Origin of the sequence: Paenibacillus aurantiacus (assembly GCF_042431225.1) — a bacterium.
In the GTDB taxonomy this organism is placed as follows: domain Bacteria; phylum Bacillota; class Bacilli; order Paenibacillales; family Paenibacillaceae; genus Paenibacillus_Z; species Paenibacillus_Z aurantiacus.
On the sequence record NZ_JBHMDO010000055.1, the window covers coordinates 57,672 to 112,037 of the forward strand.

The window sequence follows — 54,366 nt, forward strand, 5'->3', positions numbered from 1 at the left end:
GCGCTATTTGGGAGCGGCTGCAAGCACCGGCTACGATTGCATCCGTCGTGGATCAACTGACGAACGAATACGAGATCGACCGCGATACCTGCGAAAGCCAAGTCATCCGTTTCATCGAGAGCCTGCTTAAGGAAGGTTTGGTCAAAGCGGTGTAAGCCGGATCGGATGGAAAGAGGTTGAGCGGCAATGTGGAAATTAGTGCGTCGTTTACTATCCATGCGTCCGCGCGAGCAGCTGCTCGTGCTGGAGGCATTCGTTTTTTTGGGATGGGCCCGCATCATGAAGAGCCGGCCGTTCCACAAGCTTGCGCCTAAGCTTGGCATTCACATGGAGGAGACATCCCGCAGCCACCGTACGGAGGACGAGGCGGTCATTCGCAGCATTTCCCGGGTCATAAAGCGCGTAAGTCCCCATACGCCATGGGAAAGTATGTGCATGGTAAAGGCCATGGCCGGCATGAAAATGTTGGAGCGAAGAAAGTTGGAAAGTACGTTGTATATGGGAACCTCCCGCGATAAAGAAGGCAAAATGATTGCCCATGCTTGGCTTCGCACAGGGCCATTCATCATTACAGGCGCCGAAGAAGCGCCGGCATTCACGGTCGTCAGCAAATTTGCCCGCCCGCTGGCCGAGACGCGCGCGCCGGGGAGCGTCGCGCAGGAGCGCTCATGACCGGCGACCGGGACAGACCAGGGGCAACCGTGGCTGAATTGTTGCGCCGCTTGCTCTACCGAACGAAAACCTATTTACCCATTTGCAGTGTTTATAGGAGAGGGAAAACATGTCCCACGTCATGATTTATATGAAGAAACTGCAAGCTTTCGCAGGCATCAAGCTCTATTTGAATCTAATCGGCATGGTCGTCATCAGCTTGCTCGAGAGCGTGAGCATCTACATCCTCATTCCGATGCTCGGCTTCATCGGCTTGCTCAGCGCCGGATCTGCGTACAGCAACATGCCGTTCGTGGGCGAGCTGGAGCGCGTGGTGAACGCGGTTCCGGAGCGCTATCAGCTGACCGTCATCCTTGCGCTATACGTCGTGCTTATTATGGGCCAAGCGCTGCTTCAGCGTTTCCAGACGGTGCAGAACATGCGCATTCAGCAAGGGTTCAGCGGCTATTTAAGATTGGAAATTTATCAGGCGATCATGCGGGCAGGCTGGTCGTTCTTCCTTCGCAAGAGGAAGGCTGATTTTAATCATATGATGACGCAGGAGCTGGCCCGGGTGAACCAGGGCGTCTACCTTATCCTGTCGATAGCGACGTCGCTTGCTTTCACGGGTATACAGATCGTCTTCGCGTTCGCGTTGTCCTATCAGTTGACGTTATTCGTTCTCGCGTTCGGTCTTGGGCTTGCGCTATTCTCCAAGAAATTTCTGCGCGGGGCGAAGAAATACGGCGCTCGCATATCGGAGCTGTCGCAATCGTACATGCGCGGATTGACGGAGCATTTCAACGGCATCAAGGACATCAAGAGCAACCGCCTGGAAGCCCAGCACCTCGACTGGTTCCGTTCGGTGAGCGACCGGATGGAGACGAACATGGTGCAGTTCACGAAGCTGCAGGCGACGACCCAACTGTTCTACAAAATCGCGGCCGCCGTGCTCATCGCCGCCTTCGTCTTTCTGTCGTATCGGGTGTTCCACGTACAGGCGGAGTATCTGCTGCTTATCGTCTTGATCTTCATGCGGCTGTGGCCGCGCTTCTCCTCGCTGCAAGCCAACTATGAACAGCTGATGTCGACGGTCCCGGCTTTCAAGGCGATTAATGAGCTGATGCGCGATTGCGAGGCGGCACGGGAGACGATCGCGGCCGCGGGCTCGGACCGCATCCGCATCGAAGAGGGGATCGAATGCCGTCACATCGCGTTCCGCTATGAAAGCGGAGACGGCGATTATGCGCTATCCGGCATCAACCTCCATATCCCGGCCAACAGCATGATGGCGATCGTCGGCAAGTCGGGCGCGGGCAAGAGCACGCTGATCGACATTTTGATCGGCATGCTGAAGCCGGAGCGAGGCGAGCTGCTGATCGATGGCAAGCCGCTTGGACCTGCGAACCTGGCCGCCTTCCGCAGCTCGGTCAGCTACGTGCCGCAGGATCCGTTCTTGTTCCACGCGAGCATTCGCGAGAACATGCTGCAGGTGAAGCCGGACGCGACGGAGGCGGAGCTGTGGGAAGCGCTCGAATTCTCGGCGTCCGCCGACTTCGTCCGCAAGCTGCCGCAAGGACTGGATACGCTGATCGGCGACCGGGGCATCCGGTTATCCGGCGGCGAGCGGCAGCGGATCGTGTTAGCTAGGGCGGTGCTGCGCAAGCCGGCCGTGCTCGTGTTGGACGAGGCGACTTCGGCGCTCGACAACGAGAACGAGGCGCATATCAAAGAATCGCTCGATCGGCTGAAAGGCTCGCTGACCGTCATCGTGATCGCGCACCGGCTGTCGACGATCCGCAATGCGGATCAGGTCATCGTGATGGAGGACGGCCGCATTATCCAGCAGGGCGGGTACAACCAGCTTTCCAAAGAAACCAAAGGAACCTTCAGCCAGCTGCTGGCCTACCAATCGGGTTCCGCGTTATAGACCGCGTTCATTGAGGGCGAGCGGGCAAGCCTCTTTCATAAGGAGAAGTCCTTCATGGAGCAGGAGGCTTGCCTTTTGCGACGCCATAGATGGGAACGTTTTCTTTTCTGTGAATGTCATGATACAACTTGTATCATTATTAGGCGGCGAATGCAGCCAATACTCGTCGGAGGAGCCGTTAGCCATGACCATTCCTAATCCCGCTGTCCGCAAAGACATGCGCATCCGTCTGACGGATGGCACGAAAGCGATGATTTCGATTTACCGCGTGTTCGGCAACGATGTCCATTCCGGAGAAATTCCGGTGTCCGTGCACAATATGAGCCCGACGGGCATGCAGTTCGCGACGCATCTGCGATTCCCCGTCAGCGACGATTTCGCGATCCGGATTAAAGTGAAGCTCGGCGACTGGGAATTCGCGTTGATCGGCCATATTCTATGGCGGCGCAAAGAGGAGAATCAATATTTGTACGGCTGTGCGTATTTGCCGGACCAGAAGGTGAGACTTGCGATCGTGCGCGCGCTGAACGAGAAGCTGCGGACCCAGAACCCGCAGCAGACGCGTATCCACGACTTGTACCAGCGGATGACGGACAAGGACCGGTTCGTTCGGCTTCGTCTGGATGCGCGAGGGTAATCGGCCGGCTATCGGCCGCAGGTTGCTCCGCCAGAACGGATACGAGGCTTGCGAATGTCCCGACTGGACTCTCCCGGCGTAGGGGTTAAGGCACAAATCTTGGCGGACTCTAGCTCGGTTGCCATTTTAACCATACGGAATATCCGTCTCTCGCATATATTTATCCTTATGAGGCAGCAAACAGACTACCAATAGGCGAGGAGTGAAAAGGCGTGCGTATGCTGGTAACCGGCGGGGCCGGTTTTATCGGAAGCCAGTTTGTCCGCTATATGCTGGAGAAGTACCCGGATTACGTGATCGTGAATTTCGATGCGCTGACGTATGCCGGCAATCTTGACAATTTGGAGCAGGTCGCATCAAATCCGAACCATATCTTCGTTCGCGGCGATATCACTGACGCCGAAGCGGTTGGACGCGCGATAGATGCCTACCAGATCGAGGCAATTGTGAATTTCGCGGCGGAATCGCATGTGGACCGGAGCATCGCGGACCCGGGCTTGTTCGTGCGCACGAACGTGCTGGGCACGCAGACGCTGCTCGAAGCGGCGCGGCGGCGGGGCACTCGCAAATACGTCCAGATCTCAACCGACGAGGTCTATGGGACGCTTGGCGAGACCGGTTACTTCACGGAGGCGACGCCGCTTGCGCCCAACAGCCCTTATTCGGCGAGCAAGGCCGGCGGGGACTTGCTGGTCCGCTCGTACTACGAGACATACGGCATGGACGCCAGCATAACGCGGTGTTCGAACAATTACGGTCCGTATCATTTCCCCGAGAAGCTCATTCCGCTCATGATCACGAATGCATTGGGCGATCTGCCGCTTCCCGTCTACGGGGATGGCCTGCAGGTGCGGGACTGGCTTCACGTCCGCGACCATGCGGCAGCGATCGATCTCGTGCTGCACCAAGGCAAGCCGGGCGAAGTGTACAATATCGGGGGGCATAACGAGCGTCGTAACCTGGACATCGTCAAGCTCATTCTGGGACTGCTCGGCAAGCCGGAATCGCTCATCCGCCACGTGCCGGACCGGCTGGGCCATGACCGGCGGTACGCGATAGATCCGGCCAAAATAACAGCTGAGCTCGGCTGGCAGCCCGCGTATACGTTCGACATCGGGATTGCGGAGACGGTGCAGTGGTATATCGACAATGAACGATGGTGGCGGCGGGTGCAATCCGGCGCGTATCGCGTTTAGGTCATGAGGCCGACAATAGGCTGATCGGGCCGGCGGTTAGCGGACGGCCCTTTTTTTGACCGTATTTGTAAACGCATACACAAGGCGAAACGGCTGTCGCCGTCTTTTGCGGCGAGGTTCGTTCCGTTCCCGAGAAATACAGGGTAATTTATAAACGTGAAACTATAAACCTGTATTTTGACAAAATACGCGATCTTTCGGTGATCTGTATTGACATTTCTCGATATCTGTCATAATCTAAAATTGTTGGATACGTAATGTAACATATTTCGAGACATTGATACATATAGTATTAGGGACAATGGGGTCAAAGGAGAGGATCGAATGTTGAAAGATCGTTTTTGTTGCGTTAGCTGCGGGGAGATGATTCAGCACGAACAAGCTCATCTCGTATTCCGTACCGGATTCTTCCGGACGATTCAACCGCTCGGCTGCTGCAAAGTCTGCATGGACCGTGAATCCGTCGCGGCGACCGCGGCCGTAGAAGCACCAGTTGAGGGCAGCCTCGTACATATGCCGCAAGCGAAAGCGGGCGGCGCCTACAACGAATCGATACCCGCGGCATCCTATGCCGTACCTATCCCAATGGTAGCGTCCCTGTAAGTTCATAGCCGCACGTCTATAGAGAGAGAACTTAAGGCCCGCCACGGAGATTGCCATCCGCGGCGGGCCTTAATTTTTGGTCAATAAACTTCCAAGACCTTCCTTATTGGCGTATAATAATAGGGTTGAGAAGCGATAACTGTCTATTAGCGGCTGTTCAAAAAGTCGCCATTTGATCACGAACTCGCACTAAAAGACAGACGCGGACAAGGGGGGATACCATGGAGAGGCTTGCACCGAACGGTTCCATTGTGCAGCTGAAGAACGTGACCAAACGAATCGGACGCCGCACGATCATCGAGAATTTGTCGCTGGATTTACCCGAAGCGCAAGTATTCGGATTTCTCGGACCGAACGGCTCCGGCAAAACGACGACGATCCGGATGATGGTCGGTTTGATGGCGATGACCGAAGGGGACGTCGTCATTCGCGGACATAGCGTCCGCCACGATTTCGAGAAGGCCATCCGCCACGTCGGCGCTATCGTCGAGAATCCGGAGATGTATAAATATTTGTCCGGTTATGATAATTTGCTGCTATTCTCCCGCATGATCCCGGGCATTACGCGCCAGCGGATCGATGAGGTCGTCGAGCTGGTCGGCTTGAAGGGGCGCATACACGACAAGGTGCGAACCTATTCGCTCGGCATGCGCCAGCGGCTCGGGGTTGCGCAGGCGATCATGCATAAGCCGACGCTGCTCATTCTGGACGAGCCGACGAACGGGCTGGATCCGGCGGGAATCCGGGAGCTTCGCGATTATTTGCGCAAGCTGGCCAAGGAGGAAGGCATCACCGTGTTCGTGTCGAGTCACTTGCTGTCCGAGATGGAACTGATGTGCGACCGCGTCGCCATCATTCAGGCGGGCAAGCTGATCGACGTTCGCGACATCGGACAGGCGGCCGATGCGGACGGAGCGGGAGCGGCCACGTACTTCTTCGACGTGGATAAGCCGGAGGACGCGCTCAGCCTGCTGGCTGGCGCGCATGGCGCTCATGCTTCCGAGGGCGGACTTGCCATCGCAGGCGGCCGCGATACCGCCGCCGATGTCAACGCGCAGCTGGTGCGCGGCGGCATTCGCGTCTATGGCATCCGCGTGCATAACAAATCGCTCGAGGATCAGTTCCTGGAGATGACGGGAGGCGAGCGGATTGTTTGATTTTCTGCAGCTGGTGGCGAACGAGAATTTGAAGATTTACCGCAGAGTCCGGACGTGGATCATGTTCGGCATCCTGATTTTGCTCGTGCTGGCCATCTCGCTCATCGCCAACTATATGCCCGGCGGCGGCGCGAGCAGCGGCTGGGCGATGATGATGTCGGAGACGCAGATCCTGTTCATGTTCGTGACGATCTTCACGGTCGTCGTATCGGCGGAGACGGTCGCGGGCGAATTTACATCCGGCACGATCAAGCTGCTGCTAATACGGCCGTGGAGCCGGTCCAAGATCTTGTTGTCGAAATACATCTCGGTCATGCTGTTCGCCTTCGCGCTCGCGGCGCTGCTGTTCGTGCTAACCTTCGGGGTGAACGCGCTTCTGTTCGGCTCGGGCGGCGCGCGAGCCGATGTTCTCTCCGGATTGGGCACGACCCGGGACATATCGCCGTTTGGCTATATGCTGGCCTATTATGCCTTCGAGTTCATCAGCCTGATCATGATCGTCACCGTATCGTTCATGATCTCGACCGTCTTCCGCAGCGGCGGCTTGGCCATCGGATTGTCGCTGTTCTTCCTGATGGGCGGCAGCGTGGTGTCGCTGCTGCTCATGCAGCTCGATTATGCCTGGATCGATTATTTGCTCCTGATCCATCTGGACTTGACGACCTATCTAACCGAGCCGGGTTTCCAAATTAGGGATGGCGTCACGTTAGGGTTCTCCTTGGCCGTGCTGGCCGTCTACTACGTACTCATCATTGCAGTCACCTGGCTCGTGTTCAACAAGCGGGACGTGGCGACGTAAGACACGCTGCACCGCGCCCGGGATGTTCGCGAATGAGGGTGCGTCCGCCTGCGCGGCATCTCAGAACGAGCTTGAAGAACCTTCCTCTCCGTTCTAGCGGGGGGAAGGTTCTTTCTTCATTTGCGCTTGAAGTCGGCGAGCGACATCGCCCGGTACCTGCTTACGCAGTTGGCGAGGCGTGGTGTCGCGATTGGGACAGTTTCACGGCGTCCACTCGATCTTGAGCAGACGAATTATTTCGCTCTTGGCGACGAAGCCGTTTAAACCGGCCGATATCCGTTTTATATGGTAGTAGGCGGATTATATTTCGTTTCAGGCTGCGAGAGGGCGCAAAAGATCCCCGTGAACGGTATAGCCCGGCAAGGCGGCGCGAATGATAACCTTACTTCCAATAACAGGAGGAGCTAGAGCGATGATTTGGATCCTGCTGGCGCTGCTTGTCTTTATTTTTCAGATTGGGACCATCCTGATCCTGGAGTTTCGCAAGCCTTCGAAGACGGTTGCGTGGCTGCTGATTTTATTCATTCTCCCGATTGTAGGCTTCATCATGTACTACTTTCTAGCGCAGGAATACCGGCATCGCAAGACCGTCCGCAAGCGCAACGTCGTAGCGGAGGAAATGCGGCTTCAAGCGCTGCGAAGATGCAAAATGGTGCACCGTCCGACAGAGCTGGGCATCGGCGAATTCAGTCACCAGGAGCGGCTGTTCCGGCTGCTCTCCGGGATGTCCACCTCGCCGATTACGGGCTGTAACCAAACAGAGGTGCTCACGAACGGAGAGGCCACCTACGCTTCCATCCTGGAGGCGATCGAGGGGGCCAAGCATCATATCCACGTCGAATATTACACGATCCGCAACGACGGAATTGGCAACAAGCTGAAGGACGCGCTTATTCGGAAGGCGAAGCAGGGGGTGGAGGTGCGGGTCATCTACGACGGCGTCGGCTCGCTCGAGCTGCATGGCGGTTATATTCGGGACCTCCGGGAAGCCGGCATCCATACGCAGTGCTTCCTGGCGCCGCGGCTGGCGCTCTTCGACAAGCGGATCAATTACCGGGATCACCGGAAAATCGTCGTCGTCGATGGCCGCATCGGCTTCGTTGGCGGCATCAATATCGGCGACGAGTATTTGGGCGGCAATCCGAAGCTCGGATTCTGGCGCGATACGCATTTGCGGATCGAGGGGGACGCGGTTTACTTTTTGCAGGACGTCTTTCTGAAGGATTGGTGGTTCACCGCCAAGGAACGGCTCAGTGATCCGGCCTACTTACCCGAGCATAACTGCGTTGGGGATGAGCAGGTGCAGATTATTTCCAGCGGTCCGGACTCGCTGGCAGACGCCATTCTCGAATGCGTCTTCGCGGCGGTTTCGGTGGCGAAGCGGCGGATTTGGATTACGACGCCGTATTTCATTCCCGACGCGAGCATTCTGATGGCGCTGCGGACGGCGGCGCTGAGCGGCGTCGACGTGAGGCTTATTATCCCGTTCGTGGCGGATTCCAAATTGGTGCTGCGGGCATCGCTGTCGTATGTCGAGGATTTGCTGGCGGTGGGGGTACGGATCTACAGGTACCGCAAAGGCTTCGTCCATGCCAAGGTGCTCATCGTGGACGAGATGATGGCTTCCGTCGGCACGGCCAATATGGATATGCGAAGCTTCTTCAGCAATTTCGAGCTCAACGCGCTGTTATTCAGCCAGAAGGCAATCAAGCGGCTGGAGGGAGATTTCCTGGACGATTTGCGCGCTTGCGAGGAGCTGAGCTTATCCGTATTCGAGCGGCGGCCAAGGATGGCCAAAGCAGGCGAGGTGCTGGCGCGCATGCTGTCTCCGCTGCTGTAGCGGTTCCGTAAACGCCGCAACGGCAATGAAGGACGAGACGCGCGTTGTATAATTTATAGATACAAAATGTATCTATGTTGTGGTAGGATAGAAGCTATAAACCTATTAATTGGAGTGCAGCCCATGACGACAAAGGAAGCTCTGCAGCAAATTCAGGCCGATCTGCTTACGATGAGCGTAAGCGTGGAAGCGCAGATCGAACGAATCGATCGCATTCTGCAGGAGAGCGGACCGGATGGGCAGCCGCAGGAGCAAGTCTAGGAGCAGCGGCAAGGCTTGCCGGGCGCGCTTAACCCTTACATAAGACCTAGAGACAGACAGAACCACCGTCTAATCGGATACATCCGAGCAGACGGTGGTTCTTTGTGTTGGCGGCGCTACCCGAGAACGGCCGGCTGCGCATGAACGAGCGTCGGCCTGTCAAGCCGCAAGATATCCGCCACCGGATGCGGCTCTCCGCGGATAAGCGACAGCAGCAGTCCCGACCCGAGCATGCAGTAGACGTCGCCATTGCCGCCGTAGCCGAGCAGGTAATAGACGCCTTTGCGCTCGGGGTCCTCGCCGATGAATGGCAGGTTGTCCCGTGACTCCGCGAACAGCGCGTTCCACTCGTAGGCCGCGCAGGGCGTATCCGGACCAAACATCGCTTGCACTTGCTCGTAGAGGCGGCCGGTCTGCTTGCTGATCGCGGCAGGGCTGTCGTAAGGGGCGACAGCCGATTCGTCGAGACCGCCGGCGACGATGCGGCCGTCAGCGCTCGTGCGCAGGTATAGATACGGCCGCGCGGTCTCCCAGATGAGCCAGCGTTCGTGCCAGATGGCGGAAGCGTGCATCGGCTCGGTGACAATGGCGAAGGAGCGGTTCATTTTGGGTTTCACTAGACCGCCGCGAAGCTGCTCGGGTTCGTAGCCGACCGCATAGACGACATGATCGGCCTCGATCATATGACCCGCTTCCGTGCGGAGCAGGTGCTTGCCGCAGGGGAGCGTCTCGTGTTTGGCGACGGATGTATGCTCAAATACACGCAGCCCTTTATCCGCGGCCGCATCCATCACGGCATGCACGAAGCGGAAGGGATTGATTTCCCCGTCGCCATGGGTGACGATCGCCCCTGCCTTACGAAACGGGAAGCGGGCCTCGATCTGGTCTGGTCCCCACCATTCGACGTCGAAGCCATGTTTGGCAAGTGCTTCGTATTCGCGCTTAAGCTTCGGCAGATCCTGCTCTGTGCTCGCATAGTACAAGCTGCTGCGGTTGAAATATTCCACGTCTTTGCCCGTCCCGGCCGCCATGCTTGCGAGGTCACGGACTGCTTCGCGGCAGGCAAGGTGGAATCGAACGGCCGGGCCTTCCCCGATCTGCGCGATCAGATCGACCAGCATGATGTCGTTCGAGAATTGAAGCAGCCCGGTATTGGCCGACGTGCTGCCGCCGGCGACCCGCCCCCGCTCCACCAGGACCGCATCGATCCCGTTTGACGCCAGCGCATGGCCCATCAGGGCCCCGGCCATTCCGCCGCCGACGACCGCCGCGCGGACGGTGACGTTCTCCCTGAGCGCCGCGTACTCTCGCACGTTCGCAAGCGTCGTCGGCCAATAAAACGAACCGTTATGTAAATCTTTCATCGGCATGCCCTCCCACTGGCTAGGTTGCCATTCGGCCGAGGTGCTCATGCATGCAGCCGACGAGCCGGAGAAGGGCGGTCCAACCGGATCAAGGCGGCGATCGGATCGGGCTCTTCGCCGCGGATCATATCAAGCAGCAGCCGCGAGGCGAGCATGCTGTACACCGTTCCGTTACCGCCGTAGCCCAGGCAATAGTAGACGCCCGGCATGGCAGGGTCGGGGCCGATGAACGGCAAGCCGTCGCGCGATTCGCCGAACGTGGCGCTCCATTCATACGCGGGCTGCGCGGCAAGACCGGGGAACAGCGCCGACAGCTCTTGCATAAGCCGGACGGTGTGCCGGCCAATCTCCCGTGCCCCGAGCGCCGGCGCCTCGATGTCTTCGTCCAGTCCGCCGATGATGACCCGGCCGTCCGGAGTCGTGCGAAGGTACAGGTAAGGTCGCTTCGTCTCCCACATCATCCATTGCTTATGCCAGCCGCCCAAATTCGCCACCGGTTCGGTGACAAGGGCGAAGGAGCGGTGAAGCTCCGCTTTGATCAAATTGCCGCGAAGCTCCTCCGGCTCATAACCAATGGCGTAGACGACATGCTCCGCCTCAATGACGACGCCCGTATCGGTCGTAAGCCGATGAACGCCGTCGCCGGGAACATGCGAGGTGATCCCGGTATGCTCATAGACGGCCAGACCGTGCCGGACGGCTTGGTCGGCTAGCCCATGCACGAAGCGGAATGGATTGATTTCGGCGTCGCCATGCGTGACGATGGCCCCTGCTTTGCGGAAGGGAAAATGCGCCGCGATCCGTTCGGCTTCCCAAAATTCAACATCGAAGCCGTTGTGGAACAGCGCTTCAAACTCCCGGTGCAGCTTCGGGACGTCCTGCTCCTCGCTAGCATAGTAGAGGCTGCTCGTACGGCGGAACCCAACATCCAGCCGTAAGCGGGCCGCTAGCTGCTCCAACTGTTCGACCGCGCCGCGGCAAGCGCGGTAAAAATCGACGGCGCTTCCCGGGCCGACCTGCTCCATGAGATCGATCAGCATGATATCGTTGCTGAACTGCAGCAGCCCCGTATTGGCGGCCGAGCTGCCGCCTGCGATTTCGCCGCGTTCTGCCAATAGCGTGTCGATGCCGGCAGCGGCTAGGGCATGGGCGCAGAGCACGCCCGACATCCCGCCGCCGACGACGGCGACGCGAACAGTCTTGTTCTCCGCAAGACTCGGGTATCGTGTATAGTCGGGCAAGGTATCAGGCCAGTATAGCCTGCCGCCGTATAGCGTTTTGGTGGTCATCGCTCCATCTTCTCCTTCTATATCCACCTGTGTCGATTCCATTCTTATCCCCATAGGCAGCTCAAACCATCCAATCCCGGGCGCAGGATACGGCAAAAACGGACGGCTATCCGGCCGTCCGTTCCTTCCTTCATCTGCTATTCCTGAATCGGGTCCGGCACGAGACCGTCGCGTTCCAATTCGTGATTGGTCTTCATCCGCTCCATGTCACGCCCGAGCCGCCGCATATCTTCGGCATCCTGAACCATCGATCCATTCTGGACTTCGTCGACGGGACGGGAAGCGCGTCCGGCTTGACCTGCATCAACCGGCTCGATGCCATCCTTAGGACTGATAGGCATGGGAGGGTGTCGCCGTACTCGCGGTATTGCCGGTGCTTGTGGCGCTGGCACTTGGCGAGCTGCCCAATGACGGCTTGTCCTTCTCTTGATCCGCCTGTGCGTCGTTCTTCATGTTCTGGAACACGCCAGCCGTCGATTCGGCAACCGTAGCCACTTTATCGGCTGCGGCTTTCCCCATTTCATTCATGCGCTCGCGGGCAGCGGAAGCTTTGTCCGCCGCCTGGGACGCCATAAGGGAGGCCCGTTCGCGGGCGGCTGCCGTCAATTCCGACGATTTAAGTTTCAGCGACTCCCTCATTTCCTTGCCGTTCTTCGGCGTTACGAGCAGAGCCGTCACCGCGCCGATGGCGCCACCGATCAGTAGACCTTTCATTGCGTTTGCCATTGTTCGTCAACTCCTTATTTTGGAAGGTTGGATTAGAAGCGTCGCTAAGGAAGCGTCAGCATCGCTTACGACTTCTTGCCCTGTTAATAACCGGGGCGACGGGCTTTGAAACGATTGCGGCTCGTCGTTTCAGCCGGGCGGACAGGCGTTTATATGCAGGGTAGAGCGGCGGGCGGCATGAGGCTCGCCGGCCATTCACACACAATATCGAAAGGTGGAGATCTTCATGATCGGATGGGCTATCTTGTTCTTCGTTATTGCGATCGCGGCGGGCATAACCGGCTTTTTCTGGCTTGCTTCCGCGGCGGCGGCTATCGCGAAGGTGCTGTTTTTCGTCTTTCTCGTCTTATTCATCGTCTCGCTCGTGTTCGGCCGCAGAGGACGCGCATAGTGGCGGAGTAGGCGCATAACGCGGGTAAGAACGGCTAGGAGAGATAATTGCGAATAGGAGGCGAAGGACCATGGCGACGAATGTAACGAGCGCAACGAAGGTGCATACCGTCTCCACGATGCAAGAGGCGAAGGAGCAGGTGCGCAGCTTCATCGCGCAAGGTTATACGAAGGACCAGCTGTTCGTGCTCGCTCATGATAAAGACCGCACGGAGCGGCTGGCGGAGGCGACGGACACGGAGCGGATCGGGCTCGAAGAGGAGGGCGTCGTGACGGCGGTGGCGAATCTGTTCCGCTCGCGCGGCAAAGAGCTGCGGGCGAAGATGCAGTCCGTCGGCATCCGGGCGTCCGAGGCGGAACGGCTCGAGAAGGAGCTCGATCGGGACAAGATCGTCGTCATTGCTTGGGGCGGCAAGCCGTACGAGAACGACGATTACGATCCGCTCATTTCGTACTATCCGCCGTTTTTGATCTAGACCGGATAGGGCGTGCTTAGGCTCGAAACGAGCAGCAAGAAGACCGTTCACCATGGCGAACGGTCTTCTTGCCGTATGCGGGCCTTATAACGAAAAGGAGGCGTGGCGCGTGCTGCCCAACACTCGGTTTTTTCGCGCGGCGTACGGTACGATCATGCTGCTGTTGATCGTCTACCTCGTCGCCAAGGTCAGCTTTCTGTTCCGGCCCATTGCCGCGATGTTCAACATTTTGATCGTACCGTTCATGCTGGCCGGTTTCTTCTATTATTTGCTTCGCCCGATCGTGAACTATTTGACCGCGCGCAAGATGAACCGCTTCGTTGCCGTGCTGTTCATCTACTTGCTGCTCGCCGCGTTCCTTGCCATCTTCTTCATGAGCGTCTGGCCGGCGCTGGTCGCCCAGGTCGAGCTGTTCGCCGAGGAAGCGCCGCAGCTGATGGATGGATTCCGGGAGCAGCTGCTTCACCTGCAGCAGAACAGGATCGTCGAGTCGATCACATCGCCCGAGTCAGATATAACGGCACAAATTTCAGAATACGTCGGCAGGCTTGTCAATTCGGCCTCCGCGTATTTGAACAACGTCATCCAAGTGGTGACGGGCTTCGTCATTGCGGTAACGACGGCACCCTTCATTCTTTATTACATGCTGAAGGAGGGCGACGCGCTGCCGCATTATTTGCTCGGCGCCGTGCCGCGCCGGTACCGGCCGGACGGGGTGAGGGCGCTTCGGGAGATCGATGCGGCGCTCAGCGGCTTTATTCTGGGGCGGATGATCATCACGTTCCTGCTCGGCGTCATGATGTACATCGGCTTCCTCGTCATCGGTCTGCCTTACGCGCTGCTCGTGACGGTCATTGCGACGGTGCTCAACCTCATTCCATACTTGGGACCGATTCTCGGCGCGATTCCGTGCGTGCTCGTCGCCTTCACCGCTTCCCCCTCGATGGTGTTCTGGTCGCTTGTCGTGACAGTGGCCGCGCAGCAGATCGAAGGCAACCTGCTCTCCCCGCTCATCTACGGCAAGCGGATGGACGTGCATCCGCTGACGACGATCCTGCTGCTGCTTGTCGCGGGCGAAATCGCCGGCATACTTGGCATCGTGCTGTGCATTCCGTTCTATATGATCGTCAAAATCATCGTACAGCACGTGTACAACCTGTTCCTAGCCGAGAAAGTGGAGGAGCTGGTCGATTAGAGCCGGCTGCGCCAAGGTGCCTTACACGCGGCGCATTTCTTCCCGGTAAGCGCTCGGCGACATCTCGTAGAACCGCCTGAACTGCTTCGAGAAATAGAGCGCGTCCTGGATGCCGACGGAAGAGGCGATCTGCTCGATCGTCAGCTCCGGCCGCTCGCGCAGCAGCTGCCGGGCTTTGTCGATGCGCAGCTTCAAGAGGAACGTGACCGGCGTCATGCCCGTCCGCTGCTTGAACAGGCGGGACAGATAGGCGCGGTTATAGCCGAGCGTATCGGCCATCATCTCGATGGACACCGGCTCGGCGTATTGCGTGGAGAGATAGCGGATCACCTGCGAGATAAGCGCTTCGCCGTCCCCGCCTTGCCGGTCGGGCGCGGCCCCGCCTTCTCCGCCCGATGCGCCGAGCTCGGCGAGCAGCAGCTGCAGATAGCCGGCCGCGCGCAGATGCGCGACGCCGCCGCCGGCACGGAACGTCCGCTCGATGCTGCGCAGCAGCACCGCGATGCGCCGGTTCGACGCGCCGGCATGCGCCACGGGGGTAGCGCCGGTCAGGCCCGTCAAGGCGAGCAGCTCCGCGGCGTGGCGACCTTCGAACGCGATCCAGCGGTAACGCCACGGATCGCGTTCGTCGGAGGCGTAGCTGATCAGCTGCTCCGGGCGAATAAGGAACGTATGCCCCGCGCCGAGCGCGTACGTTTCGCCCCCGGCGGTGAATGTCCCGCTGCCGGAGAGGACATGATGCATGAGGTAGTAGTCGTACACTTTCGGCCCGATCCGGTGAGCGGGCTTTGTTTGGCTTTCGCCGGTAAACAAGACATACAGGTCGCCATGCGCATTCGGGACGGGGTTGGAGACTACCGTGTACGTGAACGGACGTTCCATGAGGCGCGCGCCCTCCTTTTGCCGTTTGGTCATATGAGCCCATTGTACCATAAATGCGATCAAACATCGGACAAGACTGCGGCAGTAAGTCACATATCTCCATATAACATGCACTTTGAGCCATTTCGTTCGACTTCGCATTCCGGTATACTAAACCTATCGAAAGCTTTTAAATTTGCAGATAAAGGAAAGTGGTCTTTGATGGCGAACATCCAGGAGCTTACAGCACGGTTTATCGAAATTTATGGCGGCAGCGCATCTGACGTCAAAGTCTTCCATGCCCCGGGCCGCGTCAATCTGATCGGCGAGCACGTCGACTATAACGGCGGCTACGTCTTCCCGGCCGCGCTGACATTCGGGACGACGCTGGTCATTCGCGAGCGCGACGATCAGCAGCTCGGCTTCGCGTCCACGAACTTCGACCTGCACAAAGTCCTCCCGCTGTCGCCGGTCGTATTCGACGAAGCGGACGACTGGATGAACTATCCGAAGGGCATTATCAGCACGCTTCAGCAGCAGGGCAAGACGTTCGAACGCGGCTTCGACATGCTGTTCCACGGCGAAATCCCGAACGGCGCGGGCCTGTCCTCCTCGGCTTCCATCGAGGTCGTCACGGCATACGCGGTGCAAAGCCTCGCGGGCTTCGAGACCGATACGGTCAAGATTGCGCTGCTCGCGCAGAAGTCCGAGAACGAATTCAACGGCGTGCAGTGCGGCATCATGGACCAGTTCGCGGTGGCGAACGGCCGCAAGGACCACGCGATTCTGCTCATGTGCGACACGCTCGAGTACGACCTTGTGCCGTTCAACTCGGGCAGCTACAAGCTCGTCATCGGCAACACGAACAAGCGCCGCGGCCTTGTCGACTCGGCGTACAACGAGCGCCGCGCGCAATGCGAGCAGGCCGTGGAAGACTTGAAGACGGCATTCCCGAATCTCACGCTGCTCGGCCAGCTGTCGCTCGCGGATTTCAACGCGAACGCCCATCTCATCAAGGACGAGACGGTCCGCAAGAGAGCGCGTCACGTTGTCGAGGAGATCGACCGCGTCGTCCGTTCGATGGAAGTGCTCAAAGCGAACGATCTTGCGGCATTCGGCCAGCTGATGAACGCCTCCCACGACTCGCTTCGCGACCTGTACGAAGTGACGGGCTTCGAGCTCGACGCGATGGTGGAAGCGGCGCGTCAAGTACCGGGCGTACTCGGGTCGCGCATGACAGGCGCGGGCTTCGGCGGCTGCACCGTATCGCTCGTGCACGAGGATGCAGTGGCGCGGTTCGAGGAGGAAGTCGGCAAGCGTTATAACGAAGCGACGGGGCTGACCGCGGACTTCTACGTCTGCTCGATCGGCAACGGCGTAGAGCAGCTCGTTTAAGCTTCTTAAAAGTGAGCGTTCAAAAAGTCGACGATTCAGCACCGACGTCTTGATCTGCTTCGTGATCAATTGGCGACTAATTGAACTACCTCTTAAAGTAAGCGTTCAAAAAGTCGACGATTCAGCACCGAGAAGGTGGCGAGAAGGCGAAGAAGGAGGAGCGGAGTTTAGGCAGACCTAAATGAGCACCGGACTTCAAGCCTGAACGCCAGATTCGATGCGTAAGTTACGTCTTGATATGACTTCGTGATCAATTGGCGACTAATTGAACTACCTCTTAAAAATACAAATAAAGCGATAGAGGGAGAGAGATCATAATGGCTGTATTAGTAACCGGAGGCGCGGGATATATTGGTTCGCACGCGGTGGCGGCGCTGCAGGAGCGCGGGGAAGAAATCGTCATCGTCGACAACCTGCAGCAAGGACACAAGGACGCGGTGCTGGGCGGCAAACTGTACGTAGGCGATTTGCGCGATAGCGAGTTTCTGGACACGGTATTTCGCGAGAACAGCATCGACGCGGTTATTCACTTCGCGGCCAACTCGCTCGTCGGCGAGAGCATGAAGGATCCCGGCAAATATTATCACAACAACGTCTACGGCACGCTTTGCCTGCTGGAGTCGATGAACAAGCACGGCGTGAAGTACATCGTGTTCTCCTCGACCGCGGCGACATACGGCGAGCCGGAGAGCGTGCCGATCCGCGAGACGGACCGGACGCTGCCGACGAACACGTACGGCGAGACGAAGCTGGCGATGGAGAAAATGATGAAGTGGTTCGACACGGCCTATGGCATCAAGTACGTATCGCTGCGTTACTTCAACGCGGCCGGCGCGCACGCGAGCGGCCGCATTGGCGAAGACCACAGCCCGGAGACGCACTTGATTCCGCTCGTCCTGCAGACCGCGCTCGGCCAACGCCCGCATATCTCGGTATTCGGCGACGACTATCCGACGGAAGACGGCACGTGCATCCGCGACTACATCCACGTCAGCGATCTGGCAGACGCGCACGTTCTGGCCGTCGACCGGCTGCGCAAAGGCGGCGATAGCTCGGTGTATAACCTGGGCAACGGTACGGGCTTCTCGGTCAAGCAGGTCATCGATATCGCGCGCGCCGTCACGGGCCGCGACATCCCGGCCGTCATCGAAGCGCGCCGCGCGGGCGACCCGGCGACGCTGGTCGCCTCGAGCGAACGCGCGCGCACGGAGCTCGGCTGGAATCCGACGCGCAACAAGCTCGAGGATATCATTAGCAGCGCATGGGCTTGGCATCAAGCGAATCCGAACGGCTACAACGATAAATAATCGCGCTAGGCGCAAACTCCCCGCGCGGCCGACCGCATATCGCAGACGTCGGACGCGCGCTGCAGTCTGAAAGGGGCATATACAGATGACGGAACAACATCAGACGATAACGGCAAGCGAGGCGCTGCTGCTGATCGAGCGGCTCGTCCAATTCGCGGAGCAGCGGGGGATGATCGAGCCGCTGGACCGTTTCGCGGCGCGCAATGCGCTGTTGGACCTGTTCCGGTTCACGGAGCCGCACGGCGGCGAGGTACCGGTCGAAGAGCTGCCAAGCCCGGTGATGCTGCTCGAGCCGCTGCTCGACTACGGCGCGTCGGTCGGTCTGATTCAAGGCAACACGACCACGTTCCGGGATTTGCTCGACGCCAAGATCATGGGACTGCTCATGCCGCGCCCGTCCGAGACGGCGGCCCGCTTCGCGAGTCTTGCGCAAGAAGGAGGAGTCCAGGCGGCGACGGACGACTTCTACCGGCTGAGCATCGATTCGAACTATATTCGCATGGACCGCATCAACAAGAACCAATACTGGCGGCAGCCGACCGAATACGGCAGCCTGGAGATTACGGTCAACCTCTCCAAGCCGGAGAAGGATCCGAAGGAGATCGCGCTGCTCAAGACGATGGCGCCAAGCAGTTATCCGAAGTGTCTGCTCTGTGCCGAGAACGTCGGCTACGCCGGACGAGCCGATCATCCGGCGCGGCAGAACTTGCGGGTCATTCCGCTTGCGCTGAAGGGCGAATCGTGGTTCTTCCAATATTCGCCGTACGTTTATTACAACGAGCACAGCATCGTATTCCGCGCCGAGCATACGCCGATGCGGATTTCGTCGGACACGTTCGCGCGGCTGCTCGATTTCGTCGAGCAGTTCCCGCATTACTTCATTGGTTCGAACGCGGATTTGCCGATCGTCGGCGGTTCGATTCTGAACCACGACCACTTCCAGGCGGGCCGTCACGTGTTCCCGATGGAGACCGCGCCGGTCGACGCGGTATTCGCGGATGCGCAGGCGCCAGGAGTCCGGTTCGGCACAGTCGCGTGGCCGATGTCGGTCGTCCGGCTCAGCGGCGCGGACAAGGCGGAAGTGTTGGCCGCGGCCGAGCGCATGCTGGCGGCTTGGCGCGCGTACAGCGATCCGCAAGCGGATATTTTCGCGTTCACGGACGGTCCGGACGGTTCCGTGCCGCATAACACGATTACGCCGATCGCGCGCCTGCGGGACAATGGCGAATACGAGCTGGATTTGGTGCTGCGCAATAACCGGACGAGCGAAGAGCACCCGGGCGGCATTTTCCATCCGCACCAACCGCTGCATCATATCAAGCAGGAGAATATCGGCTTGATCGAAGTCATGGGCCTTGCGGTGCTGCCAGGCCGATTGAAGACGGAGCTGGAGGAGATCGCGCTGCTGCTCACCGGCGGTAAGGCGTACGATCCGTCCGCGGTCGCGGGAGGTCCGCTTGCCAAGCATGCGGCATGGATCGAATCGATGCTGCGCGAGCATGGCTCGGCGCTGGCGCCGGATGCGGCGGCGGACGTGCTGCGAGATGAAGTCGGACGCAAGTTCCTCGACGTGCTGAAGGATGCGGGGGTATACAAGCGTACGGCGGAAGGCCGGCAGGCGTTCGCACGGTTCCTGCAATCGATGGGGATGACCGCGCAATAGATTTGCCGCGCGAAGCGCCAAAAAGACAGTTGGGCACGAATCGGAGCATCGGTTCAGCCCAAACTGTCTTTTTTTGAACCGATTTTCAGTGAGAACAAGTGATCGGAAAAAAGCAATCATTTATTATAAAAAATAATGGAATTTATTATAAATAAAAAAAAGGAAATGAATCCTTCGCATCGAATACCGAAACGACAAGTTCTTTTAACGAGGAGGTAATTTTGGTGTCAATCTCGATCGTGGCTCTCGATGATTTTCTCAAGCTGTCGGCAGACGAGCAGGTGGAGAAGCTGAAGCAGTACAAAATCGATTACACGCTGAAGGACATTCGCGAGGTATGGGGCTTTAAGCATTCCGCCCAGTACTACATGCTGCTGAAGAAGCTCCGTATTTACGAGCGGGTAGTCAATAAGTCGGATAAGTTCTACCCCGAACAGCTTCTCCCTTCGCGCAACGGCTTCAATGCCGGCTACACGTACACCTCGACTTCGCGGAAGACGCCGGCCGATCAGTTCGCCTACGAGCTCAACGTGACGCTGAGCGGACCGGAATTGGCGGACAAATTGGAGCGTTTGGCGCATTTTCTGAAGGGTGAGCAGAAAGAAGTGACAATCAAGCTGTCGATCGCGGCCGATCATGCCTCGGACGAATTGGCGGATGACGCGGAAATGGAAGACATCTAATTTTTCACCTTCGCGCTTTACCGAGACAACGCATCTAAGCTTTAAGTCTTAAACAAGTAGACGCAACACAGCATTGCGGTCGTAAAATGGCAGCCGGACTAACCGGAGTTTCCTCTTCCTCTATTCGCCCTCGTCGTTCTCTGGCTGGTTCGGGCCTCCGCATTGCGATCCGACACCGTCCGACAGGACTGCCACCCCACTCTTGGCGATACTACGGGAGACCGATCCGTTCCTATGAAAAAAGACGCGCGAGAGCGCTTCGCTCTTGCACGCCTTTCCTAGATTACAAGCATTTTATAAGCGGGATGAAACGCTCCGCCGCTTCAAGACGGCGGCAGCCAAGCCGCCATGACTCATCTTAGGCTTACTTGCGCAATTGGCCAAGCTCCGAGACGAGCGCTTCCACTTCGCTGATGCTGAACTTCTCCTTGCTCGCGACGACCTCATACAAATCCTTGATATCCTCGTAACGCCCAACGGAAAAGCTCGATGCCTGCATCGCGGCGGCCGTAGCCATCCGAAGTTTGGTCTTGATCTCTTCAATCATAAATTCCACGTTCTCTTGCGTAGGCTCGTTCAGGTTCTTCATGCCGGGACACATCCTTTGTCTTATCGCTGTCCGTATTGTACCATGCGGCCCGTCTGCCCGCCACATAAGCGGTTTGAGCAGGAGGGGGAATTGGAGTACAATTTAAATTGAGCGTTCAAAAAGTCGACGATTCAGCACCGAGAAGGTGGCGAGAAGGCGAAGAAGGAGGAGCGGAGTTTAGGCCAACCTAAATGAGCACCGGACTTCAAGCCTGAACGCCAGATTCACTGCCGAGCTACGTCTTGATCTGTCTCGTGATCAATTGGCGACTTTTTGAACTGCCTCGGCGGTAAGGGGGGACGGACGATGAGAAGCAAGGCGAAGGGGCGCAGCGGCCCGGAGCAAGGCAGAACGGCTTGGCAGCGTGCCGATCTCGCGGGATTGCGGCTGTTTCTAAGCGACATTGCGGCTCGGCATCCGGACCCGGAGGGGCTCGCCATCGTATGCATCGGCACGGACCGCTCGACCGGGGACAGCTATGGCACTTGGGTCGGCACGCTCCTGGCGGAGCGCGGCTGGAAGAACGTCGTCGGCACGCTTGCTGCGCCATGCGACGCGGAACATTATGGCGTGTTGACGCAATCGCTGCCGCAGGAGCGGGTCGTTATCGCCGTCGATGCCGGCCTTGGCAAGGCGGACGGCGTTGGCGGATTCCTCGTCGCGGCAGGTCCGCTCTATCCATCCCGGGCCACGGGCGGGCAGCTAGCCCCCGTCGGAGATTACAGCATCGGCGGGATTGTTGGTCCGCTTAGCGCCAAGCCCTATTGGAGCTTGCAGCGAGCGTCGCTGTACCAGGTGATCGGAATGGCGCGGGATACGGCAGAGGCGATCAGTCAAGCGTGGGGAATTTCTCCAGCGGGGGATAACGGAGAGGTGTCGGATTATCCGTCGGATACGAGGCTGGTCCGATTCATGATGGAGCCTGAACGGTGAATGAAGAATACGATCGACTTCTTAATCTACTATTATTCGTAAAGGGCGTGTTATAGATGACAGCTGTAACCATTGCCAACCGCCAGACCGAGCTTGCGAACGGACTGAAGATCGCTTACTACGATTCCGGCGACAAAGAAGGCGTGCTGCCGCAAGGCGCCGCCGCGGTGCTGCTGCATGGCTTCTGCGGCAGCTCGGCTTATTGGGAAGACGTGCTCCCGCTGATCGGCGGCTTGGGCCGCATCATCATTCCGGACCTGCGCGGCCACGGCTTGAGTTCGGCGGCAAGCGAGGAAGTCTACGCGATGGAGTCGTTCGCGGACGATCTCGCGGAGCTGCTTCGTCAGCTGTCGGTCGAACGCGTCTGCCTGTTCGGGCATTCGCTCGGCGGCTACGTGTCGCTCGCATTCGCAGAGAAGCATCCGGACAAGCTGGAGTCGTTCGGCTTGATCCACTCCACGTCGCTGCCCGACAGCGATCAGGCGAAGATCGGCCGCGACAAGGCGGTGAACACGATCAGGACCGAGGGCATCGAGACGTTCGTGAACGGGCTCGTGCCGAAGCTGTTCGCGCCGGAGCATATTGAGACGATGGAGAAGGCTTTGAAGCGCGTGACCGCAATCGGCTATGCGACTTCGCCCGAGGCGGCGGCCGCGACCGCGCTCGGCATGAAGTCGCGCAAGGACCGCCGCAGCGTACTGGAGAATTTGGAAGTGCCGCGCCTGCTCGTGGCCGGCTCGGAGGACGGCGTCATTCCCGCCAAGAACACGTTTACGTCGGAAGGGAAGAACGTCTCGCAAGTGCTGCTCAGCGGCTCGGGTCATATGAGCATGGTCGAGTCGCCGGCCGAGCTCGGCAATCGCATCTCGGCCTTCGTCCGCCATTTGTACGTGAAGAAATAATAAAAGGGGCCGCCGGCCGAGCGGGTGACCGTATGACGGCGGCGGCTCCTCGCTTGTGAATAAGGGCCGCAGCGCCGCGGGGAGAGAGAAACGTGTTCCAACGGGATTATTTTATGCGCATGATCGAGCAGATCGGGGAAGTCAGCGGCGTGCTGCTCGGATTGCGCCGGGAGAAGAAGCAGGAGGAGGCGCTGCAGATCATCGATGAGCAGCTCGACAAGCTGTTTCGGATGAACGGCAAGCTGATCCGCTCGCTCTCGGATACGGATCTTATCCGGATGATGTCGCGCAGCGGCGTTGTCGAGACGGCGAACGTGCAGGGCATCGCGCTGCTGTTGAAGGAAGAAGGACAGCTGCACGAGGAGCTGGAGGATGAGGAAGCGGCTTACGCCTCCCGGCTGAAGTCGCTTCATCTGTTCGCGCGGATGGCGCTGCTGGACGCACCGCCGCTGGCGAAGCCCGCTTCCGAGGAAGCGGAGGAGCTGGTCGCGCTGCTGGCGCCTTACGAGCTGCCGCCGGCAACGAAGAAGCTGCTGGCGGAGTTTTACGAGGCGCACAGCCGGTTCGACAAGGCAGAGGATGTTCACTATGAATTGATGGAGGACGGCGAGCTGCCGCGGTCGGAGACCGAGGCATTCTATCGTCGTCTTCTTCTGCTGCCAGAGGATACGCTGCGAAGCGGCGGCGTGACGCGGGAGGAAGTGGGCGCGGCGCTGGCGCAGTTGGAACGGCATGAAGAAGCGAGGAGCTGAACGAGACTCACGATGGATACATGGATAACGGATATTCGGGAAGCGGTAGCGGCAGGACGGCTGCTGCAGGCTTCCTTCAGTCAACTTAGACGCAAGGACGGCGACGCGCCGCCGAAGACCGCGGTGCGGCCGATCGAGCTGCGCGGCAGCCGGTATTACCAATTCGAATACCACTTTCCGACGAAGGTCACGCATGAGAACGTGCCGGAAGCCGAAGCGGCGGAACGTCTCGCCGATTGGCTTCAGCTTCATTATCGCCAGGCGCTGCTCAAGACCGTGGAGGCGGATATTCAAATTTTGTTCAACAAGAAAGGCAAGGCTGCCGTGCTGCGCAAGCCGCCGACAGCCAAGAATGCGGCGGCGCCGCTGGCGCACAACCGTCAGAAGCAGCGGGTGATCCAGGAAGGGACGGCGGCGCCGTTTCTCGTGGAGCTGGGCATCATGACGAAGGACGGTCAAGTCGCCGCCAAGAAGCAGGATAAATACCGCCAGATCAATCGGTTCCTTGAGATGGTTAGCGACGTGCTGCCCGAGCTGCCGACGGACCGGGAGATTAAGATTGTCGATTTCGGCTGCGGGAAGTCGTATTTGACCTTCGCGCTGTACCACCTGCTCGCGATCGAGCAGCAGCGGCCGATCTCGGTCATCGGTCTGGATCTGAAGGAAGACGTCATTGCCTTCTGCACGGAGCTGGCGGAGAAACTGGGTTATGACCGGCTCAAATTTCAGGTTGGCGATATCGCGGATTTTAATGAACTGTCCAAAGCCGATATGGTCGTGACGCTGCATGCCTGCGACACCGCGACGGACGCGGCGCTGGCCAAAGCGGTCGGATGGGGAGCGTCGGTCATTTTGTCGGTGCCATGCTGTCAGCACGAGCTGTTCAAGCAGGTGAAGAACGACACGCTCGCTCCGCTGCTGTCGCATGGGCTGCTCAAGGAGCGGTTCAGCGCGCTGGCGACCGACGCGGTGCGCGCGCAGCTGCTCGAAGTCATCGGCTACAAAGTGCAGCTGCTCGAATTCATCGACCCCGAGCATACGCCCAAGAACCTGCTCATCCGGGCAACGGCCAGCGGAAGCAAGGCTGGTGCGCGCAAATGGGAGGAGTATGTCGCATTTCGGGATGGACTGAACCTTTCGCCCTATCTGGAAACCGCGCTTGCGGAACGTCTTGCCGCTTACAAGTAATCCATTGTAACTAGGTAACTAGTATTCGAATACATGACATAGAGATTGTCGACGCAAATTGCGTATGATAAAATAAAAACTATACGCGAAGTCCTAGGAAAAATCCGTTAATTCAGATGTGGGACGATCGTTTCGGGACTGACGGCAGGGGTGGATTGCTGTCTGTTCCTCGTTCTTTTGAGATTCTTGTTCCTATCGTTGTCCATAACGTTATCCTCTTACTGCATAGAGCATCCCTGCTGCTTCTGCGTGATGCGATGGCCGATGATATAGAGAAGGCCGGCGCGCTGATTTTGCGCCGCTGGCGGAACGTAATTCTTTGCGCATGCTAGCTGCTTATCGCTTAACTGTCGACGCCTAAGGGAATTGTTGGAAGCGATTCCGAACGACTGCTTCTGCCCGATTTCGAAGTCGAACGACAGGTTTCATCATCTATAAATTCGGTTCGTTCGCAGTCTTCCCGGGCCGTGTGCGACGTGCTGGACATTCTTCCGGCGAAGCGAGGCTCGCGGGAGGGCAAGGGGCGTTCGAATCGATCCCCGCGGGACTGACAGTTCCCCTTCGTCCCCGAGAAGGGATTGGCGCGAAGAAGGGTTGCAATCAGGTAGTCGAGCGATGAGAAGGAGAGGGAGACGGGTGGCGTATCGAGGTAGAATGACAGCAATAGCGGCCGCGGTCGGCTTGTCCGGCGGCGCCGCGCTTTACGGGCTTTGGCCCGAGGAAAGTCATCTGCTTCGGGCTTGCGCCGGCGCGCTGATGTTTGCCGCCGTCTCCGTCCCCGCTGGCTGGTGGCTAGGTTGGAAGTATGACCGGCTGGCCCGGCTGTCTGTCATGGACCCGCTGACAGGCGCTTACAATCGGCGCTTCGTGGAGACGGGATTCGTCAAATTGACGGCACGTGCCAGTAAACAGCGTAAGCGGATGGCCATCATACTGCTCGATGTCAACGATTTCAAGCAAGTCAACGATTCGCTCGGCCATGCCAAAGGCGACGCGGCGATCCGTGAGGTCGCGCTGGCGCTTCGACATTGCGCGGAGTGCGGGGAGATCGTGGCGCGGTGGGGCGGCGATGAGTTCATGGTCATCTGCCCCTATGCCGACGACAAGGCGGTCGCCACGCTGCTGCGCAGCGTTCGCGAGCGACTGGAATATGCCTCGCTGCGTACGGGAATCCGGCTTGCCGTATCGGCTGGAGTGGCCGCCTATCCGGCTGACGGCGCTCAGATCAGCCAGCTTGCGCAGATTGCCGATACAAGGATGTATGCAGACAAGCTGTTGGCCAAACGAGACCAAGCCGAACAGGAATCGGCGCAGGCAATGGCACAATAAACAGGCAATCAAAGGCGGAATGGCAAATGAGAAAAGCGCATATTTCCTCGGTAAGGCCGGGGGACAAACTGGGGCGCACCGTCTTTCAAGAGAATGGCAATGTTCTGCTGGGGGAAGGCGTCGAGTTAACCCAACGATTTATCGACAGGCTGGAGAATTTGGGCATCGACATGCTCTATATCCAAGATGACATGACCGAGGATCTGGAGCCAAGCTCGGCGATTCAGGACGAGACGCGCCGCAAGGCGATGAACGAAGTCCACAAGACGATGACGACGCTCATGGATACGCACAAGACCAAAGGGCGCACGGTCGCCCCGGAGCTTGGACGCACGTTCCGCACGGTATTCGGTCAGATGATGCAGGACCTGTCTGCACGGCAAGACATGTTGGTCAGCTTGACGAATATTCAAGCGATGGACTCTTATCTCTTCAATCATTCGGTTAATGTCGCTATACTCGCCGGCATTATGGGCGTGGCCAAAGGATACAACCGCAATCAGCTGGAGGAGCTGGGCGTCGGTGCTTTACTGTTCGATATCGGCATGACGCAAGTGCCGAAGGAACTGCTGAACAAGGCGGCGTTCTTGAGCGACACGGAGCGTGGCTCGGTTCAGAAGCATGCGGAGGATGGGTTCAACCTGCTTCGCGCGCAGCACGACGTATCGTTGTTGTCGGCGCACTGCGCGTTCCAACATCACGAGCGGTTCGACGGAAGCGGGTATCCCCGCGGGATCAAAGGCAACGACATTCACGAATACGCCCAGATCATCGCCATCGCGGACGTTTACGACGCGCTGACCTCGCCGAGACCGCACCGCAAACGGTATACGCCGACGGAAGCGATCGAGTTTTTGTTCGCGGCGGGCAATACGTACTTCGACGTGAATTTGATCAAAATGTTCTGTAAACACATCTCCATCTATCCGATTGCGACGACCGTGCTGTTAAGCTCCGGCCAGATCGCTGTCGTATCCGCCAACAACCCGCTGGCCGTCCACCGTCCGACGGTGAGAATCATTCGGGAAGCGGACGGCAACCCGCCGGCGGCGGCGTACGAGATCGAACTGAAGGATTCCAACAACTTGCTCATCGTCAAGGAAGTTTAACCGCGGCGCGAAGCGTTGGCGAAGACACGCGAACCGCGTGGACAATTGAATGCACGACAAAGGCAAACTTGCTGAAAGGCAAGGACGCAAAGCTAAAGGGTCTACCGTTCGCGTGCATCGCGGACAACGACAGCCTGGCCGCCGAAGCGAGGGCATCCGTGTACAGGATGACGAAGGCGGCTCAAGTTCCAGGAAGCGGCTTTTTTATTTTGTATTCACGGAGGCACACCACATCATGACGAGAGCATCTAGAGTTGAACAATCCGGCGTGTACGGCAAAGAAATGACGACGTATCCCCTGCAGGCGCTGCTCGATAGCAGAACGGTCGTCGAGAAGGACGGGTACGTATCCACGGGTCTGGTCACCCATGTGGAAGGCGAGATGCTGGAGATCGAAATGTCCGAGTTCAAGTCGTTCCATCTGGGAGACCCGGTTCATCTTACGCTCTATTCGCCGGTTGGCATCCAGCGGCTGCAATCCACCGTTATCGCGGTGGCGGAAGGGTCGCTGGCTGTGCTGCTGCCGCCCAAGTCGCTGGCGGGGCTGGAGGAGAAGCGGGAGGCGACCCGCGTCGAGGTCCGGCTGGACGGGAAGATTCAGCCAAGCACACAGGCAACCGGGGCGGAAGGCGCGGACGACATCGACGAGGAGCCGGCGGCGGTATTCAAGACGAGGAATGTGTCGCTCAGCGGCATCGGGTTCGAAGCCGTGCATAACGTGACGCTTGGCATCGGCGAGATCCTGCCGGCGGTCGTCTCGCTGGGTCATGAGCTCAGCTGCCAGCTGGAGATCGTGCGGCGCGAGTTGGAAGGGGAATATTGCTTCTACGGCGCGCGCTTCGTGGGGTTGAACGAGCTGCAGACGAGGATGCTTCGCGCGTTCTTGATCCGCGAGCAAGTATCGAATTATTACCGGATCAAGGAGAAGCGCAAGTCGCTGGAGCGCATGTAAGCCGTTCGCCCGACATGAACGTGGATTGGGGAATCAAGGGAACCGGCTGCGGCCGCGTTTCCTTTTTTTATTTGCTAGTCAGATGTCGATAGCCGATAAATCTCCCGCCTGCCGAACCTGACAAAATAGGTAAGAGGCTGCGTGCGTTCGTCCGGGCCGCTCTTGTTTCCCTAGCATATGCTGAAGGAAACGCAAGAGGAGGAGTTGGAGAATGGCATCGACTCGAGTAAAACCGAAGCGTCTCGCATCCAGCAAGGGGAGGGTCATCCGTACGGCCAAAATCCCGACCGGAAGCGCGAAAGCCGTCTACTTGAACCGGTTGACGGTGCTGTGGGTCCAGAACAACGGCGTCACGTTCAACACGAGAGGATTTTTCGCCCGCCTATTCCGAAACAACACGCTGGTCTCGACCGCTTTTTTTGACAATTTCGGCGTTGTGCAGTTCGGCAACGTCGGCGTGCTGACGACGTCCAATCTGACGATCCGCATCTTTAACACGCACGGCGTGCAATTCCGTTCCCGGAGCATTCCGGCGGGTTCGGAGGCATTCGCCGTCATCGGCTAGGGGCTGCGGCTCCGCATCGCCGACGGTCCGTTGCGGCGAACGCATAGTCCATCTTCGCTGCAATGCACAATGGCGCCACAGGCATGAGGCCTGCGGCGCCATTTGGCATGTCTAGCTCTGACTACGGAAAGGGGGCTAACCGCCGAACGCTTCGCGGAAGGCCGCCTGGAGTTTGGCCAAGTCGACGTCCCACAATTCGGCGATCTCCGCGCTGACGTTCTCGTCCCACCAGTCGGCGAGTTTGCGGCGGTTGCTTTGGTTCTCCGCAATCCAGGGGAGATTGAGGGCTACTTTCTTGAAGTACAGCTTCTCCGCCGCTTCGAGCTTTTCTTTGGAGACGTAGACGTTCAGACGCTTGACGGTCCGGTACAGCTCATTGTCGCAGGCACGCCGGATTTTGCGCGCGGTCGGCAGCCCGGCCGCATGTTTGGAAGGGGGGGATGGTTTCATCGTGACCGACTCCTCTCATTCCCCTATATATGCGAGCGGCTGCCGAATGGTCACCTGCCCGGGCCCAGCCTCTATTGCACGTAAATGTAGCCAACCATCGGACCGTTATGCTCGCGCGTATCGTGCGTTTGGCAGATGATCGGATAGGTGCCTTTCTTCTCCGCCTTGAATTTGACGACCGTCGTTTTGCCTTTCTCCACCGTCCCTTGGACGCCGAGTCCTTCGATGACGAACGGATGCGTTTCGCCGCTGATGCCCGTTAGATGCAGCTCGACTTCCTCGCCGGAGCTCACGAAGATGCTGCTCGGCGACCAGAGATAGGCTTCGATCTTTTTGCCGCCGGCGTCGCGCGCCTCGAATTCCCCTGTGACCAGATGCATGACGCGCGTCTGGCTAGGCGTCGCCATGGCGGCCTGCGACTGGTTCCACTTGAAGCATACGACCGCGACAACGACGGCTAGGAGCAAAACCGCGAACAGCTTGAGTTGTTTTTTGGTAATGACGAAAATGTTGGTCATGCAACGCCCACCTGCTTTCTTCGTATTAAACACAGCTAGTCTATGCACGGGCTTGTTCAGGCATGTCTACCGGTTTTTGGCAGCATTCGTGCGATGTGACGGAATTGTCACTTTATTGTGTGTATGGTCTTATGGAGGCATGCCACCTGATGTGCTAGAATACCGATAGAGACAGAAGCGTTCAAATTTAGAAATGATAGGAGACGGAGAATGGAGTGGATTCACGAGCTTGCAACCACCGCGTTGCACTGGATTGAGGAGTTAGGTTATTGGGGCATTATCATCGGTCTTGCGATCGAAGTCATCCCGAGCGAAATCGTGCTGGCGTTCGGCGGCTACCTGGTGTACAAGGGCGAGATTACCTTCCTGGCCGCGGTTATTTGCGGAACGATCGGCGCGGTCATCCAACAGTGGATACTATATGCGATCGGCAGATTTGCCGGCAGGCCATTCTTTGAAAAATACGGCAAGTTCATCAAAATTTCGCCGAAGCACTTGGATACGGCGGAGAAATGGTTCAATAAATACGGCTCCGGCATCGTCTTCACGGCCCGGTTCGTACCGGTTATGCGCCAAGCGATCTCGATTCCGGCCGGCATGGCGCGCATGAATTTCGGTCTGTTCACGATCTTGACGCTGCTTGCATCGATCCCGTGGTCGATCCTGTTCGTGTACTTGGGCAATTCGCTCGGCGACCAATGGGAGAATATCGATGAGAAGGCCGGGCCTTATGTACAGCCTGCGCTGCTGATCGCGATTGCGCTGTTGGTCGTGTACGTCCTGTTCAAGACGCTTCGTAAGCGCGGCAAAACGGTATAATTTGGTGCCGTAGCTCCGGGTTTGGTACAATGGAGAGAAGTTGGATCAACGATTGACTCGTACATAACGATCATTTCCCAGGAGGGATACCGATGAGCAAGAACGTAGCGAACAAGCTGAACAAAGGCATTAGTCCGCAGCAGTTTATTGACGGTATGCAGAAGAATAAGGAAGCGTTCGAGGATTGGAGCAATCGGTTCGAGTGGCACAGCGAAGAAGACCGCGCGTTCTTCGCAGGACTGCGGAACCGCGGCGACCTGCGCATCCTGATCTTGATGGCCGAGTGGTGCGGCGACGTCGTGCGCAACGTGCCGGTCGTGTTCAAGGCGCTTGAGCATTCTGGCCTTCCGGTAGAAGTCTTGATCATGGAAGAGCATCTGGATACGATGGACGAATTCCTGACGATGGGCGGACGTTCGATTCCGATCGTCATCGCGGCGAACGCCGAAGGCGACGTGCTCGGCCAGTGGGGACCGCGTCCGGCACACGTGCAGGAAGCGATGATTGCCTTCAAGCAGGCGAATCCGGACCGCGAGGCTGCCGATTACCAGGAGAAGCTCGCCGAGACGCGCCAAGAGATGGGACGCCGCTACGGCGATGGCACCGATTATCAGCAGACGATCGTAACCGAGCTTCGCGAGTTGCTCGCCAAGGTGTAAGGGATATGACGCTGAAAATCGAAACGTTCTCCCTTGGACCTTTGCAGACGAATTGTTATTTGGTAATCGAAGAAACCGGCACGCGCGGCTTCGTCGTCGATCCCGGCATGGGGCCGAAGCGATTGCTGGACCGGATCGCGACGCTTGGCTTGACGATCGAGGCGATCGTGCTTACGCACGCGCATTTCGACCATATGGGCGGCGTGGACGAGGCGCGCAAGGCGCTGAAGTGTCCTGTCTATCTGCACGATCTGGAGGCGGACTGGCTGACGGATGCGAAGAAGAATGGTTCGACGCGTTGGCCGGACGTTACCGGTCCGCTGACGACGGAGCCGGCTGAACACGCGCTGGCGGACGGACAGAAGCTGACGTTGATCGGTCACTCGTTCGAGGTGCTGCATACGCCGGGTCACTCGCCGGGCAGCGTAAGCTTGGTCTGCGGCGAGCATCTGATCAGCGGGGACGTGCTGTTCCGTCAATCGGTCGGGCGTACGGATCTGCCGGGCGGCCGCGAGCGCGACTTGTACGACTCGATCCGCGGTAAGCTGTACAAGCTGAACCCGAACACGCGCGTCTATCCGGGACACGGCCCGCAGACGACGATCGGATTCGAAATGGCGAACAACCCTTACGTTCCGGCTTAAGCCGGGCGTAGGGGTTTCTCCTTAAGTAGAGGGTAAGAAGACGGGATGTAATCTTGTGATGGAGGCTTGGATCATTGGCAGAGACGAAGCAACGCGCGAAGGAAGAAGAGCTGGATAACGGCATCGGCAAGACCGAGCTGACGCCCGAGGAGAAAGCGGCAGAGCAGGAGCGGATCATGAAGCGGATCGCGGCTGAGCTGAGCTTGCCGCTGACGAAGATCAAAGCGGCCGTCGGGCTGCTGGATGAAGGCAATACGATACCGTTCATAGCCCGTTATCGCAAGGAGATGACCGGCGAGCTGGACGAGAACGAGCTTCGCTCGATCGAAGAGAAGCTGCAATATATGCGGAATCTGGAGCTTCGCAAACGCGAGGTTATCCGCCTAATTGACGAGCAGGGGAAGCTGACGGATGAATTGAAAGCGTCGATTGTCGCTTCGGCGAAGCTGCAAGAGGTGGAAGATCTGTACCGGCCCTATCGCCAGAAGCGGAAGACGCGGGCGAGCGTGGCGAAGGAGCGCGGGCTGGAGCCGCTCGCGCAGTGGCTGCTGTCCCAGCCGCGGCAGGGCGACCCGCAGCGGGAGGCGGCGCGTTACGTCGATGCCGACAAGGGCGTCGCGACGCCGGAGGAGGCGCTGCAGGGCGCGATGGACATTATCGCGGAGCAGCTCGCCGACGATGCCAAGATTCGCGCGTGGGTGCGCAAATTCACGTTCGATAACGGCATTCTGCGCACCGAGGCGAAGGACAAGGACCAGGAATCGGTCTATGAAATGTACTACAGCTACCAGGAGCCGGTGAAGCGTCTGCCGCCGCACCGGACGCTGGCCATTAACCGCGGGGAGCGCGAGGAAGTGCTGCGCGTCGCGTTGGACGTGCAGGCCGAGCGTATTCGCGACTATATCGACCGTCAGACAATTCGCGGCGGGACGCCGCAGCCGATCAAGGAGATTTTGCTCGCGACGATCGAAGATGCTTACAAGCGACTCATCGCGCCATCCATCGAGCGCGAGGTGCGCGGGGAGCTGACGGATAAGGCGGAGGAGCACGCGATCTCCATCTTCTCGGCGAACCTGCGCAATCTGCTGCTCCAGCCGCCGGTACGCGGCAACGTCGTGCTCGGCGTCGATCCGGCATTCCGGACCGGCTGCAAGCTGGCCGTCATCGACGAGACCGGCAAGCTGCTCGAGGTGGCCGTCTCTTATCCGACGCCGCCGAACAACAAGGTCGCCGAAGCGGAGAAGCTCATTAACGGCTTGATCGATAAGTATAAGGTCGAGCTGATCGTCATCGGCAACGGCACGGCTTCCCGCGAGACCGAGCAGTTCATCGCCAGGCTGATCGCCGGACGCAAGTCCGCGGGCAAGGATAAGGAGCTCGGGCTCAAGTACATTATCGTGAACGAAGCTGGCGCCAGCGTCTACTCGGCCTCCAAGCTGGCAGCCGAAGAGTTCCCGTCCCTCGACGTCGCCGAGCGGAGCGCGGTCTCGATCGCGCGTCGCCTGCAGGACCCGCTTGCGGAGCTCGTGAAGATCGAACCGAAGGCGATCGGCGTCGGCCAATACCAGCATGACGTCAGCCAGAAGCGGCTGGAGGAGAGCTTGGGCGGCGTCGTGGAGTCCGCGGTCAACCATGTCGGCGTCGACGTGAATACGGCCTCGCCGTCGCTGCTCTCGTACGTGGCTGGCATTAATGCGACGACCGCGAAGAATATCGTCAAGTACCGGGAAGAGAACGGCAAGTTCTCGGATCGCAAAGCGCTGAAGAGCGTGCCGCGGCTTGGCGCGAAGACGTACGAGCAGTGCATCGGCTTCATCCGCGTGCCGGAGAGCGCCAACCAGCTCGATCGGACGCCGATCCATCCGGAGTCGTACGACGTCGTGGACAAGCTGGTGAAGGCGCTCGGCTTGAAGCTGGCGGATCTTGGTACCGAGTCGTTCAAGAGCGAGCTCGCGGCGCTGAACGCCGACGAGATGGCCGCGAAGCTTGGCGTCGGCGCGCCGACGCTGCGCGACATCGTGGATAGCCTGCTGCGCCCGGGCCGCGACCCGCGCGAGGAGCTGCCGCCACCGATTTTCAGCACCGACGTGCTCGACATCGAGGATCTGAAGCCGGGCATGGAGCTGCACGGCACCGTGCGCAACGTCATCGACTTCGGCGCGTTCGTCGACATCGGCATCAAGAACGACGGGCTCGTCCATATTTCGCAGCTGAGCAACAAGTTCGTTAAGCACCCGATGGACGTCGTCTCGGTCGGCGACAACGTTACGGTCTGGGTGCTGAGCGTCGACCTGAAGAAGGGGCGCGTCAGCTTGACGATGCGCAAGCCGGAGTAGCGAAGAGGGAATTAGCCGGGCAGGCAGGTATCGCAGGGAGAGGCACAAAAAGGCGGAGATAACGCTGTTGGCTGATCGGATGAAGGGATGGTCGTAGCCCTCGGTGGCATACATTTGACTGATGCACCAGACCAGACAGCGTCGAACCATCCGATTCTCCAGCCGTCGATATGGCGACGCCTGCTCTCCGCGTTGGCAACCGCCTGCCGGCGCATAAAGCGCAGCAACAAAGCCCTGACGGCATGCGTCAGGGCTTTGTTGTTATCGAGGTATGGCCAGTTAGTTGAGGCAGCGCTGGGCGCAGATGCGTCCGTACATGCGGTGCCGCGTCCGCGAAAGAGCCGCTCCTCAAGGTTGCTGCAGCTCGACGCTATCGTCATCCGGACGTTGTTTCGTCCGATAGAAGTACCAGCAGTCATTTAACAGCCGGATTTGCCGCCGGTCTTTTTTGAGAAATGCCCGCATCAGTTGGTTGCACAGCCATTGCGGCATACGCATCGCCTCCTTCCCGTCTGCCGTCGTACTCTTAGCATATGGGCATTGGCGGAGGTCCGTGCAGGTCCCACGGCAAGCTGCGCGGCGATTGAGGCGGGCGGGGCTTGTCTAGCCTTCCATTTCCTCTTCGTACCACTGCTCAAGCTGCGCCTGGAGCGCGCGGATCTCGGTCAGCAGCGAGATGAGCGGATACGATTTCTCCTCGATGGCGGAGAAGCTCTTCTCGAGCTCATTTATGTAATCGAGTCCCGAATGGATCGTCAGCGATTTGTCGTGCAAGTCGACATTGTCGCATTCCGCGATCGCGTAAGGCAGCGCGGGCACGTTAGCCGCCGTCAGCTTATCGACTTCTTTGTGCAGGCGAAGATTCAAGGCGCTAAGCTGATAAGCGTGGGAAGCCGGCATTTCCACGAACGAGACGCCTTCCGCGCCGCTTAGAATAATAAAACGCATTTGTGGCATAAACATTGTTCTCCCCTCGGACACATCCATACTACTTGACAGTGTAGCGTATTCGTCCTTTAAAATTCAAGTAGGAAAGAAAGCGGCAGCCGCCTCCGGCGCAGCCGCGGATTGGAGATTACCATGACAGACGACATGCTGCAGCAATGGGTGGAGCGGGTATCGCTTCGCGATTTCGGACGACCCTTCCGTCATCGGGCGTCGTTCAACGGACGGCTGAAGGCGACAGGAGGACGATATTTTATGAAATCCCACAATATCGAGATCAGTCCGCATCAGCTGGCCGCATACGGCGAAGAAGAGACGGAGAAGATCATCAAGCACGAGCTATGTCACTACCATCTGCATTTGCTCGGACGGGGCTTCCAGCATCGCGACGCGGATTTCAAGCAGCTGCTTGCGCAAGTAGGCGGTTCGCGCTTTTGCCAATCGCTGCCGGAGCGGGCCAATCGGAAGCCGGCGCCATATAAATACAAGCTGCTGTGCAAAAACTGCGGGATGGAGTATTTGCGCCGCAGACGGGTGGATCCGAGACGGTACGCCTGCGGCAGATGCAGAGGCAAATTGTTGCTTCAAGAACTTGACTTCACGAAAACAACATGTTAAATTATTACTTGTCACTGCATAATAATGCCAACGTTCCCTGATAGCTCAGTTGGTAGAGCACTCGACTGTTAATCGAGTTGTCACAGGTTCGAGTCCTGTTCGGGGAGCCATTCATGGAGAAGTACCCAAGTGGCTCAAGGGGACCCTCTGCTAAGGGGTTAGACTGCGTAAGTGGTGCGAGGGTTCGAATCCCTCCTTCTCCGCCACCATTGCAATGACAAGGATCGTCTTCGGACGGTCCTTTTTTGTTTGGTCATGGGAAGGGGGGGAGGTTGGAGCAGGGGAGAGGAGGCGGGGCTGCGATTTCGAGATCTGCATAGCGTCAATTAGCGTCATATAAGCGTGTATGACCATTACGCTACAGCGTTCGACATTTTATGAAAAAAGTCTTGCGCGTTAAGCTGCAAAATGCTATTATCTAAAAGTCGCTTGTTGCAAGCGATGCTAGATTTGTGTTGCGAGGCCCGTTGGTCAAGGGGTTAAGACACCTCCCTTTCACGGAGGTAACAGGGGTTCGAATCCCCTACGGGTCACCATTTGCGAGCCATTAGCTCAGTTGGTAGAGCACCTGACTTTTAATCAGGGTGTCGTAGGTTCGAGTCCTACATGGCTCACTTTTCATATTCGCGGTCGTGGTGGAATGGCAGACACACCATCTTGAGGGGGTGGCGGGGCAACCCGTGCGAGTTCGACTCTCGCCGACCGCATTATAGCTTTAGACGATTGAAACCCTTGCGGAGCAAGGGTTTTTTCTTGTCTATCAATTGGGATGGATATTTAATACTTAAGCTTGTCTGTTTGTGGCCACGTTTGGTGCTCACGAAGTGTTCAGTAAAGGTTGTTTATCGAGCTTTTCTGTTTTTTACAGGCTACCACTTGGGCCATCTTTTGAGTTTGTCCTCAACGACACCGCCATGCCAATACTCGACCTTAAAAATATCGGCTTCTTTTTTTGCAGGCCCTGTTAAATCCGAAGTCGTAACAAGCAATGATAAGATGCAGTCATGATTACGCTTAGCAGCGACTAACTCGCGGACCGTCTGGACATTAACTGTATTGTGGTCGGCATAACATTTAGCTTGCACAGCGGTCTTTTCACCTCGTTTGTCGATTATTACTAGATCGACCCCGCCATCATTACCGCCAACGCCTACTTCATGAACGACATAACCCTGGTCTCTGAAGTACATTGCCAACAATCTCTCGAACTCAACCCCGTTAATTTCATGTAGAGGGCTGGACAAGATAATTTCGTCAGGTCTGCATGTCTTAGAGGATCTGCTTGTATTTAATTTCTTGATTGGTGTTATCTTTTTTGAATTGGAGCTTCTTGAGGATTTAGCTTTCACGGAAGATTTTTTCTTTGCTCTTCTCTTCTTACGTGTTGGCTTCTCTAGTGCACCAGCAAGTGCACTCAAAAAGATAATTCCAATGATAAACCACATTGATAAACTCATGTGTTTCCCCCTATGTAATTTGTTGCCACTATTAGTAACATAATATACCACCAGCGCGCGGTACCTGTCATCTTCTGACCATCGCATTATAGCTTTAAAACAAATGAAAACCTTGCGGAGCAAGGTTTTCATTTGTTTATCTATTTTACTGATCAAACGCTGAACTTTGTTAGTAGGCGATCGAGAATCGCATTCGCACATATTCAGGAATCGCGACAAGAACGTAAGTATGCTCCAACCATTGCGATTCCTGGTAATCGTAAAACTAAGCAGTATCGTATATTGAAGGAAAAAGGGTCCGACTGCTGGAGTGAATCTAATGAACTAATTATAGATGGTGGGCGCTTAGCATCATTACGTTGGGTATCTATTCGTTCTGGCTTGGCATTAAGCTGGAGCAATGGAAGACGAAGCATACTCACTTTGCTTAAATCCCATTGTTCAATTCCTCTCGTTGAAAGTCTTCGCGCTTCGCGATGAGGAAATAAAGACGGCATGCAGGCTTCCATTGGAAGCACGCATGCCGTCTTATTGTGTTGCACCGCTCAACCCGTACTCAACATCCGCCTACTCGAACATCTCCGCTACGCCGAGCGGGTCGAAATAAATAATATATTTCCCTTCGAACACCGCCAGCCGGCCATGTTTCTCCCGATAATGCTTGATAGCCTGCTCCAGAAAATCCTCGATGACGTCGAGGTGTTCCGCGAGTTCGAATCTTCCCTTCACGCCGGCCTGGTAGGCGCGCACGATGCCGGAAAGCGGGACGAGCTTCTCGTAGGCCCAGTTGCGGGCGCGCTTCTCCTGCCGGCGGTTCTCGAGCTGCTGCTGATCCAGGATGTCGCCGCTGGTCGTATGGTAATGCCCGAGCTCCTCTGCCAGGACGCAGCCTTTCTCGGCCGTCGTTGGAAGGAAGCGGTTAATCCAGATCACGTTGTCGCCATAGAGACCTTTGATGGCGGGGCGCATCGTTCGTTCGTACACGTCGACGCCTTCCCGTTCCGCGGCTCGCAGCAGTGATTCATAGCCCACAGCCCATCACCCCCTGCGGTTTCGTTTCGATCGAATGAATTCCTTGAACCTTCGGATCTCCTCTAATTCTTCTTCTGTCCAATCTTCGCCCTCATGGTGAGCCGCGATCGTCTCCAGAGCGTCGTCGGCTTGGATGAGGCGATCGGCAACCGCATGACGCTTCTCGTTGCCTGTCCGTCCCGGCATGGGTTCCGCAACGTCGATGGCGGGTTGCGAGGCGCGACCTTCCGTACCTGGAGACTCTGCTGCGGCACGCAACGAGGTCGTATGGGTGCCGGAGAGTGCGGCAAGGCCAGGCGCTTCGATCGCATCGTGGCCAGCTTGCGCCTGGTCGGTCAGCTCGCTGATCGACATGCCGAGCGGCTGGTGGTTATCCTCGGGTTGTGCCGGAATGGACTGGCCGAGCAGGTAATCCAGCGAGACGCCGAACAGCTCCGCGAGCTTCACGGCATGACCAGCGCTCAATTTCCGGCGGCCGCGCTCAATATTGTAGTAATACTGGGTCGAGATGCCGAGCTTCTCCGCTACCTCGGCCCCGGTCAAGTCTTTGACGCGCCGGGTGATCCGGATGCGATCGTGTGAGGGATGCATGGTATCCGCCTTTCATTCCAACTAGTAGTTATAATTTATCATCTATTTGGATAGAAAACAAACGGATTAGCGACAATGATCAGAAATAGCACGAAAGTAGGAGGGAAATGCGATTTATATCTACTAGCGCGACTAGAATCCGCCTTTTTGGATCGTAAGTACCCTTGATATAAGTATCCAAATAGAATACTATCTATTCGTGGGCATCTGGTTGCTCGGTAAGCTTCCCAATGTCCTTGAGCTATGAACATCAGCATGGCGCAGGATTTCAGCGTGGAATGGACAAGCAGGCGCACCGCACTTGCGAAAGCGGGCTTCCTCCAGGAGCGCGGCAGCGATTGACGCATCCGAATTACAATCCGGATCTCATGAAGATGGAGGGATGACGCTATGTGCAACAAGCGTGCCATCGAACAGCTGTCTAGTTATAAAACGATCGTAGCCCGGATGAAAATGCTGGCGAAATACCCGGTTGGTTCCGGCATTTACTTAAGCGCCGTAAATCAGGATGATCATTTGCAGCAGCTTCACGCCCAGCTTCGCAAGCTGCCAAGTTATATGTATTTATCCAAGCATGAGCAGAAGCTGGAGACGGTGGCACATGCATATTTGACCCGCTATCCGGCGGGCACGAAGAGCCAGCTTGCCGAGGTAAGCAAGGCGAGAGGACGTGATGAAGAGGACGAGCGGATGCTTCAGGAGCTGAGGGGCGCAATCGAAAAGGTGATCGAAGCGAGGGCGGGAAAGCTGGATGGCTTCGACGCGATCATCGAACGGCTCGGCGAACTACAGCATCTGGAGCAGCGGAAGAAGCAAATTGAATGGGGGCTCGAAGTGTTGGAGGAATTCAAGCCGGACTACGGCCGGTTGCTACGGTTGCAGTATATTGAAGGCAAGACGGCTGTAGCGAACGCGATGGAGCTTGGAATCTCGGAGCGTACGTTTCGCAGATGGAAGCAGGAGGCGCTGGCGGCTTACGGGAAATTGATGGCGGAGTGAAGAGGGTGTGTGGCGACAAGTGAATACGACAAGTTCGAAGGCATGCTCATGACGAGCGTGCCTCTTTGGCAATCATGGCGTCGCTCGGGATCGATCAAGGCGAGACGACCGCAAGTTGGCCGTATGCCGGCCGCAACATGACCGTTATGAGCGGACTTGCCGTGCTACGATGATGGTGTCGAGGAGGAGAGGCAGTAGGCGGCGGTCGAATCCGGACGAAGGCGATTTGCGCCGACTGTCGCTTTTCCTAACCATGTACCCAAATAAGGAGGTTGTATGGCATGCAATGGCTTCTTAACGGCATCGTCGGATTTACGGGTGCTTCGGCATCGTACCTCTACGGAGGCTGGAGCGGGCTGCTGGAAATTTTCTTTCTCGCTATGGCATTCGAATATGTGACGGGGATGGCTGTATCTCTCATAGGGCATCGCCGGCGGGTCAAGCGGCTGAGAGGCTGGGGACTGTTGAAAAAGGTACTGATGGCGGGCGCGGTTTGGTTTGCGCATCGAATCGACCTTGCGTTCGACCTCGACTCCGTCATGGCCGGTGTGTTATACGGCTTTTTGATGCATGAGCTGATCTCGCTTGCGGACAATTACGGCAAACTCGGATTGCCGTTCGGCAAATACATGTCCCCGGTGATCGGGCTGCTGAAGAGCAGGCTGGAGAAGGGCGAGACGAAGTAGCGTTCGAAAAAAGAAAACACCCGTTATCCGGGTGTCGGTGGCAAAGGAGGCATGCCGAGTCAAGTAATGGGCGTGCCTTTCTTTAGTGCTTTCATATCCTTGTTCGTGTTCACGAGCGAGGGGAGCAATTTGACGCTGGCGGCCATGGTGTTTGAACAGAGATGACAGGTGGGCGAAGTGGCGAACGCGAATTCGTCCCGTATCCATCCGACGCATCCCTCGGTCATGCAGGTCCAGATGGCGGTCTCTTCATGCGGCAGATCTTCGATCGGTCTTTTGCGGTAATACATGAGCTACCCCTCTCTTCTTGCCAAAACGAAAGCGGAAAACAAAAAAAGATTCACATGCCGCAAAAGGTAACACAACTCGGATAACCTTTCGCAATATGTGAATCTGCCGACTCGTTAATATCGTGCTCTCATTATAGCATACCTTGCGAATTTATACAAACCAAGGCGAGTGGGATAATATCCTTACTCCCCATGCCCCCTCGGCAGCTCCACCGTAAACACCGTTCCGACGCCCAGCTTACTCCGCACCGTTAAGCTGCCGCCGTGGTCCTCGATGATTTTGCGGCAGATCGAGAGGCCAAGGCCGGTGCCGCGTTCCTTCGTCGTGTAGAACGGATCGAATATTTTGACCGCGTCGGCATTGGAGATGCCGCACCCGGTGTCTTCGATCTCGATCGTGACCTCGCCTGGCGAGATGCGCGTGCGGACGCCGATATGGCCGGGCTCGTCCATCGCTTCGATTGCGTTGCGAACCAGGTTCAGCAGCACCTGCACGATTTTGTCCCGGTCCATGAAGATGAGCACGCGGTCGTCGACCGGCTCCACGTCCAGCGTATGCCCTTTGGAGGTGACGGACGATTCGGTCAAATGGCGCACACGATCGATGCAGGCGGCGATCGGCTCCAGGCGCATGTTGCTGATGTGCGGCTTGGAGAACTGCAGAAATTCGCCGGTCAGCTCGCTCATGCGCGTAATCTCTTGCGTAATCACATCGAACCACCGCTCAATGTTGTAGCCGTGGGAGCGGGAGAGGTCGATGAATCCCCGCAGCGTCGTCAGCGGATTGCGGATTTCGTGCGCCATCCCGGCGGCCAGCTCCCCAACCGCTCGCAGCTTCTCCGAGCGGAAGAAGTCTTCCTCGTTCTTCAGCCATCGCTGCCGCTTCTTCTGGAACAGCCGCTCTTCCGCCGCGTTGACGAGCTCCTGCATCCGGGAAGCTTCATCGGGGAAGACCGCGAAGCTGTAGATCACCTCGTAGCCGAGCCGGTTCGACTCGAGCACCTGCCTGATGGCGACCAGCGGCTGCGCGGACTGCTGGATGAACAGCGCGAACCGGTCTCCCGCATAGCGGGCAATGAGGCTGGCATGCGCGAAATTCGCCTCCAGCGCCTGCGAGAAGGCAGGCAAAATCTCTTGCTTGTTGTCGATTGTCCCGATGCTGCGAAAGCCTTGCAAATCCAGCAGCAGCAGCGTATAGCGCTCGTCTTGGCGGGCGGTCAGCTCGCGCATGGCCTGCATCCAGCCCTCATAATTCAGCAATCCCGTAAGCGGATCGTGCGTAGACAGGTAGTCGTTGCGTTGGCGCAGCTGGCGCTTCTCCCGCTCGGCGGCGAACAAGTAGCGCATAAGCAAGATCAGCATGACGAACGAGACGATGTCGTAGAACGAGACGAGCAGGTTATACATCGTGTGCGGTTGGTAGGAGAGCCGAACGGCGGTGTAGCCAAGCGCATAGAACAGCGAGACGTTGAAGGTATACCCTCGTTTCGGGTAATCCAGCACCGCGAGCACCGTCAAGAGATAGTACAGAATCTGGGTCCAGTTCAATTGGCTGTTCCAATGGAAGAGCAGCAGCGCGAGCGACTGCAGGAAACAGGCGTACGGAATCCGCTTCTCAGCCAGGACGAGCCCAAGGAAAAGCGCGGCGGAGACGAAGAGGAGCGGCTCCGAAGCGCTCTTGCCCAATACGTTTGAAGAAATGGCGATAATGACCGTGAACATCGGTACAACGACGTAACGCGTATATCGAATTATGGGCATAGGGCATCTCCAATGGGCGAATGAAGGATGAATGTTCTTTTATTATACGAGGGCTTGGCCGGAAATGTTAGACAAAAAATGTTATCGGAATGTAAATTCGCCTACGCGGCGGTAGATTATCTGACATCCTTTGCTGTGCAGCGGCCGCAGGTAATCGTGTCACCCTCGGCGCACGCTTCCCTTCTCGCTTTGGGCATTGTTTAGTATGATAGGGACAGGAAAAAGGAGGTGCCGCGAACCGATGGCAGCGAGAACGGTGGACATGAACTGCGACCTGGGCGAAAGCTTCGGCGCATACCGAATCGGCATGGACGCGGAAATCATGCCCTATATTACGTCCGCGAATATCGCATGCGGATTCCACGCCGGAGACCCCGCGGTCATGCGGGCGACGGTCCGACTTGCGCTGCGGCACGGCGTCGGCATCGGCGCGCATCCGGGCTTGCAGGATTTGGCGGGCTTCGGCCGGCGCGCCATGCGCATCGCGGCCCAGGAGGCTTATGAATTAACGCTCTACCAGATCGGCGCGTTATGGGCGTTCGTGAAATCCGAAGGCGGGGTGCTGCGTCATGTGAAGCCGCATGGTGCCTTGTATAATATGGCGGCAGCGGATGCGGCCATAGCGGAGGGCATTGCAGAAGCGGTCTACCGGATGGATCCGGAGCTGATGCTGTTCGGGCTCGCAGGCAGCGAGCTGACCCGGGCGGCGGAGCGGCTCGGCCTTCGCGCGGTGAACGAGGTGTTCGCGGACCGGCGCTACGAAGCGGATGGCTCGCTGACGCCCAGACGCCTGGCGGAAGCGGTGATTCATGATGCGGAGGAAGCGTGCGAGCAGGCGGTTCGGATGGCCACAGGTTGCAGCGTCGTCACCCGTCAAGGAACGGTGCTCGACGTCCAAGCGGACACGATTTGCATCCACGGCGATACGCCTGGCGCGCTTGGGTATGCGACGAAGCTTCGTGCTGCGCTCGAATCGGCGGGGATCGGCATCGCGATGGCGGGGGGCGGCGGATGCTGACGGAGCGGGAGAATGCCGATCTGGCAGCGTCTGGTATCCGTCTGGAGCCGCTCGGCGATTCGGCGGCGATCGTCCGGTTCGGCGAGGCGATTGATCCGGCGGTGCACCGCAAGGTGATCGGTCTTGCGAGTCGGCTGGAGCGCGCGCCCATTCCTGGCATGACGGATATCGTGCCGTCGTTCGCGAGCTTGACGGTGCATTACGATCCAATCTCGCTGCACGCGCAGTTCGGGGCGGCCGTGCGAGAAGCGGGCGGTGGCTTCGGTTATGTCAGCCGCTGCTTGGCCGAGCGGCTTCAAGGGAGCGGGGACGAGGTGCATGCTGCGGCGCGAATCGTCGACATCCCCGTCTGCTATGGCGGGGATCTGGGGCCGGATCTTGGCGAGGTGGCGTCGCATAACGGCTTGTCCGAAGAGGATGTCATCGCGATTCATGCATCCGGCGACTACACGGTATACATGATCGGCTTCGCGCCCGGATTTCCGTATTTGGGCGGGTTGTCTGCGCGCATCGCCACGCCCCGACGGACAACGCCTAGGCTTGCGATACCAGCGGGAAGCGTCGCGATCGGCGGCGGACAGACGGGCGTCTACCCGCTTGCAACGCCGGGTGGCTGGCGCATTATCGGGCGCACGCCGATCCGGCTGTTTCGGCCGGAGGAGGCGGCTCCGAGCTTCCTGCGCGCAGGCGACCGCGTGCGGTTCTCTCCGATGACGCGAGAGGCGTACGACCGCTGCGAGGAGGTGCGGACATGAGCGTGCAGGTCATCCGGCCAGGGCTGATGACGACGGTGCAGGATCTGGGCCGGCCGGGGTTGCAGCGATTCGGCATGACGCCGGGTGGCGCTATGGATACGCTGGCCATGCGAATAGCGAATATGCTAACAGGGAACAACGAGTGGGAAGCGGTACTCGAGGCGACGATGATTGGTCCGCAGCTGGTATTCGAGCGCGATGCGCTAATCGCGATCACCGGCGGGGACTTGTCGCCGGCGATCGACGGCGAGCCCGCGCCGATGAATCGCCCGCTATGCGTAAGCGCGGGCAGCATGCTCGCGTTCGGCCAACCGCGTCGGGGGTGCCGGGCATACGTGGCCATCGCCGGGGGGCTGGGCGTTCCGGTAGTCATGGGCAGCCGGAGCACGTACATCCGGGCCGGGCTTGGCGGCTATGAAGGACGGGCGCTGCAGGCGGGCGACCGGCTTACGCTCCGTACGTCCGAGGGCCTTGGCTTCCGCATGGCATTGCATGATAGACAAGCGCTTGCAACCGGTCGGTCGTTCGTCGCATCGCCATGGTCGGCCGCCGAGCTGCATCCGTGGGAGCGGTTTATAAGCGCGGCGGGCGATGCGCAGGCGGAGCGTACTCGGGGGTTGGCGATCCCGGATACGGGTTCGCCGTCCGGCGAGCGAAGTGGCGGAGAGCAGCACTTGGCTGCGGGAAGCGCAAGCGACGCCCGGCGTCCCGTGACCGCCATCGTGCGTGTCCTGCCAGGGACGCACGAAGCGCTATTCGACGAAGAGAGCGTGCGGGCATTCTTCGGCGAAGCATTCGCGGTCGCGCCGCAATCCGACCGGATGGGCTATCGGCTGTCCGGAGCCCGGTTATCGCTTCGGCGGTCGGTGGAGCTGCTCTCCGAAGCCGTCGCCTTCGGCACGGTGCAGGTGCCGCCGGACGGCAACCCGATCGTGCTGATGGCGGACCGGCAGACGACGGGAGGCTATCCGCGCATCGCGCAAGTCGCGAGCGTGGATCTGCCTCTGCTGGCGCAGTTGAAGCCGGGCGATTGGGTCGTGTTCGAGGCGGCGACCGCCGGCGAAGCGGAACGGCTGCTGCTCGCGCGCGAACGCGATCTCGCGCAATTGCGGACGGGAATCCGGTTGAAGTTCAAATAGAGAGGCGGAAGATGAGGATGAACGTCACGGTACTTGGACCTTGGGGTGCTTTTCCGAAGGCGGGAGAGGCGACGGCTGGGTATTTGCTCGAGACGAGCGGAGGCCGACGCTATTTGGTCGATTGCGGTAGCGGCGTCCTGTCCGCGCTGCAGCGGCTTATCCCGCTGCATGCGCTGGATGGGGCGTTTATATCGCACCGCCATTACGATCATACAGCCGACCTCGGCTGTCTGCAGTACGGCTGTCTCATCGAATCGGACCTCGCGCTGCGCGCGCGAAATTTGCCGATCTATTTCGCGGGCGAATCCGAATCGGAGATCGCGTACAAGTCGATGAAAGGGTCGGTCGTTTATCCGGTCGGAGCCGGCCGTAAGCTGAAGCTGGATGACTTGACGGTGACCTTCTTCAAGACCTATCACGGCGTCTATTGCTTGGGCATGGTCTTCGAATCGGGCGGGCGGAAGCTGGTGTATACGGCCGACACGACGTTCGACGAGCGGCTCATCCCGCACTGCGAAGGGGCGGACGTGTTGATCGCGGAGACGTCCTTCTATGCCGATATGGAAGCGGCGCAATACGGTCACATGAATGCGGCCGAAGTCGCCAGACTTGCGAGGGAAGCAGGCGCGCGCAAGCTCGTGCTGACGCATCTGCCGCATTTCGGGGAGCTATCGAAGCTGGCGGAAGAAGCGGCGGCGGGGTTCGAAGGGGAGATTGTGATGGCGGAGTGCGGGCTTGAGCTAAGACTCGACTAAGGGCGAAATCCGCTCGGCGAGATGTTGGGGCCATCCGTCTGCGTCCCCATTGCGCGAAGTAGGCCGCAGTCGCGCGAACAATGCACGGGGCGCAAGCAAGCACTCGCGAATACAAAATGGGAGTCGACGTTACGTGGCGCTCGCAGCACTCGCCAAAACAAAAACAGCCGGTTGTCCCTCGCGGGCAACCGGCTGTTCGTATGCCGTCCGATTCGATTAGTCGAAGAATAAAAAGTGCGTCGGCAGCAGCCGCAGCTGGCCGTCCGATGGATGATTGACGATCCGCCCGTCGAAGACGAGCGACGAGGAGCCGCCGCCGTCGAGGTTGTAGCCGTCGATGACCCCGAAGCGGCTGAGCAGCAGCTGCATTTCGAACAGCGTCGCGCCGGAGCCGCCGTTCTCGTTGTAACCATCGACGACGAGGAACAGCAGCTGATTGTCTTTATAATTGCCGATGACCGTGCGAGGCGCTCGAGACGGGCTCGTCTGCCACTTGGCCGGGATTGGCTGGATGACCCGGTTCTTCATGAGCACCGGGACGAAAGAAGCCCCGAACTTCGGCTGCAGCCGGTCGAGCTGCGCCTGGCTGGCGAATTTGCCGCCGACGAGCTTCAGCTCGTCATTCAGCCCGACGAAGAACAAGTCCTTGCGCGTCGGCTCGAAGCTGCCGGCGTATTCGCCGTTCACCATCGTCGTGCCGAGCGGGTAGCGCTTGCTGCCGCTGTCCGCGAAGCCGCCTGCGTTGACGCCGGCGATCGCTTTGTAGCGCCGGACCGCCGCGAGCGTCGTCTCCGCGCCGCCGAGCTTATCCTTGCCGAGCACCATCCGCATCGCTTCGGGGCTCTTGAGCTTCACTTTGAGCGCGTAGCCGTTGAAGTTCTGGGCATGAATCGCGAATAGCTGCGCCGTAATATTACCGGATTGTATCGTCTTCGACGGAGCGCCGATCTTGCGCGTAATGCGCCGATCGTAGATGAGCGCGGGTCTGCCCGCTTGAGCGGCGGTCGTCTTGGCGATCGCATTCATGCTTTCGTTCGTTTTCGTATATAGCTGCACCGTGCGCTTAATGGACTGCGCCGTCTGAATCGCGGTTTGCTTCGCGGTGTCGAGCGAGCCGATGAGCGCCTGCGTAGACTCTGGCGCCAAGGCCGACGGACCTTCGGGTGCGGACGGGTGCGCGCTGCCAGGCAGCGTGACGGACACCTGCGCGAGCATCAGCCACAGCAGCACCCCGAAGAACGGGCCGGTGACGAGCAGGCCGAACCGGTTCAGTTGCTTGACGGTAATGTTCATTTCAGCAAATCCAGCTCTTTCTTCAGCTGATCCAGCTGTTTCTTCACGTCGCTCAGCTGCGTGTACAGCTTGTTGCTGTTGTCCGTCTTGGAGCTCATGTTGTCCTTGGAGAACTGGAGCAGCTCGTTGAGCGCATCGACCTTGCCCTGCAGCTTGGTCAAATCGTCCTTGTACTGCGTCGTAAGCGCGGTCAGCTTGGCGTCGTACTGCTGCTGCATCGTCGTAATCTGGCTGGACGTCTGCGCGCCGACGTCATGGGCGATATCGGCTTTGATTTTGCCCGTGTACCAGATCGCGCCCAGAATGCCGGTGCCGATCAGCAGCACCCAGACAAGCAGAAACGCGAGCGGCGACGGGCCGGCCTTACGTTTGGTTTTGCGCTCCATCATCGCGTGCGGAGCGGTTTGATACTCGGTATTCATCTTGCATCTCTCCTCCTGCCTGTTCTTTAGACGAATCTAGGCTGGTTTTGTTTCAGGACGGCTAGTAGGAAAGTACATTGTATCATAGATTGCTAGAAAGATTTAGACTTGCGCGCTAGATTTTCAAAAATTTGTCAAGAAAAACTGTTTCCCCGCCGAGCGGATGTGGTAATACAGCATAAGCAGCCTGACAGTAGGGCGCTAACTTTTGAGATTGACGAAAGGAAGTGGACCGCATGACAGGGCAGCCGAAGAAGGTCGCATTTCTGCTAGCGCATGATTTCGAAGATTCCGAGATGAAGAATCCATACGAGGCCATCACGAAGAACGGCCATGAAGCCGTTATTATCGGGCTGGAGAAGAATACCGAGTTGAAGGGGAAAAACGGCACCGCCTATACGTCCCATTTGGGCATCGGAGAGGCGAAGGCCGATGATTATTCGGCGCTCATTATTCCGGGTGGGCATTCGCCGGAGAAGCTGATGAACGATGAGCGGGTGCTGGATTTCGTCCGCGAGGCGGACAAGCAGGGCATCACGATTGCGGCGATCTGCCACGGGCCGCTGCTCCTCGAGAAAGCGGGGCTCATCCAAGGGCGTAACATTACCGCTTACCCGGAGCTGCACGCGGAGCTGAACGACGCCGGGGCGCGGTTCATCGACAAGCAGGTCGTCGTCGACCGCAACTGGATTACGTCGCGCACGCCGGACGACGAGCCGTTCTTTATTGAAGAGACGATCAACGCGCTGGGCGTCAACGCTTACTAACCGATGAGTGGATGGCTAGACGCTCCGTTCGCATATAACGTAAAAAACGGTCAGACAGGTGCACAGCCTGTCTGACCGTTTTTTTGCGTGTACGCCTAGCATAGGTGTTATCTCGGGGGTGGCGTGCCCAGAGGCACACATCTTCTTGCCGGTGAAAGTCCGGTCATAGGAGAGGCCAGCCCCGTGTAGCTAGGATGAAGTAAATGCAGGGGCGGAGGAATGCGAGGAGCCTATTTTCGAATCTTCTGTTCTATTCGGACCTTCCCTTGATGACGCCGTTCACATCCGGTAAGAATAACTTTACTGAAATAATAAGGACTTCTATAATATACTAAAAAAGTAATATGGTACATGCTATTGATTTTTCCGGGATTGGAGAATGAAGATGAGAAGTCAAACTATTACCTATCGTTTGCCGGAACAGCAAGAAGCGCTGATTCAGCGTTTCCAGAAGCACAAAACGTTGTTTAACCGTGAGCTGATGAACGACATTCTGGCGATATTCAACGAAGTCGGCTTAAACGGCGATGAGGCTGTGAAGCGTTTTACGCAGCAGTTTGATCAGGTCTCGCTCGATACGATTGTGCTTGCCGACGCGTTTGTCCAAGAATGTATCGATTCGCTTGCACCAGACCTGCGCGCAGCAATCGATCGGGCCATACATAATGTACGGGAAGTCAATTTGGCCAAGATCCCGCAATCGTGGACGCAAGAAATAAGACCGGGTACGATTATTGGCGAGCATGTCCATCCATTGGATGCTGTTGGATTGTGGATTCCGGCCCGGAAGGGTCCGCTGGTGTCTACCGCCATCATGCTAGTGGCCGCGGCCAAAGCGGCAGGCGTAAAAAAAATCGTCGTAGGCATGCCGCCGCTTCAAGATTCGTACGGCGATCCTGGCACCATTGCAGCGGCCAAGCTTGCCGGCGCCGATCTGTTCGTTGTCGGGAACGGCGTGTCGGTGATCGCCGGGTTTGCGCAAGGGACGGCGTCGATCCCGGAGGTCGACGGGATTTTCGGCCCTGGACCTGGCGGAATAGCCGCCTCCATGGGGGTGGCCATGACCTTTGGCAAGAAGAGCGTATTAGGAATCGGTCCGACAGAATGTGTCGTGTTTGCCGATGAAACCGCCGATCCATGGCGCACCGCGCATGATTTGATTAATGAAGCCGAACATGGCCCGGATTCGACGTCTGTGCTGGTCACCACTTCGGCCCGTTTCGCGGAGCGGGTGGAAGCGGCTCTGTGGCAATGTATCGACGAAATCGACGGCGTGAGACGTCAATATTTGCAATCCGTATTCGATTCCGCCGGCAAAGGCGCCATCGTCGTGACGGCCAGTCTGGAGCAGGCTGCCGAGTTTATCAATTGGTTTGCCCCGGAGCATCTGATGGTCGTGTGCAGCGAACAGAACGAAGCGCGATTTGTAGAGCTGATTCATAATGCCGGCGAGATTTTGATCGGCCCGGACACGCCGTTCTCGGCTGCCAATTACGGGATCGGGATTACCGCCGTGCTGCCTACAAACCATTTCGCCAGAACATTCTCCGGCGTAACGGCGAAGGACATGGTCAAATTTTCGACCATCGGCAAACTAAGCAATCAAGCGCTTCGGGAGATTTATCCCATCATAAAGGAACTGGGCGAGTACGAGAGTCTTCCGGCTCACGTGAGGGCTGCACAAATTCGTGTCGAATAGCGGAAAAGAGAGTTCTAGGGAGGGGTCGTCTCAAAAAGGGTTGATGAAAATCTTCTAACTTGCAAACAGGCCTCCTCTTTACGAAAAAATGGCGTTACAGGGTCTTATCTCTGTAACGCCATTTGCCATTTTCGGTCCAATGCGGCTTCCTTCGGCAATGATGAGCGAGCGAAAGCCATCTGATTCCAGCCGCGCCCACTACTCGATTGTTCATGCGAGCTGCGGCGTTTACGGTTTGATGAACATTTGCGTCCAATACACGCGCATGCTGCCGCCGGTGCAGTAGCCGACGCCGATCTCGGTGAAATTCGGGCTGAGAATGTTTGCTCTGTGCCCCGGGCTGTTCATCCAGGACGTCATGACCGCCTGCGCTGTCGCCTGGCCGGCCGCGATGTTCTCCCCGGCGTAGGAATAGCCGATGCGGAACGCCTTCATCATATCGAACGGGGAGCCGTATGTCGGCGAGTTGTGCGAGAAGTAGACTTTATCGCGCATATCCTCGGATTTGAAGCGGGCGACCCGGGAGAGCTGCCAATTCAGCGAGAGCGGGTTCAATCCGGCTTTGGCGCGCTCGGCGTTGACGAGCTTGGCGACCTGCGCCTCGACCGATTTGGTCGCGGTGAGCAGCGGGATCGTCAGCTTCTGGCCAGGGTAGATGAGCGCCGGATTCGGGATTTGCGGGTTGGCCTGAATGATCTCCGACAAGCCGATTTGGTACCGGACGGAGATATACCACATCGTATCGCCGGGCTTGACGGTATACGTGTCCGTATCCGCCGCGAGGGCGACGCCGGATGCGGCCGGTAACGCGGCGGCCGAGCCGAAAGTCAGCAGCGCCGCGAGCAGTAGTTTTTTCATGGGCAAGCTCCTCTTCGTGGACTTCGTTCCACGCCCTAATATGTGCAATCGGAGGTGGCCTTATCCGTTTCCTCCAGATGTTCGGCGATGCCCGCCTTCGCGATGTTCGTGTGCACGGAGAACAAAATAACGAATTGACGTTAGAATAACTGACAAAAAGGTCCCCGTGCGGTTGCTGGTCCGAACCTTGACGCACTACAATGAGAGCACTTATTCAGCGTTAAGCATGCGGCGTGCGCCGCTGCCGCTCGCCTCAGGAGGGGACCATATGCAAAATAGGATGCCGAAAGTGTACGGGGCCATGGTAGCGACGCCTCATTATTTGGCCAGTTCGGTGGGCGCGCAGGTGCTGCGGCAGGGCGGGAATGCTTTCGATGCGGCTGTGGCGATCAGCGCGGCGCTGGCCGTCGTGTATCCGCATATGACGGGACTTGGCGGCGACGCGTTCTTCATGTCCTATCATGCGGATACGAGGCAGTTCGAAGGTTATAACGGCAGCGGCCGGTCCGCGGGACTGGCTCGCGTCGAGTATTATACGTCGCGCGGCATGACCGGCATTCCTAAGCGCGGGGCCGAGAGCGCCATTACGGTGCCGGGCATGGTCGATGCCTGGTGGAGCGTGTGGAGCCGGTACGGCAAGCTGCCGTGGGCGGATCTGCTCGCGCCGGCCATCGATTACGCGGAGAAGGGGTTCCCGGTATCGCGGCATCTGAGGGAGTGGATCGTGAAGGACGAAGGACTCATTCGCGCGCACCCGCCGCTTGCCCGGCTGTACGTGACGGGGGACGGCGAATTACTCGGTGAAGGGGAGCGGCTGCTCCAGCCGGAGCTGGCGGCGACGCTTCGCCTCGTGCAGAGCGGCGGACGTGACGCGTTCTACGCGAGCGACTTCACGGCGCGCATGGCGGAGGAGATTGAGCGAGCTGGCGGCCTGCTGCGCGCTGCGGATTTCCACGAGCATGCAGGTGAGTGGGTCACGCCGCTGTCCGTGTCCTACCGGGGGTATGAGCTGTACCAGATGCCGCCGAATTCGCAAGGCTTCTCCCTGCTGCTCATGATGAATATGCTGGAGAACACGGAGCTCTCGCGCGTTCCGCGCCATTCAGCCGATTTCTACCATCTGGCGGCCGAGGCGGTGAAGAAGGCGTTCCGCGAGCGGGACGCGGTGCTGACCGATCCCGATTACTACGCGATCCCGATGGGGCGTCTATTATCGAAGGATTTCGCGCGCGGGTTATGGGACGAGATCGCCGAAGCTTGGCCGACGCCGGCGCCGTTCCTCTCGAACGCGATGGGGCAGGATACCGCTTATGCGGCCGTGGTGGACGAAGAGGGCAATGCGGTTTCGTTCATCCAAAGCCTGTATTTCGACTTCGGCGCGGCGTACATGCCCGGAGATACGGGCGTTCTTCTGCAAAATCGGGGATCGTTCTTCAGCCTCGATCCGCTGTCGCCGAACGTGCTGGCCCCGCGCAAGCGCTCCTTCCATACGCTCATGCCGGCCATGGTCGCGCGCGGTGGCAAGCCGTGCTTGCTCTACGGCACGCAGGGCGGGGAAGGCCAGCCGCAGACGCAGCTGTCCGTCGTCACCGGCGTGCTCGATTACGGTCTTACGATCCAGGAGGCGATCGGGCTGCCTCGCTGGATTTACGGTCGCACGTGGGGCGAGGACAGCGACACGCTGAAGCTCGAGAGCCGGTGCGGCGAAGAGACGGCGGAGCGGCTGCGGGCGATGGGCCACCAGGTCGAGGTGTTGGATGCCTGGGATGGGCGGACGGGACAGTCGCAGGGCATCGCGATCGGCGAGGACGGCGTCATCAGCGGCGCCGCCGACCCGCGCAGCGACGGCTCGGTGATCGGTTGGTAGCGGGAGCGCGGGCAGCGACCATGGCGCAGCCCAGTTCGTCATGAAGCGGTGCTCGATAAAAAACGGCTTCGCTTCCCGAACGACGGGATAGGAAGCCGTTTTTGTAATTCGTTTAGGAAATGATGCAAACGTCCATGTTTAGGATAATAACTTCTACGGGAGCAGCCTATACGGATGAAGCTTTGTCCGTAAGGACAAGAGCGTGCCAGCTCGAAGCAACCCGCCACCCGCGAATGAACGTAAAAGGACGAAAAGGGAGTCCAGAGGGCAAAGTCCTCTGGTTCCCCTTGGCGGAGGGGGAAGGGGGAGGGAGAATGGGGAGATGAAGGGGCGAAGCCCTTTGTTCATCGATCGGTTACCGCCGCGCCGCCAGCGCGAAACGTTCGCGCATCAGCTCGCTGTCGCGCTTCCAGCGGGCGCGGTCTTCTTGGATCGCCTGCGCGGCCTGCTTGGAGGGAGCGAATAACAGCGCGTCTTTGGGCTGCGCGCCGACGGCAAGCGATACTTTGCCTTCCTTCAGGACGAATACGCTCATGACTGCAAGCCTCCTAAGACCATTTTGATAAATTCGATCATGTACGGATTTTTATTGATTATACCATCGATTACACTCTCTTGGTAGAGCATGAAGCGCTCCGCGCTCCAGGTCGGGCCGGACGGAATATGGAGGGTGAGCACGTAACGTCCGCTGCGGATGCAGCAGTAGAACATTCGCTTGGCGTCGGTGAAGTAGACCGCTTGCGCGCCGTCGCCCATATTGTACGTCAGCACGACGTAGGAATCCTTCCGGCTCAGCGAATAAAAGGCCGGTCCAGCTTCGGAGCCGGAGCCGCCTGCGTACAGCAGTCGGTTCTGGTCGTCGTCGTACCGGTAGAGCGTGGCGGCGACGCACGCCTCGTACGTGCCGGCCGTCTCGGTCATGAAGCCGCCGTATCGGTGCTCGATCCGTCCGCCGTCCATCCGCTTCACGATGCCGCGCAGGAAGACGGTCCAATCGGCCAGCGGCGGCATCGACAGCAGCGGCACAATGTCCGATACGGTCTGGAACGCCTCGTCGAGCAGCTCGACCCGCCGCTGGTTGGCCAGGAAGGAGCTCTCCATCGGAAGCAATAAAGTCCCCCGCCGCAGCAAATCGCTCAAATACGTGCGCCAGTCGATCGGCACGCCATGCCTCAAATCATCCACGAACACGCCTCGCGACATCATGTCGTGCAGGAAGAACCATACATACGGGTCGATATGCTTG

58 protein-coding genes, 5 tRNA genes, 2 pseudogenes and 1 riboswitch (2 of these 66 running past the window's edge) are annotated in these 54,366 nt (G+C 58.3%); of the genes and pseudogenes, 44 read left to right on the plus strand and 21 right to left on the minus strand.

Going from position 1 to position 54,366, the window contains the following annotated elements:
- From ACFFSY_RS34060 to ACFFSY_RS34105, 10 genes are all read left to right on the plus strand, one after another.
- A protein-coding gene (locus ACFFSY_RS34060; RefSeq protein WP_377502908.1) for a lasso peptide biosynthesis PqqD family chaperone crosses the window boundary here: on the plus strand, nt 1–155 show its 3' portion. It extends 130 nt beyond the left edge of the window; 155 of the gene's 285 nt are visible here — the last part of the coding sequence; the start codon falls outside the window, past its left edge; it ends in the stop codon at nt 153–155.
- Between the two features lie 31 nt (nt 156–186).
- Nucleotides 187–672, plus strand: a complete 486-nt coding sequence (locus ACFFSY_RS34065; protein WP_377502910.1) for a lasso peptide biosynthesis B2 protein — start codon at nt 187–189, stop codon at nt 670–672.
- Nucleotides 673–781: 109 nt separating this feature from the next.
- Nucleotides 782–2,581 carry an ABC transporter ATP-binding protein gene (locus tag ACFFSY_RS34070; RefSeq protein WP_377502912.1) on the plus strand — a complete coding sequence of 600 codons (1,800 nt, stop codon included), beginning with the start codon at nt 782–784 and terminating at the stop codon, nt 2,579–2,581.
- A gap of 184 nt (nt 2,582–2,765) precedes the next feature.
- Nucleotides 2,766–3,218 carry a PilZ domain-containing protein gene (locus ACFFSY_RS34075; protein WP_377502914.1) on the plus strand — a complete coding sequence of 151 codons (453 nt, stop codon included), beginning with the start codon at nt 2,766–2,768 and terminating at the stop codon, nt 3,216–3,218.
- 212 nt (nt 3,219–3,430) lie between these two features.
- Nucleotides 3,431–4,414, plus strand: a complete 984-nt coding sequence (rfbB, locus tag ACFFSY_RS34080; protein ID WP_377502916.1) for a dTDP-glucose 4,6-dehydratase — start codon at nt 3,431–3,433, stop codon at nt 4,412–4,414.
- 324 nt (nt 4,415–4,738) lie between these two features.
- Nucleotides 4,739–5,017, plus strand: coding sequence for a hypothetical protein (locus tag ACFFSY_RS34085; protein WP_377502918.1), 279 nt, complete (start codon nt 4,739–4,741; stop codon nt 5,015–5,017).
- 221 nt (nt 5,018–5,238) lie between these two features.
- Nucleotides 5,239–6,174: an ABC transporter ATP-binding protein gene (locus ACFFSY_RS34090; protein ID WP_377502920.1), complete on the plus strand. Its 936-nt coding sequence runs from the start codon at nt 5,239–5,241 to the stop codon at nt 6,172–6,174.
- Nucleotides 6,167–6,973: an ABC transporter permease gene (locus ACFFSY_RS34095; RefSeq protein WP_377502922.1), complete on the plus strand. Its 807-nt coding sequence runs from the start codon at nt 6,167–6,169 to the stop codon at nt 6,971–6,973. The genes ACFFSY_RS34090 and ACFFSY_RS34095 overlap by 8 nt, the downstream gene beginning before the upstream one ends.
- Before the next feature lie 412 nt (nt 6,974–7,385).
- Complete coding sequence (cls, locus tag ACFFSY_RS34100) at nt 7,386–8,813, plus strand: cardiolipin synthase (protein WP_377502923.1); 1,428 nt, start codon at nt 7,386–7,388, stop codon at nt 8,811–8,813.
- A gap of 123 nt (nt 8,814–8,936) precedes the next feature.
- Complete coding sequence (locus ACFFSY_RS34105; RefSeq protein ID WP_377502925.1) at nt 8,937–9,074, plus strand: hypothetical protein; 138 nt, start codon at nt 8,937–8,939, stop codon at nt 9,072–9,074.
- Nucleotides 9,075–9,190: 116 nt separating this feature from the next.
- Here ACFFSY_RS34105 and ACFFSY_RS34110 read toward each other — a convergent pair whose 3' ends face one another.
- The 4 genes from ACFFSY_RS34110 to ACFFSY_RS34125 all read right to left on the minus strand — a co-directional run bounded on the left by ACFFSY_RS34110 (nt 9,191) and on the right by ACFFSY_RS34125 (nt 12,453).
- On the minus strand, nt 9,191–10,438 hold the full coding sequence (locus ACFFSY_RS34110) for an NAD(P)/FAD-dependent oxidoreductase (RefSeq protein ID WP_377502927.1): 1,248 nt from the start codon (nt 10,436–10,438) through the stop codon (nt 9,191–9,193).
- Between the two features lie 44 nt (nt 10,439–10,482).
- Nucleotides 10,483–11,727 (minus strand): NAD(P)/FAD-dependent oxidoreductase, encoded by a 1,245-nt coding sequence (locus ACFFSY_RS34115; RefSeq protein ID WP_377502929.1) that lies wholly within the window; start codon nt 11,725–11,727, stop codon nt 10,483–10,485.
- Nucleotides 11,728–11,864: 137 nt separating this feature from the next.
- Entirely contained in the window at nt 11,865–12,068 is a 204-nt protein-coding gene (locus ACFFSY_RS34120; RefSeq protein WP_377502931.1) for a hypothetical protein, read from the minus strand.
- Complete coding sequence (locus ACFFSY_RS34125; protein WP_377502933.1) at nt 12,052–12,453, minus strand: YtxH domain-containing protein; 402 nt, start codon at nt 12,451–12,453, stop codon at nt 12,052–12,054. The genes ACFFSY_RS34120 and ACFFSY_RS34125 overlap by 17 nt, the downstream gene beginning before the upstream one ends.
- A gap of 226 nt (nt 12,454–12,679) precedes the next feature.
- Here ACFFSY_RS34125 and ACFFSY_RS34130 point away from each other — a divergent pair, with 226 nt between their 5' ends.
- The 3 genes from ACFFSY_RS34130 (at nt 12,680) to ACFFSY_RS34140 (ending at nt 14,514) form a co-directional block, all read left to right on the plus strand.
- Nucleotides 12,680–12,844 (plus strand): DUF1328 family protein, encoded by a 165-nt coding sequence (locus ACFFSY_RS34130; protein ID WP_377502935.1) that lies wholly within the window; start codon nt 12,680–12,682, stop codon nt 12,842–12,844.
- A gap of 70 nt (nt 12,845–12,914) precedes the next feature.
- Entirely contained in the window at nt 12,915–13,319 is a 405-nt protein-coding gene (locus ACFFSY_RS34135) for a YflT domain-containing protein (protein WP_377502937.1), read from the plus strand.
- A gap of 109 nt (nt 13,320–13,428) precedes the next feature.
- Complete coding sequence (locus tag ACFFSY_RS34140) at nt 13,429–14,514, plus strand: AI-2E family transporter (RefSeq protein WP_377502939.1); 1,086 nt, start codon at nt 13,429–13,431, stop codon at nt 14,512–14,514.
- A gap of 21 nt (nt 14,515–14,535) precedes the next feature.
- Here the strand turns inward: ACFFSY_RS34140 and ACFFSY_RS34145 are convergent, their stop codons facing one another.
- The gene (locus ACFFSY_RS34145) at nt 14,536–15,396 is read right to left on the minus strand and encodes an AraC family transcriptional regulator (RefSeq protein ID WP_377502941.1); all 861 of its coding nucleotides are present in this window, start codon (nt 15,394–15,396) and stop codon (nt 14,536–14,538) included.
- Between the two features lie 201 nt (nt 15,397–15,597).
- On the opposite strand from ACFFSY_RS34145, the gene ACFFSY_RS34150 reads away from it, so the two are divergent.
- From ACFFSY_RS34150 to ACFFSY_RS34165, 4 genes are all read left to right on the plus strand, one after another.
- Nucleotides 15,598–16,770 carry a galactokinase gene (locus ACFFSY_RS34150; protein WP_377502943.1) on the plus strand — a complete coding sequence of 391 codons (1,173 nt, stop codon included), beginning with the start codon at nt 15,598–15,600 and terminating at the stop codon, nt 16,768–16,770.
- Between the two features lie 317 nt (nt 16,771–17,087).
- Complete coding sequence (gene galE, locus ACFFSY_RS34155; protein WP_377502945.1) at nt 17,088–18,077, plus strand: UDP-glucose 4-epimerase GalE; 990 nt, start codon at nt 17,088–17,090, stop codon at nt 18,075–18,077.
- An 85-nt stretch (nt 18,078–18,162) separates the two neighbouring features.
- Nucleotides 18,163–19,740: a UDP-glucose--hexose-1-phosphate uridylyltransferase gene (locus ACFFSY_RS34160; RefSeq protein WP_377502947.1), complete on the plus strand. Its 1,578-nt coding sequence runs from the start codon at nt 18,163–18,165 to the stop codon at nt 19,738–19,740.
- Between the two features lie 224 nt (nt 19,741–19,964).
- Complete coding sequence (locus tag ACFFSY_RS34165; RefSeq protein WP_377502948.1) at nt 19,965–20,423, plus strand: hypothetical protein; 459 nt, start codon at nt 19,965–19,967, stop codon at nt 20,421–20,423.
- Between the two features lie 364 nt (nt 20,424–20,787).
- Here the strand turns inward: ACFFSY_RS34165 and ACFFSY_RS34170 are convergent, their stop codons facing one another.
- Nucleotides 20,788–21,012 carry a DUF1128 domain-containing protein gene (locus ACFFSY_RS34170; RefSeq protein ID WP_377502950.1) on the minus strand — a complete coding sequence of 75 codons (225 nt, stop codon included), beginning with the start codon at nt 21,010–21,012 and terminating at the stop codon, nt 20,788–20,790.
- A gap of 306 nt (nt 21,013–21,318) precedes the next feature.
- On the opposite strand from ACFFSY_RS34170, the gene ACFFSY_RS34175 reads away from it, so the two are divergent.
- The 8 genes from ACFFSY_RS34175 to ACFFSY_RS34210 all read left to right on the plus strand — a co-directional run bounded on the left by ACFFSY_RS34175 (nt 21,319) and on the right by ACFFSY_RS34210 (nt 28,742).
- Nucleotides 21,319–21,945 (plus strand): DUF1256 domain-containing protein, encoded by a 627-nt coding sequence (locus ACFFSY_RS34175; RefSeq protein WP_377502952.1) that lies wholly within the window; start codon nt 21,319–21,321, stop codon nt 21,943–21,945.
- A gap of 56 nt (nt 21,946–22,001) precedes the next feature.
- Nucleotides 22,002–22,847, plus strand: coding sequence for an alpha/beta fold hydrolase (locus ACFFSY_RS34180; RefSeq protein ID WP_377502954.1), 846 nt, complete (start codon nt 22,002–22,004; stop codon nt 22,845–22,847).
- 92 nt (nt 22,848–22,939) lie between these two features.
- The gene (locus ACFFSY_RS34185; RefSeq protein WP_377502956.1) at nt 22,940–23,599 is read left to right on the plus strand and encodes a DUF6483 family protein; all 660 of its coding nucleotides are present in this window, start codon (nt 22,940–22,942) and stop codon (nt 23,597–23,599) included.
- 12 nt (nt 23,600–23,611) lie between these two features.
- Entirely contained in the window at nt 23,612–24,787 is a 1,176-nt protein-coding gene (locus ACFFSY_RS34190; protein ID WP_377502958.1) for a class I SAM-dependent methyltransferase, read from the plus strand.
- A 654-nt stretch (nt 24,788–25,441) separates the two neighbouring features.
- The gene (locus ACFFSY_RS34195) at nt 25,442–26,116 is read left to right on the plus strand and encodes a GGDEF domain-containing protein (RefSeq protein WP_377502960.1); all 675 of its coding nucleotides are present in this window, start codon (nt 25,442–25,444) and stop codon (nt 26,114–26,116) included.
- A gap of 26 nt (nt 26,117–26,142) precedes the next feature.
- Entirely contained in the window at nt 26,143–27,225 is a 1,083-nt protein-coding gene (locus ACFFSY_RS34200) for an HD-GYP domain-containing protein (protein ID WP_377502962.1), read from the plus strand.
- Nucleotides 27,226–27,276: 51 nt separating this feature from the next.
- A riboswitch (cyclic di-GMP riboswitch) is annotated at nt 27,277–27,371 on the plus strand.
- A gap of 89 nt (nt 27,372–27,460) precedes the next feature.
- The gene (locus tag ACFFSY_RS34205; protein WP_377502964.1) at nt 27,461–28,177 is read left to right on the plus strand and encodes a PilZ domain-containing protein; all 717 of its coding nucleotides are present in this window, start codon (nt 27,461–27,463) and stop codon (nt 28,175–28,177) included.
- Nucleotides 28,178–28,388: 211 nt separating this feature from the next.
- Nucleotides 28,389–28,742, plus strand: a complete 354-nt coding sequence (locus ACFFSY_RS34210; protein ID WP_377502966.1) for a hypothetical protein — start codon at nt 28,389–28,391, stop codon at nt 28,740–28,742.
- A gap of 135 nt (nt 28,743–28,877) precedes the next feature.
- On the opposite strand, the gene ACFFSY_RS34215 is transcribed toward ACFFSY_RS34210, so the two are convergent.
- Complete coding sequence (locus tag ACFFSY_RS34215; protein WP_377502968.1) at nt 28,878–29,192, minus strand: dehydrogenase; 315 nt, start codon at nt 29,190–29,192, stop codon at nt 28,878–28,880.
- A 71-nt stretch (nt 29,193–29,263) separates the two neighbouring features.
- Entirely contained in the window at nt 29,264–29,710 is a 447-nt protein-coding gene (locus tag ACFFSY_RS34220; protein ID WP_377502970.1) for a cupredoxin domain-containing protein, read from the minus strand.
- A 210-nt stretch (nt 29,711–29,920) separates the two neighbouring features.
- Between ACFFSY_RS34220 and uptA the strand changes: the two genes are divergently transcribed.
- The 4 genes from uptA (at nt 29,921) to ACFFSY_RS34240 (ending at nt 34,168) form a co-directional block, all read left to right on the plus strand.
- The gene (gene uptA, locus ACFFSY_RS34225; protein WP_377502972.1) at nt 29,921–30,529 is read left to right on the plus strand and encodes an undecaprenyl phosphate transporter UptA; all 609 of its coding nucleotides are present in this window, start codon (nt 29,921–29,923) and stop codon (nt 30,527–30,529) included.
- Between the two features lie 92 nt (nt 30,530–30,621).
- Nucleotides 30,622–31,188, plus strand: a complete 567-nt coding sequence (locus tag ACFFSY_RS34230) for a thioredoxin family protein (protein WP_377502974.1) — start codon at nt 30,622–30,624, stop codon at nt 31,186–31,188.
- A gap of 5 nt (nt 31,189–31,193) precedes the next feature.
- Nucleotides 31,194–31,832 (plus strand): MBL fold metallo-hydrolase, encoded by a 639-nt coding sequence (locus tag ACFFSY_RS34235; protein WP_377502976.1) that lies wholly within the window; start codon nt 31,194–31,196, stop codon nt 31,830–31,832.
- Between the two features lie 176 nt (nt 31,833–32,008).
- Complete coding sequence (locus ACFFSY_RS34240; protein WP_377503049.1) at nt 32,009–34,168, plus strand: Tex family protein; 2,160 nt, start codon at nt 32,009–32,011, stop codon at nt 34,166–34,168.
- A 348-nt stretch (nt 34,169–34,516) separates the two neighbouring features.
- Here the strand turns inward: ACFFSY_RS34240 and cmpA are convergent, their stop codons facing one another.
- Both cmpA and ACFFSY_RS34250 read right to left on the minus strand, forming a co-directional pair.
- On the minus strand, nt 34,517–34,660 hold the full coding sequence (gene cmpA / locus ACFFSY_RS34245; RefSeq protein WP_148932675.1) for a cortex morphogenetic protein CmpA: 144 nt from the start codon (nt 34,658–34,660) through the stop codon (nt 34,517–34,519).
- 111 nt (nt 34,661–34,771) lie between these two features.
- Nucleotides 34,772–35,125, minus strand: a complete 354-nt coding sequence (locus ACFFSY_RS34250) for a hydrolase/acyltransferase (RefSeq protein WP_377502978.1) — start codon at nt 35,123–35,125, stop codon at nt 34,772–34,774.
- Nucleotides 35,126–35,248: 123 nt separating this feature from the next.
- Between ACFFSY_RS34250 and ACFFSY_RS34255 the strand changes: the two genes are divergently transcribed.
- The 6 genes from ACFFSY_RS34255 to ACFFSY_RS34280 all read left to right on the plus strand — a co-directional run bounded on the left by ACFFSY_RS34255 (nt 35,249) and on the right by ACFFSY_RS34280 (nt 36,438).
- Entirely contained in the window at nt 35,249–35,731 is a 483-nt protein-coding gene (locus ACFFSY_RS34255; protein WP_377502980.1) for a SprT family protein, read from the plus strand.
- 34 nt (nt 35,732–35,765) lie between these two features.
- Nucleotides 35,766–35,841, plus strand: a tRNA-Asn gene (locus ACFFSY_RS34260).
- A 5-nt stretch (nt 35,842–35,846) separates the two neighbouring features.
- Nucleotides 35,847–35,937, plus strand: a tRNA-Ser gene (locus tag ACFFSY_RS34265).
- Between the two features lie 255 nt (nt 35,938–36,192).
- Nucleotides 36,193–36,267, plus strand: a tRNA-Glu gene (locus ACFFSY_RS34270).
- A gap of 5 nt (nt 36,268–36,272) precedes the next feature.
- Nucleotides 36,273–36,345 (plus strand) — tRNA-Lys (locus tag ACFFSY_RS34275).
- A gap of 12 nt (nt 36,346–36,357) precedes the next feature.
- Nucleotides 36,358–36,438, plus strand: a tRNA-Leu gene (locus ACFFSY_RS34280).
- Nucleotides 36,439–36,600: 162 nt separating this feature from the next.
- Here ACFFSY_RS34280 and ACFFSY_RS34285 read toward each other — a convergent pair.
- The 4 genes and pseudogenes from ACFFSY_RS34285 to ACFFSY_RS34300 form a co-directional block, all read right to left on the minus strand.
- On the minus strand, nt 36,601–37,188 hold the full coding sequence (locus ACFFSY_RS34285; RefSeq protein WP_377502982.1) for a restriction endonuclease: 588 nt from the start codon (nt 37,186–37,188) through the stop codon (nt 36,601–36,603).
- A 567-nt stretch (nt 37,189–37,755) separates the two neighbouring features.
- A complete protein-coding gene (locus ACFFSY_RS34290) occupies nt 37,756–38,220 on the minus strand; it encodes an ImmA/IrrE family metallo-endopeptidase (protein WP_377502984.1) in 465 nt (154 codons plus the stop codon).
- 6 nt (nt 38,221–38,226) lie between these two features.
- Nucleotides 38,227–38,337: pseudogene (locus tag ACFFSY_RS34295) on the minus strand (helix-turn-helix domain-containing protein); the annotation flags it as partial.
- A gap of 297 nt (nt 38,338–38,634) precedes the next feature.
- Nucleotides 38,635–38,811 (minus strand): annotated as a pseudogene (locus ACFFSY_RS34300) (helix-turn-helix domain-containing protein); the annotation flags it as partial.
- A 390-nt stretch (nt 38,812–39,201) separates the two neighbouring features.
- On the opposite strand from ACFFSY_RS34300, the gene ACFFSY_RS34305 reads away from it, so the two are divergent.
- Both ACFFSY_RS34305 and ACFFSY_RS34310 read left to right on the plus strand, forming a co-directional pair.
- The gene (locus tag ACFFSY_RS34305; protein ID WP_377502986.1) at nt 39,202–39,810 is read left to right on the plus strand and encodes an RNA polymerase subunit sigma-24; all 609 of its coding nucleotides are present in this window, start codon (nt 39,202–39,204) and stop codon (nt 39,808–39,810) included.
- Between the two features lie 281 nt (nt 39,811–40,091).
- A complete protein-coding gene (locus tag ACFFSY_RS34310) occupies nt 40,092–40,496 on the plus strand; it encodes a phage holin family protein (protein ID WP_377502988.1) in 405 nt (134 codons plus the stop codon).
- A 59-nt stretch (nt 40,497–40,555) separates the two neighbouring features.
- Here the strand turns inward: ACFFSY_RS34310 and ACFFSY_RS34315 are convergent, their stop codons facing one another.
- Complete coding sequence (locus ACFFSY_RS34315) at nt 40,556–40,786, minus strand: cold-shock protein (protein WP_377502990.1); 231 nt, start codon at nt 40,784–40,786, stop codon at nt 40,556–40,558.
- A gap of 183 nt (nt 40,787–40,969) precedes the next feature.
- Complete coding sequence (locus ACFFSY_RS34320; protein WP_377502992.1) at nt 40,970–42,547, minus strand: sensor histidine kinase; 1,578 nt, start codon at nt 42,545–42,547, stop codon at nt 40,970–40,972.
- A 241-nt stretch (nt 42,548–42,788) separates the two neighbouring features.
- Between ACFFSY_RS34320 and ACFFSY_RS34325 the strand changes: the two genes are divergently transcribed.
- The 4 genes from ACFFSY_RS34325 to ACFFSY_RS34340 are packed head-to-tail and all read left to right on the plus strand — an operon-like array spanning nt 42,789 to nt 46,214.
- The gene (locus ACFFSY_RS34325) at nt 42,789–43,565 is read left to right on the plus strand and encodes a 5-oxoprolinase subunit PxpA (RefSeq protein WP_377502994.1); all 777 of its coding nucleotides are present in this window, start codon (nt 42,789–42,791) and stop codon (nt 43,563–43,565) included.
- Nucleotides 43,559–44,320: a 5-oxoprolinase subunit PxpB gene (gene pxpB, locus ACFFSY_RS34330; RefSeq protein WP_377502996.1), complete on the plus strand. Its 762-nt coding sequence runs from the start codon at nt 43,559–43,561 to the stop codon at nt 44,318–44,320. The genes ACFFSY_RS34325 and pxpB overlap by 7 nt, the downstream gene beginning before the upstream one ends.
- Nucleotides 44,317–45,459: a 5-oxoprolinase subunit C family protein gene (locus tag ACFFSY_RS34335; protein ID WP_377502998.1), complete on the plus strand. Its 1,143-nt coding sequence runs from the start codon at nt 44,317–44,319 to the stop codon at nt 45,457–45,459. Before pxpB ends, ACFFSY_RS34335 begins: the two co-directional genes overlap by 4 nt.
- A gap of 17 nt (nt 45,460–45,476) precedes the next feature.
- Nucleotides 45,477–46,214: an MBL fold metallo-hydrolase gene (locus ACFFSY_RS34340; RefSeq protein WP_377502999.1), complete on the plus strand. Its 738-nt coding sequence runs from the start codon at nt 45,477–45,479 to the stop codon at nt 46,212–46,214.
- 216 nt (nt 46,215–46,430) lie between these two features.
- Here the strand turns inward: ACFFSY_RS34340 and ACFFSY_RS34345 are convergent, their stop codons facing one another.
- Complete coding sequence (locus ACFFSY_RS34345) at nt 46,431–47,507, minus strand: phosphodiester glycosidase family protein (RefSeq protein ID WP_377503001.1); 1,077 nt, start codon at nt 47,505–47,507, stop codon at nt 46,431–46,433.
- Nucleotides 47,504–47,929: a coiled-coil domain-containing protein gene (locus tag ACFFSY_RS34350; protein ID WP_377503002.1), complete on the minus strand. Its 426-nt coding sequence runs from the start codon at nt 47,927–47,929 to the stop codon at nt 47,504–47,506. The genes ACFFSY_RS34345 and ACFFSY_RS34350 overlap by 4 nt, the downstream gene beginning before the upstream one ends.
- A 236-nt stretch (nt 47,930–48,165) precedes the next feature.
- Here ACFFSY_RS34350 and ACFFSY_RS34355 point away from each other — a divergent pair, with 236 nt between their 5' ends.
- Both ACFFSY_RS34355 and hisD read left to right on the plus strand, forming a co-directional pair.
- Nucleotides 48,166–48,696 (plus strand): type 1 glutamine amidotransferase domain-containing protein, encoded by a 531-nt coding sequence (locus tag ACFFSY_RS34355; RefSeq protein ID WP_377503003.1) that lies wholly within the window; start codon nt 48,166–48,168, stop codon nt 48,694–48,696.
- Nucleotides 48,697–49,081: 385 nt separating this feature from the next.
- Complete coding sequence (gene hisD / locus ACFFSY_RS34360) at nt 49,082–50,395, plus strand: histidinol dehydrogenase (protein ID WP_377503004.1); 1,314 nt, start codon at nt 49,082–49,084, stop codon at nt 50,393–50,395.
- Between the two features lie 228 nt (nt 50,396–50,623).
- Here the strand turns inward: hisD and safA are convergent, their stop codons facing one another.
- Complete coding sequence (gene safA / locus ACFFSY_RS34365) at nt 50,624–51,253, minus strand: SafA/ExsA family spore coat assembly protein (protein WP_377503005.1); 630 nt, start codon at nt 51,251–51,253, stop codon at nt 50,624–50,626.
- 268 nt (nt 51,254–51,521) lie between these two features.
- On the opposite strand from safA, the gene ggt reads away from it, so the two are divergent.
- Nucleotides 51,522–53,120 (plus strand): gamma-glutamyltransferase, encoded by a 1,599-nt coding sequence (gene ggt / locus ACFFSY_RS34370; RefSeq protein ID WP_377503007.1) that lies wholly within the window; start codon nt 51,522–51,524, stop codon nt 53,118–53,120.
- A gap of 355 nt (nt 53,121–53,475) precedes the next feature.
- Here ggt and ACFFSY_RS34375 read toward each other — a convergent pair whose 3' ends face one another.
- Together ACFFSY_RS34375 and ACFFSY_RS34380 are read right to left on the minus strand one after the other, a co-directional pair.
- Nucleotides 53,476–53,655, minus strand: a complete 180-nt coding sequence (locus ACFFSY_RS34375; RefSeq protein ID WP_377503009.1) for a hypothetical protein — start codon at nt 53,653–53,655, stop codon at nt 53,476–53,478.
- On the minus strand, nt 53,652–54,366 hold the 3' portion of the coding sequence (locus ACFFSY_RS34380) for a DUF4062 domain-containing protein (protein WP_377503011.1). It continues 446 nt past the right edge of the window; the window shows 715 of its 1,161 coding nt (coding positions 447–1,161); its start codon lies off the right edge, out of view; its stop codon occupies nt 53,652–53,654. The genes ACFFSY_RS34375 and ACFFSY_RS34380 overlap by 4 nt, the downstream gene beginning before the upstream one ends.

What these genes read in the sequence shown, in the direction of transcription:
- ACFFSY_RS34310 (WP_377502988.1), top strand. Translation starts at nt 40,092, where the DNA reads ATGCAATGGCTTCTTAACGGCATCGTCGGATTTACGGGTGCTTCGGCA.
- ACFFSY_RS34320 (WP_377502992.1), bottom strand. Translation starts at nt 42,547, where the DNA reads ATGCCCATAATTCGATATACGCGTTACGTCGTTGTACCGATGTTCACG.
- ACFFSY_RS34230 (WP_377502974.1), top strand. Translation starts at nt 30,622, where the DNA reads ATGAGCAAGAACGTAGCGAACAAGCTGAACAAAGGCATTAGTCCGCAG.
- uptA (WP_377502972.1), top strand. Translation starts at nt 29,921, where the DNA reads ATGGAGTGGATTCACGAGCTTGCAACCACCGCGTTGCACTGGATTGAG.
- ACFFSY_RS34070 (WP_377502912.1), top strand. Translation starts at nt 782, where the DNA reads ATGTCCCACGTCATGATTTATATGAAGAAACTGCAAGCTTTCGCAGGC.
- ACFFSY_RS34180 (WP_377502954.1), top strand. Translation starts at nt 22,002, where the DNA reads ATGACAGCTGTAACCATTGCCAACCGCCAGACCGAGCTTGCGAACGGA.
- ACFFSY_RS34090 (WP_377502920.1), top strand. Translation starts at nt 5,239, where the DNA reads ATGGAGAGGCTTGCACCGAACGGTTCCATTGTGCAGCTGAAGAACGTG.
- ACFFSY_RS34200 (WP_377502962.1), top strand. Translation starts at nt 26,143, where the DNA reads ATGAGAAAAGCGCATATTTCCTCGGTAAGGCCGGGGGACAAACTGGGG.
- ACFFSY_RS34220 (WP_377502970.1), bottom strand. Translation starts at nt 29,710, where the DNA reads ATGACCAACATTTTCGTCATTACCAAAAAACAACTCAAGCTGTTCGCG.
- ACFFSY_RS34340 (WP_377502999.1), top strand. Translation starts at nt 45,477, where the DNA reads ATGAACGTCACGGTACTTGGACCTTGGGGTGCTTTTCCGAAGGCGGGA.
- ACFFSY_RS34190 (WP_377502958.1), top strand. Translation starts at nt 23,612, where the DNA reads ATGGATACATGGATAACGGATATTCGGGAAGCGGTAGCGGCAGGACGG.
- galE (WP_377502945.1), top strand. Translation starts at nt 17,088, where the DNA reads ATGGCTGTATTAGTAACCGGAGGCGCGGGATATATTGGTTCGCACGCG.
- ACFFSY_RS34150 (WP_377502943.1), top strand. Translation starts at nt 15,598, where the DNA reads ATGGCGAACATCCAGGAGCTTACAGCACGGTTTATCGAAATTTATGGC.
- ACFFSY_RS34135 (WP_377502937.1), top strand. Translation starts at nt 12,915, where the DNA reads ATGGCGACGAATGTAACGAGCGCAACGAAGGTGCATACCGTCTCCACG.
- ACFFSY_RS34145 (WP_377502941.1), bottom strand. Translation starts at nt 15,396, where the DNA reads ATGGAACGTCCGTTCACGTACACGGTAGTCTCCAACCCCGTCCCGAAT.
- ACFFSY_RS34215 (WP_377502968.1), bottom strand. Translation starts at nt 29,192, where the DNA reads ATGAAACCATCCCCCCCTTCCAAACATGCGGCCGGGCTGCCGACCGCG.
- ggt (WP_377503007.1), top strand. Translation starts at nt 51,522, where the DNA reads ATGCAAAATAGGATGCCGAAAGTGTACGGGGCCATGGTAGCGACGCCT.
- ACFFSY_RS34315 (WP_377502990.1), bottom strand. Translation starts at nt 40,786, where the DNA reads ATGTATTACCGCAAAAGACCGATCGAAGATCTGCCGCATGAAGAGACC.
- ACFFSY_RS34120 (WP_377502931.1), bottom strand. Translation starts at nt 12,068, where the DNA reads ATGCCTATCAGTCCTAAGGATGGCATCGAGCCGGTTGATGCAGGTCAA.
- ACFFSY_RS34085 (WP_377502918.1), top strand. Translation starts at nt 4,739, where the DNA reads ATGTTGAAAGATCGTTTTTGTTGCGTTAGCTGCGGGGAGATGATTCAG.
- ACFFSY_RS34235 (WP_377502976.1), top strand. Translation starts at nt 31,194, where the DNA reads ATGACGCTGAAAATCGAAACGTTCTCCCTTGGACCTTTGCAGACGAAT.
- ACFFSY_RS34345 (WP_377503001.1), bottom strand. Translation starts at nt 47,507, where the DNA reads ATGAACATTACCGTCAAGCAACTGAACCGGTTCGGCCTGCTCGTCACC.
- cmpA (WP_148932675.1), bottom strand. Translation starts at nt 34,660, where the DNA reads ATGCCGCAATGGCTGTGCAACCAACTGATGCGGGCATTTCTCAAAAAA.
- ACFFSY_RS34210 (WP_377502966.1), top strand. Translation starts at nt 28,389, where the DNA reads ATGGCATCGACTCGAGTAAAACCGAAGCGTCTCGCATCCAGCAAGGGG.
- ACFFSY_RS34375 (WP_377503009.1), bottom strand. Translation starts at nt 53,655, where the DNA reads ATGAGCGTATTCGTCCTGAAGGAAGGCAAAGTATCGCTTGCCGTCGGC.
- ACFFSY_RS34285 (WP_377502982.1), bottom strand. Translation starts at nt 37,188, where the DNA reads ATGAGTTTATCAATGTGGTTTATCATTGGAATTATCTTTTTGAGTGCA.
- ACFFSY_RS34305 (WP_377502986.1), top strand. Translation starts at nt 39,202, where the DNA reads ATGTGCAACAAGCGTGCCATCGAACAGCTGTCTAGTTATAAAACGATC.
- ACFFSY_RS34130 (WP_377502935.1), top strand. Translation starts at nt 12,680, where the DNA reads ATGATCGGATGGGCTATCTTGTTCTTCGTTATTGCGATCGCGGCGGGC.
- ACFFSY_RS34065 (WP_377502910.1), top strand. Translation starts at nt 187, where the DNA reads ATGTGGAAATTAGTGCGTCGTTTACTATCCATGCGTCCGCGCGAGCAG.
- ACFFSY_RS34175 (WP_377502952.1), top strand. Translation starts at nt 21,319, where the DNA reads ATGAGAAGCAAGGCGAAGGGGCGCAGCGGCCCGGAGCAAGGCAGAACG.
- ACFFSY_RS34195 (WP_377502960.1), top strand. Translation starts at nt 25,442, where the DNA reads ATGACAGCAATAGCGGCCGCGGTCGGCTTGTCCGGCGGCGCCGCGCTT.
- ACFFSY_RS34350 (WP_377503002.1), bottom strand. Translation starts at nt 47,929, where the DNA reads ATGAATACCGAGTATCAAACCGCTCCGCACGCGATGATGGAGCGCAAA.
- ACFFSY_RS34125 (WP_377502933.1), bottom strand. Translation starts at nt 12,453, where the DNA reads ATGGCAAACGCAATGAAAGGTCTACTGATCGGTGGCGCCATCGGCGCG.
- ACFFSY_RS34075 (WP_377502914.1), top strand. Translation starts at nt 2,766, where the DNA reads ATGACCATTCCTAATCCCGCTGTCCGCAAAGACATGCGCATCCGTCTG.
- ACFFSY_RS34110 (WP_377502927.1), bottom strand. Translation starts at nt 10,438, where the DNA reads ATGAAAGATTTACATAACGGTTCGTTTTATTGGCCGACGACGCTTGCG.
- cls (WP_377502923.1), top strand. Translation starts at nt 7,386, where the DNA reads ATGATTTGGATCCTGCTGGCGCTGCTTGTCTTTATTTTTCAGATTGGG.
- safA (WP_377503005.1), bottom strand. Translation starts at nt 51,253, where the DNA reads ATGAAAAAACTACTGCTCGCGGCGCTGCTGACTTTCGGCTCGGCCGCC.
- ACFFSY_RS34325 (WP_377502994.1), top strand. Translation starts at nt 42,789, where the DNA reads ATGGCAGCGAGAACGGTGGACATGAACTGCGACCTGGGCGAAAGCTTC.
- ACFFSY_RS34170 (WP_377502950.1), bottom strand. Translation starts at nt 21,012, where the DNA reads ATGAAGAACCTGAACGAGCCTACGCAAGAGAACGTGGAATTTATGATT.
- pxpB (WP_377502996.1), top strand. Translation starts at nt 43,559, where the DNA reads ATGCTGACGGAGCGGGAGAATGCCGATCTGGCAGCGTCTGGTATCCGT.
- ACFFSY_RS34240 (WP_377503049.1), top strand. Translation starts at nt 32,009, where the DNA reads ATGAAGCGGATCGCGGCTGAGCTGAGCTTGCCGCTGACGAAGATCAAA.
- ACFFSY_RS34105 (WP_377502925.1), top strand. Translation starts at nt 8,937, where the DNA reads ATGACGACAAAGGAAGCTCTGCAGCAAATTCAGGCCGATCTGCTTACG.
- ACFFSY_RS34250 (WP_377502978.1), bottom strand. Translation starts at nt 35,125, where the DNA reads ATGCCACAAATGCGTTTTATTATTCTAAGCGGCGCGGAAGGCGTCTCG.
- ACFFSY_RS34205 (WP_377502964.1), top strand. Translation starts at nt 27,461, where the DNA reads ATGACGAGAGCATCTAGAGTTGAACAATCCGGCGTGTACGGCAAAGAA.
- ACFFSY_RS34255 (WP_377502980.1), top strand. Translation starts at nt 35,249, where the DNA reads ATGACAGACGACATGCTGCAGCAATGGGTGGAGCGGGTATCGCTTCGC.
- ACFFSY_RS34115 (WP_377502929.1), bottom strand. Translation starts at nt 11,727, where the DNA reads ATGACCACCAAAACGCTATACGGCGGCAGGCTATACTGGCCTGATACC.
- hisD (WP_377503004.1), top strand. Translation starts at nt 49,082, where the DNA reads ATGAGAAGTCAAACTATTACCTATCGTTTGCCGGAACAGCAAGAAGCG.
- ACFFSY_RS34355 (WP_377503003.1), top strand. Translation starts at nt 48,166, where the DNA reads ATGACAGGGCAGCCGAAGAAGGTCGCATTTCTGCTAGCGCATGATTTC.
- ACFFSY_RS34160 (WP_377502947.1), top strand. Translation starts at nt 18,163, where the DNA reads ATGACGGAACAACATCAGACGATAACGGCAAGCGAGGCGCTGCTGCTG.
- ACFFSY_RS34335 (WP_377502998.1), top strand. Translation starts at nt 44,317, where the DNA reads ATGAGCGTGCAGGTCATCCGGCCAGGGCTGATGACGACGGTGCAGGAT.